Raw genomic sequence first — 52597 nt, 5'->3', positions numbered from 1 at the left:
ACGAGTCAACTTCCGCAAGCGTTGATTTAAATAGTGAGAGACTGCTTTGGTGGATTTCATGACATAATTCCTTTCGTGATGAAAAACCGAACGAAAAACCAAACCGTTTGCTTCTTGATAGGTGTTGCTGCTGACGAAAATCACCAGCAGCAGCCATCATCACAGGAACAAAAGGTCACTGGGAAGCTAACCCAGTGTCTGTACGGTACCAGGGACTGCCCCTCGTGTAAAGAGTAACTCATTGTTTCATATATTGTTTATAGAGAGATACTAAAAGCCATACAAACGGTTCGGAGTGGTTCTGGCGCTGCAATTACGCTGCACTGCGGGATAGGATAGGCAGGTATAACGTGGTATAGTGCGGGATAGTACATTCTGTAAGTGGCTGAAAATGCGAGAATATGAAAAGTGCTTATATTTCAAAAGCGCGCAAAAAGAGGATGCAGCGGCCTGCAAAGCCGTGGAAGCCGGTTCGATTCCGGCCCCAGCCTCCAAATATCGCTGAAATATTTTGCACGGTGAGCGCCCTGTTCCTGTGTGTCTACGTCGCCAACAGGCGACCTAGAGATATTTCTTATTGTTCTGGTCATCTGTCGGCTAACTGTTTCAGGGGGCACCAGAGATCATATTCCCACTTTCTCCGGGTGCGTGGTATAACGATGCCGAAGCATCTTGTCCCCGCGAACAACCTTGGTATTCGCCCATGCTGCTGATGAAATCTCTCCCGACGGTTCGTGAGCCCAGACTTTATCTGAGCATGGAGAGGTCGTATCTGGCCTCTATTAAATTTCTTTTTGTGGCTTTTGGTACGGGCATTCTTTCCAAGAAGCTCACTCTGCTGCTGGGCACCCTGCACTTTGATTTGCTAGTCCCGTTTTTTCAGGACCTTTATTATCTGCTGACATGGCCTGTTCTTGCGCTGTTGTTTCTTGTCTTTTATTTGTTCATTTCAGACTTGCGTTATGTCAATAAAGGGGCCCCAGTGACGGCCCGCGAGATTCAGGACCCTCGCATTTATCTGTCAGCGGAGAGGACTTTTTTATCATGGATACGCACGGGTATCAGTATTGTGATATTTGGGTTTGTCATTGCGAAGTTTAATTTCTTCCTGAGCAATCTTGCCCTGATACTGCATACCAAGATTACGTTGCAAATGACCTTCGCTGGTATGGATGTGGTGTTCGTCGTGTTGGGGGTGATCAGTATCAGCATGGGTACCGTAGGTTTTTTTCTGACGCTGCATCAGGTAGATCATGGGGCCTATCGCCCGCATGTCACCCTCTATGCAGCGTATGGCTTATCTTTTTTTGTCGCCATGGCCATTTTGGGCTATCAGCTTTTCCAGGTCGGGGGTAGTGCATGGCTGAGTTAAACAGGCATATCGCAATGGATAAAATCCTATCCGTGGCCCCCATGCTCGACTGGACAGACCGCCATTGTCGGCATTTTCTGCGCTTGGTATGCCCTTCCTGTGTGCTTTATACGGAGATGATCACCACCAGTGCGCTGCTTCTGGGGCGTGACCCTGGGCGATTTCTCGAATTCTCTGCAGCAGAGCACCCCCTGATTTTGCAGTTAGGGGGGGATGATCCTGTGGCAATGCGTGCGGCCGCGGCGATGGGGTATGCCTATGGCTATGACGGCCTCAATTTGAATGTGGGCTGTCCCTCGCCGCGGGTGCAGCAAGGCCGCTTTGGTGCCTGTCTGATGACGACGCCTGAACTGGTCGCCGAGTTGGTGGCAGCGATGGGAGAAAGTGGCTTGCCTGTTAGCGTGAAACACCGTCTCGGTCTGGATCGGGAAGAGGACTACGCGACGTTGCGTGCTTTCATCGAAACCGTCGCGATGGCGGGATGCCGACACTTTATTGTTCATGCGCGTAATGCCTGGCTGAAAGGTCTCAGTCCGGCTGAAAACCGTGACGTGCCGCCCTTGCGCTGGGATTGGGTGCATCAGTTGAAAAAAGAGCTGCCACATCTGACCATCGAGATCAATGGAGGCTTTTACGATTTGAAGGCGGTGACGGCGCAGTTTTCCGCAGTGGATGGGGTCATGATCGGGCGTGCTGCCTATCATCATCCCCTACTGCTAGCGGAAATTGAACGTGCCATGGGGCACAGGGAGACCCTGCCAGTGCCCGAAGTGATCTTGTCGGGGTTGATAGAATATGCGGAACAATGGGGAGAGGCGTTGCCTGCACCGCGTTTGAGTCGCCATTTGCATGGGTTGCGCTTTGGGCAAAATGGCGCGGGAGCATGGCGTCGCTTTCTGGGTACCGTTGAAACCGGTGAGAGCGCCGCAGAGTTCCTGCGGCGCGGTATGTCGCTGTTGGATTGAAAGTCAGGCGAAGACGTGGTGGCTCATGGCCAGCAGACGCAGGGTGCGCTGATCGCGGATGCGAAAGTACACACGACTGGCTACCCGTCGTACCAGTACCAGGCCGCTGTCCTGCAATAGGGCAAGATGCTGCGATGCATTGCTGTGGCTGGTATTGATGGCTTTCACGAGGTTTTGCATGCTCATTTCGCCGCGTCCCAGCAGGCAGATAATCTTGTAGCGCAAGGGGTGAGACATGGCTTTGATCACTCCGGAAAGCTGCTGAATTTCGCGTTCGGGAAGAATGGGATTTTGCATGGTTAAGCTCCTATTATCAGGTTTTGATCTTCGCTCTCAGCTATTAGCATGGATCATGCCATATTGCTTTAGTATCCTGAAATTATTATAGAAAGTGAAAAAATATTCAGAAAAATGAGGCGCCACATCGGGCCAGACTGTAGACTGATGGCTACGCTTTTCAGCGGGGCGTATTAGAATTATTGATTTTTATGTGGTTTTTTCTGTTTGCAACGGGCGACAGGCAGATGATGGCAGAGCACATGTGGCCTCCGCCAGTCGATTCAGGTTTGATTACGCCAGTAATGGTCTTCTTTGTCCATGATCCGGGTGGCTTCGTCTGGTCCCCAGGAGCCGGCGGGGTAGGTGAGGATATAGTCGGTCTCCCGTCCCCAGGACTTGATGATAGGGTCGACGACGCGCCAAGCCCACTCGACCTCGTCAAAACGAATGAACAGGGCTTTGTCGCCCTCCATCACATCCAGCAGCAGGGCTTCATAAGCATCCAGTTCCTGCTCCCCTTCTTTGCGGTAGGATGCGTTGAGTTGTACGGGTCGAACACGCATCTCTAATCCTGGTTCCTTGATCTGGATTTCAATTTTCAGACTTTCCGGTACTAAGGAGAGCAGTATCCAGTTGGGCTCAATACGTTCGATACTGGTTTCGCGAAAGAGTTGTTGCGGTGTATGACGGAAGCGGATGGCTACGCTGGAGGTTTTGGCGGTAAGACGCTTGCCGGTACGCAAATAAAAGGGCACCCCGCGCCAGCGCCAGTTATCGATGTAAAACTTGGTGGCGACAAAGGTTTCTGTTACCGAGTTGGGCTCCACACCCGCCTCGTCCTGATAGCCGGGGACGTGTTTGTCGTGGACAACGCCAGGCCCATACTGCGCGCGCATGGCATAGGCGGTAACGGCCGATTTGGGAATAGGGCGGATTGAGCGTAGGACTTTGACTTTTTCGTCGCGCAGGCTATCTGCCTCCAGCGAAGGCGGTGGTTCCATGGCGACCAGGGTGAGAATCTGCATCAGGTGATTTTGCAGCATATCGCGCAGAGCACCGGCCTGATCATAATACCCCGCCCGATTTTCAATGCCGATATCTTCGGCCACGGTTATCTGAACGTGGTCGATGTAATTGCGGTTCCAGATCGATTCAATGGCTAGGTTGGCGAAACGGAAGACCAGCAGGTTCTGGACAATTTCTTTGCCGAGATAATGATCGATACGGTAGATCTGGTCTTCGTGGAAGTGACGATGCAACTGCTCATTGAGCTGTACGGCACTTTCCAGACCATCACCGAAGGGCTTTTCAATCACAATGCGGTAGTCGCCATCCTGATTAAATCCGGCCTCAGAAAGGTGCTGTACTACCGGGACGAAATCGGCCGGACGAATGGCGAGATAAAAAATGGTACCTGCCGGCTTTTCGGCCCCCTCCGGGGTCAGCAGGTTGCGGAGTTTGGCGTAAGATTCCGGCTCATGGATTTCACCGCGCACATATTCAAAATGCCTGCAGAAATCGGCAAAGTGGTCCTCGTGATAATTGCTGGCATAGGTTTCCAGTTGTTCCTGAAGAAAGTTTTGCCAAGCCTCACCATCCCAAGGGCGACGACCAAAGGCGATAATACGCATTTCATCAGGCATCATGCCCGCGCATTGTAAGTGGTACAGGGCGGGGAGCAACTTCTTGCTGGCGAGATCACCGGTGGCCCCGAAGATGACGAACTGACAATTACAGTTGCTCATTCAGTCCTCCTTTTGCACGGTGTGGCCACCAAACTGGTTACGCATCATCGCCAGAAGTTTGGCGGCGTAGTCGTCGCGCCCCTGAGAGGCCCAACGCATTTGCAGAGCAAGGGTGATGACCGGTGCGGGAATTTTCAATGCGAGAGCGGCTTGAGCTGTCCACAAGCCTTCGCCGGAGTCCGCCACTACGGGCGCGATATCGGCGAGCACCTGATCTTTGGCGAGGGTGTCGGCGGTGAGGTCGAGGAGCCAGGAGCGGACGACGCTGCCGTAGCGCCACATTTCGGCCACCCTAGCGAGGTCCAGCCCGAATTCGGTTTTGCCCTGCAGGATGGCGAAACCTTCGGCGAGGGCCTGCATCATGCCGTATTCGATGCCGTTGTGGACCATTTTAACAAAGTGACCGCTACCAACCGGCCCGCAGTGCAGCCAGCCCCTGTTGGTGCCCGGTGCCAGTGCCTCCAGAAAAGGGGTTGCCTGAGTTACGGCTTCCTGGCTACCACCGACCATCAAGGCATAACCCTCTTGCAAGCCCCAGATACCGCCCGAAACACCGGCGTCTATGTAATGTACTCCGGCCGCCTCCACTTTTTTGGATTGGGTGATGGAGTCCTCATAAAGGGCATTCGCGCCGTTAATCAGTATGTCGCCCTTGCTCAATAAGGGAAGAATGGAGTCGATATGACTCTGGGTAGCTTCTCCAGCGGGGAGCATGAACCAGATGATCCGGGGGCTGGGCAAGGCTTGAACGAGGGCTTCCAGACTATTGGCAGCGTGCATGCCTGTTTCTTTAGCCAGATCAGTGGCTTTTTCGGTATGGCGATTGTAAATAGTAACATCCAAACCCTTGAGATGCAGACGCCGTGCCATGTTGGCACCCATTCGACCTAAACCAACTATCCCGATGCTTTTGCTGCTCATTATTTACTCCTCTGCGTACAGGACTGACCGAAACTGCTACTATCAGTATAGGCGCATAAAGGGCGGGCATCTCTAACCTGCGGCGGTTTGCGCGAAAATTTTCTGTTTTGACAAGGGGATCCAATGATACTTGGTACACCGCTCTCTGCTTCCGCTACCCGTCTACTCATGCTCGGTGCGGGTGAACTGGGCAAGGAAGTCCTCATCGCTGCACAACGCTTGGGGGTAGAGACTATTGCGGTAGATCGTTACGCCGATGCCCCGGCTATGCAGGTAGCCCATCGTGCCCATGTACTGGATATGACCGATCCAGAGGCCATTCTGGCACTTGTCAAACGCGAGCGCCCGCATTTTGTGGTGCCGGAGATTGAGGCCATTGCGACCTCCGCGCTGGCGGAAATTGAGGCGGCAGGCTGGGCGACGGTGGTGCCTTCGGCACGCGCGGTGCAGTTGACCATGGATCGCGAGGGTATCCGCCGCCTTGCTGCGGAAGAATTGGGCTTGCTGACGTCGCCTTATCGCTTCGCCGGGACACTGGCAGAGTTGGAAGAGGCGGCAGCAATGCTGGGCTTTCCCTGTGTGATCAAGCCCGTCATGTCCTCCAGTGGTAAGGGGCAGTCCGTAGTACGCGACGCGGCGGAACTGGCGCTGGCATGGCAGGAGGCACAGACGGCGGGACGGGTCGGTGGCCAGCGGATCATTGTTGAAGGCTTTGTCGACTTCGACTTCGAGATTACCCTGTTGGCGGTGCGTTCTGCCTTTGGGACGACATTTTGTGCGCCTATCGGGCATCGTCAAGAGGCCGGTGATTATGTGGAGTCCTGGCAGCCACAGCCCATGAGTGAGGCCGCTTTGCAACAGGCGGAAAAAATGGCGCAATTGGTGACTGATGATTTGGGCGGGCGGGGGCTGTATGGGGTGGAGTTTTTTGTGCGCGACGAAGAGGTCATCTTCAGTGAGCTCTCACCCCGGCCCCATGATACGGGTCTGGTGACTTTGGTCAGTCAGCGGCAGAACGAGTTTGACCTGCACTTGCGTGCTATTTTGGGTTTACCGGTGCAGCCGGGCTTTCGGCGCCCGGCGGCTTCTGCGGTAATTCGCGGGAGGGATCTGGGTTGGGGGCCGGTGTATTCAGGATTGGAGGAGGCGCTGGCGGTGCCGGAAAGCGATCTGCGGCTTTTTGGCAAGCCGACGGCCAGCAAGCTCAGGCGCCTCGGGGTGGGCATTGCTGGCGCCGATGATGTGGAGGAAGCCCGGAAGCGCGCCTGCCGGATAGCTGCGGCGATAATGATCAGCCCCGCGTCCTGAGCGAGGTTAATCCCGCGGTAACGCAATGCGATCTCAGTTTTTAGGGTGGTCTAGGCGTTGATAAAAGCGCTGATGCGGTCCAGGGCCATCTCCAGGTTCTTATCGCTGGTCGCGAAGGACAGGCGGATATGGTCAGGCGTGCCAAAGGCTGAGCCCGGTACCACTGCCACTCCGGCCTCCAGCAAGGCTTCAGCGAGGGCAAGATCATCACGCAGGCCTTTCGCCGCCATGACTTCGCGAAATCCCGGAAAGCTGTAAAAGGTACCATCGGAGGGCATGGCGGCGACACCGGGCAGCGCTTTCAGGCGGTTGTAAACGTATTGGTGGCGCCGCTTGAAGGCATGCACCATTTCGTGGATGGCGCTGTCGCCACCTTCCAGTGCTGCCTGGGCGGCCACCTGGGCGATGGAGGTGGGATTGGAGGTGCTCTGGGACTGTACCGTATTCATCGCGGTGATCAGCGCTTTGGGGCCAGCACAGTAGCCGATGCGCCATCCGGTCATGGCATAGGCTTTGGACACGCCATTCATGATGATGCAACGCGGGATCAGATCCGGGCAGGCATTGGCGATGTTGACGAAGTCTTCATCGTAGAAACGAATTTTCTCATACATGTCATCGCTGGCGATGAGGATATGCGGATGATGGCGAAGTACTTCACCTAGGGCTTCCAGTTCGGTGCGGCTGTAGACCACGCCAGAGGGGTTGGATGGGCTGTTGATGACCAACAGACGGGTACTGGGGGTAATCGCCTCTTCCAATTGCTCCGGGTTGATCTTGAAACGCTGGCTGGCGTCGGTGCCGATGATGACGGGCCGCGCTTCGGCCAGCAGCACCATGTCCGGATAAGATACCCAGTAGGGTGCGGGAATGATAACTTCGTCGCCTGCATCCAGAAGAGCCTGACAAAGATTGAAGAAGCTTTGCTTGCCGCCGACGGAAACGAGAATTTCGTCGGGATGGTATGACAGATAATTGTCGCGGGCGAATTTGCCGATGATCGCGGCTTTCAGCTCCGGCGTGCCGCCGACAGCGGTGTATTTGGTGAAGCCCCGGCGGATGGCGGCGATGGCTGCTTCCTTGATGTACTCCGGGGTGTCGAAGTCTGGTTCGCCAGCACCCAGACTGACAATATCCTTCCCTGCGCGGCGCAGTTGTTGGGCACGGGCAGTGACCGCAAGCGTGGGGGAGGGGCGCACCGCATTCACGCGGCGGGAAAGGCGGATATCCACGATCATCAACTCCAGGAGCAATCTCATCGGGCGCGGGAAATGCGCGCAAGAGCGCAAATGATAAGCATCCTTCGACTAAAATCAACTATTTTGCGTAAGGCAGGTATTTCACGGGATGTGGGGTGTGAAGGATTGGTATTACACCCCGACTAAAAGAGTACGATTTTCATCACATAACTATCTGGAAGATCTGGCGAAGGGGAGGACTTCCGTGCCATCAAGCAATTGCTGGGTTTGCAGGCAATGGAAGCGCAGGTGCTGCGCGACGGCGAGGAGTTGTGGGTGGCGATCAGTACCGTGATCTGCTGGTCGGCAGCACGGTGAATGCGAGGCCCCTGCTGACTTGGGCGAGCAACCTGAGCGCCAGGCGGGTGAATGGGGTATGCTGTGGCATTCTTGGTGCATTGAAGGTGAGTTGTGGCGCAAAATCCCTGGCAACGTCCGGCCAACAAGAATGTCTGGGTGTTGTGGAAACTGAAGCCATTTTTGCAGGCACATCGTGCTTTGCTGCTCCTGTATGTGCTGGCTCTGTTGCTCAGCGCCGCGAGTTCGCTGATGCTGCCGCAAGGCGCGCGCTGGATTCTCGATAAAGGGTTTCATAGTTACGCCGCGCTGATGTGGATCAGTATCGCCCTGCTGGGGCTGGGACTGTTCACCGTTGCCATGCGCGCCTTACGTGATGCCCTGGCCACTTGGATCGGACAAGGGGTGGTGGCGGACCTCCGTACCGCAGTGTTCAGTCATGCCTTACGTTTGCCAGCGGGTTTTTATGAGGCTTTTCGCACTGGAGAGGTGATTTCCCGGCTCAGCAGCGATGTGACCATCCTGCGCTTTGGGTTGACGGGAGTGTTGGGGCGCAGCCTGCAAAGCGGTATTACCCTGATCGGGGCGCTGGTACTCATGGCCGCCACCATGCCACGACTGATCATACCCGGTATGGTCGTTTTACCTTTGCTGGTGTTCATCAACCTGAAATCCGGGCGCCTGCAACGTCGCTATAGTCGTAAAGAACAGGATTATCTGGCTGATCTGAGCGCGCATACGGAAGAGTCGGTTAATGGTATACGGGTGATTCAGTCATTGACCATGGAGCCGCAGACGGAAGAACATTATCGGCGCGATATCCGGTTTTTGCTGGAGCAAGTTTGGTCCCGGGTGATGGTGCAATTGTGGTCCACCTTTTTGACTGGGGGGCTGGTGTTTCTGGCGCTCAGTGTGATGCTCTATTGGGGTGGTTTGGCCGTGTTGCACCACGAAGTGGGGATCGGGGTGCTGGCGGCTTTTCTGCTCTACGCGCTGATGGCAGCGACTTCTCTGGCCGCCCTCGGCGAGTTGTGGGGTAGTATGGCACGTCTGGCCGGAGCGACGGAGCGACTGTTGGCGCTGCTGGATGAGATGCCGGAGGCAAGCTTTCCTGTTTCCCCTGTGCAGGATCCAGCGCCAACGCTTGTCGACGGCGGACTGCCGGCGCAGTGGGTAAGGCCCGCCAGTCTGTATCTGGACAAAGTATCTTTCAGTTATCCGTCACGCCGCGATTTCAATGCGATTGAAAATATCACGCTCGACATTGCCGCAGGAGAAACGGTGGCTTTTGTGGGTCCCTCTGGTGCTGGTAAAAGTACGGTTTTTTCCTTGTTACTGCGCCATTATCAGCCGAGTCAGGGGCGCATTTTTCTGGATGGTGTGGATGTCAATGCCTTACCGCTCCGCTCGTTACGTCAACAACTGGCGATGGTGCCTCAGCATCCGGTGATTTTCTCCATGAGCATTGCGGAAAACATCATGATGGCCCGTCCGGACGCAAGCGAGGCTGCCCTTCAGGAAGCGGTGCGTGCGGCGCGGGTGGATGAATTTTCTGATCGCCTGGAGGGGCGACTGCAGACCCATGTGGGGGAGAAAGGCGTTACTTTGTCGGGCGGGCAACGCCAACGTATCGCCATTGCCCGCGCTATTTTGCGTAATCCGCGCGTGCTGATTCTGGATGAGGCCACCAGTGCCCTGGATGCGGAAAACGAACGCATTATTCAGGAGGCGCTGGGCAATCTCACCGCACAACGCACCACCCTCGTTGCGGCACACCGGTTGGCGACGGTTATTCATGCGTCACGTATTGCGGTGTTGGATAAGGGTAGGCTGATTGCTGTGGGGAATCACAGAGAGCTTCTGAATGCCTGTCAGATTTATCGTCAGTTCGCCCAATTGCAGCGTTTGTATGAGGGAGCGGAAGCTGGGTCGGAACTTCAAAAAATTCGTGCGTGATCGGGCCTGGCGAACTAAAGTTGAGACGAAGAGTCTCATTTTAGGTAGCAGGGCGTTTTTTATAAGCACGAGTGAGGTGCCATATATCGGGTATATTGGTGGCAATCTAGGGAGGGAGGCCCCGTATGAGTACGGATTTTGAGCAAAATACGGCCTGGATCAGGCGGGCACAAACAGACATGAAGGCTTTTGTGGAAGGATTGGCGGCACGTCTGGAGGGGGACGTGCCGGGTTTTGTAGAAGTGGAACGCAAAAAGGATGGATTCTTCGCGAAAAGCAGTCACATCGAATCAATCATTATCCACACCAATAATAACGACTATATCCTCAAAAAAGAAGGCGCCCATATCAGCACGGTGCGCGCGAAAACCGTACGCGGCGTAGTGCTGAAACATGAAGATTTATCGTTAGCCGTCTGGCTGGAAAGCTTGGTTGCTGATCTGGCTGATCTCTCCGGCGAAATGCAGGGCGCCAGTAATACCTTGCATGACTTTCTTATGGGGTAATTTGAAGGAGGGTTTATGTCCATTTGGGACAAGATCAAACAGGGTATCGGGGAAGTCGCACATGATGCCCAGCGTGCTGCAGAAAATATTGGTCAGAATGCCAGCAAAGGTATCCGCTCACAAACCCCCGAAGAAATGCAGCGTTACTCTGAATGGGAGCTGGCGCTGCGCCAACACCGCCTCCCTTCTTTTGTACAAAGCCGAATGTTTCAGACCAGTCAGGGGCAATTGCCCTGGATTAGTACGGCGCGGGCGTCTGAGTTGCTGTTGCAGCGCAGTCACGGCGTACAACCCATTGGTATGGTGACCGGTAATTGCTGGTACCATTTTGGTTATTCCTGGACGCAAGGGCACTATGATGGCTGGCATACGGCTGTGGAACGTATGCGCCTGGAGGCACTCGCCCTGGGTGCGAATGCGATCGTCGATGTGCGGATGAAAGTGCATCATGGTGAGCACGAAGATATGGATTATGGCGTTACCGGCACAGCTATCCGCATTCGCGCTTTGCCGCCGTCTGCGGAGCCGGTCGTGGCTACTGTCTCGGCACTGGAGTTCGTACGGTTGCTGGAAGATGGGGTGGTGCCTGTGGGCATCGCTATCGGTGCCAACTTTGATTGGTACAGCCCGTGGATGGGTACCATGGCTGAGCAGGCCGCGCAGTCCTCTCCCTTTGCGGCGCGCTACTGGAATATGGAAATCACCGATCTGTCTACATTCCAGGAAAATGTCCGTCGTCGCGCTCTATACGATTTGCGCGAAGATGGGCGGCGTATGGCGGCCGCGGTATTGGCGCATACCAGCACCACCCAGATGTTTCGGGTTGCCGCCGATCAGGATAGCCCGGAACGCTTTCTGTGCCGTCACATTAGTATTGGCACAGCCATCAGTTATTTGCCGAAAAACGCCCCCCAGCACGAATTGATTCCGATGATTTCACTCCTTGACCATCCATTGAAAAGTGCCGCCACGGCACGAAAGGATCTCATATGACCGATACCGCTGAACAACTGGCTCCCCATGCCATCGAACGTCTGAAGGGTTTGCGCTCGCAGGGCAGCCACGAAGGCATATTTACCTCCGATCTCTCCGTCAATGAATTTGTTATGGTTCGTAAGGCCAATTTTGAGCCTTTAGGGCTGGTGGTAGGATCCTGCATTTACCATATGGGTATTCAGTATGGTAACTGGAATCAGAATATGGAGATGGATGTACTGTCCCAGGCCATGTACCAGGCTCGCGAACTGGCTATGAGTCGCATGGAACAGGAGGCTACCTTGCTACAGGCGGACGGTATTGTCGGTGTGCGCCTAGAAGTCAAACGCATGGAATGGGATCAGGATATTCTCGAATTCATGGCGATTGGTACGGCTATTGCGCATCGCAGCGGCGCCTCTGGATTCAAGGGAGTAGGGGGTAAACCTTTTACCAGCGATCTCAGTGGGCAGGATTTCTGGATGTTGCTGCAGGCGGGTTATCGGCCGATGGAAATGGTAATGGGCTCCTGTGTATATCATGTGGCCCACCAGGGTCTTTTGAAATCCATGGGCAATGTGGGGCGCAATACAGAAATGGAGCAATTTACGCAGGCCATGTACGACGCGCGTGAACTGGCCATGGAGCGTATGCAGCATGAGGCCCAGGAGGCCCAGGCGGATGGAATTACCGGCGTGCAACTGCATGAAGGTAGCCACAACTGGAAGCCGCATATCATTGAGTTTTTTGCTGTGGGTACGGCAGTGAAGGCCATGGAAAACGCCGACGCACTGGTCGATGCCTTGAGCCCACAACTGGTGATTCCGGTTAATGATTGATGCAATGAGCATCGCGACGCTGTCGTAAGGAGTGATCTGATGTCGATATTTAAACATGCTGCAGAAATACTGGAAGGTAAGGTGAATCATTTTCTCGATAACGCGGAGGATCCCGGAGAAAGCCTGGACCTGTCTTATGAGAAAATGATTACGAATTTGCAGGACACCAAAAGACATCTTGCTGATGTGGTGACCGAGCGAGTGTCTCTGGAAAATCAGATGGCGCAGGCGCAGAAGGCCGCCGACAAAGCGGATGCAGATGCGCGAATGGCGCTGGGTGCCAACCGGGAAGATCTGGCGCGCGCTGAACTGGCCCAGAAGCAGTCCGAATTGCAGAAAATCGCTTCTCTCAAGGAAGCGCATGACACGGTGGCAGCACAGGTGCAGAAGCTGACGGATTATGAGAGCAAGCTGCAGGATCATATCGAACAGTTCCGGACCCAGAAGGAAGTCACCAAAAGTGAGATGACCGCGGCGCAGGCGGAAGTTAAAGCTGGAGAGTCGCTCACGGGCATCGGCCAGGGTATGAACGACGCCGGTGAGGCCATGCGCCGCGCCGAGGATCGTACCCAGCAGATGGAATCCAAGGCGTCGGCCTTGGATGGTCTGATGGAGTCCGGTGCGTTGAATGATCCCCTGGATAGCCGCAGCCAGACTGAAAAAGAGCTCGACAAAGTGCGTGCGACGAGTGGTGTGGATGATGATCTCGCTAAGCTCAAGGCGGAAATGGCGAAGGATAAGGGCACATCGGGGAGCGGCATTACCGGGAGTTGAGGGCTCTGGTAGGTGCTTTGGGCAGAGGATTGACCGACTCCCCGTCTGTAGGTATATTACGCCCTCCACGCGCTCGTAGCTCAGCTGGATAGAGCAACTGGCTACGAACCAGTAGGTCGGCGGTTCGACTCCGTCCGAGCGCACCATGTAAAACAGGCACTTAGCGCAACTTGCTAGGTGCCTTTATTTTTTCGGGCTAACCGCAGAAAGGAAAACGGCGCTGTCGGCAGGGAGGAGTAGAGTGGTTTTTGGGGTACCCTGAAAAAAGATCGGAAGCAGGATCGAATCAGATCGAGCCCGCCCCATAAGGGTGGGTCTGTACCAAAAGCAATCTTATAAAATGAAAAATGATAGCGAGGTGTTTATGCGTAAAAAATGGCCCCCTAAGAATAATGAGCGCTTATCTAACTCAGCATTTCAAGCAATACGGAGTGCCACTCCGAAAGGGCTATCTCGCCCATTTTGCCAGTCAGGCGGTGCTTGTCTACTGCACGAATCTGGTCGAGCAATATGCGGGCTGGCTTACCCGCAAACACCAATTCCGGCCTGCAACCCAGTGGCTGCCCTGCGCTGGTCAGCGGGGCCACGATGACACGCGGTAATGCTGAATTGAGATCGTCCGGAGACACAATCAAAGCTGGTCGCGTCTTTCTGATTTCAGTGCCCACAGTGGTGGGATCGAGATTCACCCGGTACACCTCGCCACGCTTTACCATGCCCACTCTTCAACACCTTCATCTACAGCTATCTGGTTTAGAGGTTCCACGTCCATATCTGACCGATAGCCCTCAAACCACCCTGCGCGCATCGCGCGCAGGGACCTTATAACCAAAGCGTTACCTTCCACGGCAATATCTACGTCATCATCCATCCCGCAGGCCGCCAGAAATGGTGCTGGAATGAGAACGCCACGTGAATTACCTATCTTCCGTATGGTGGATCGCATACAATATCTCCTCCACAATAAAATTATAACAATATTATAACATGTGAGCGATGGAACGCAAGCTGTGTTGTGAATCACTCATCTGCGACGTTGGTATACGAACAGAGACAGGGAGGTCGCATAGTCCAATATCTGGACATTCGCTATCGTTCTCACCGCCTCGTCTAAGGTAACCGTCTCTTTTCCGCAGATTTGTTCGCCGATCGCAAGGGATGCGGTGTCGAGACCGTTGGTCAATTTCAATGACGGCGCTTTTTATCAAAATCGTCATTGGCTCCTTTCTGACATGATTTGGATATTCACGCCGTGCGTATTGCTCTGTGCGTTGCACGATCATCTACTAGTAGATCTCCGTTGAGAAAAAGAGCGTGGATAGCGCCTCAAAGTGCTCGCGGAACTGATGGTAATATTCCCGGTACTGCGAGGCGGCTGTGGTCTCTGGCAGGAACACCTGCTCCGTTGCGGGCTGGCGGGTCTGCAGGGTTTCCAGTTCGCCGAGATCGGTGCTGGCGGCGAGGAGCGCGCTGCCGAGGGCGGGATCACCGTGGGCGATGACTTGCACGGGCTTGTCGAGAATGTTGGCGCGCATTTGCATCCAGGGCAAATTGGCTGTACCCCCACCAGTGCTGAGGATGGCACCGACGATGGCGATCTGTTGTTCCTCAAGCGTGGCGTAACACCAGGCTTCGATATAGCTGAGCCCTTCGAGCAAGGCTTGAAAGCGCACCTCGATAGCGAGAGGGGGGATGCTGCTGCCGGGCCATTGGGGGGCGTTGAGAGGATAACGCTCGCCGGTGGTCGGCAGCGGATACAAGAGCTGGCCGCTGGGCGTCGCGGGTTTGAGGGCGGCACTCAGTGCCACCATTTGTGGGCGGCTGAAGTGGCGGAGTAGCGCGGCGCCACCGCTGTTGGAGGCGGCGCCCACCAGCGTATGCCGACCCAGATAATGGCTGTAAAGACCTTTCCCGGCATAGGGACGCGTATGGACGACCTTGATGGCGAGGGTCGAGCCGAGACTGCTGAGTGCCTGTCCGGGGCTATGAAGTCCGGCGGCGATGGCGGCGGCGACGCTGTCGGTACAGCCAGCGCGCACTACGGTATGCGCCGGTATCTGTAAACGTCGTGCCCAGTCCGGCCGCACGGTTCCGTAGTCTTCTCCTTCGCGTAGCGCGTGCGGCAACAGGGCGAGATCCACATCGGCAATTTTAAGCAGCCCTAATAGCGCCGGTGGGTAACTGAGCCGCGCCCCATCTAACCCCAGTTTGAGCAGATTGCCACGATCTGCTTGGCCAAAGAGACCAGTCAGCTGGGCGGCCACCCAGTCAGCCTGATGATGGATGTAACGCAGGTGTGGATAGTGCGGATCGTGACGGCGTAGCCAGAGGAGCTTGCTAAGCGAGCTGGCGGCACCCTGCGCGGCGTCAGCTGCGGGCCATTCTCGCGCCAGCCAGGTCGCTTCTTCCTGGGCGCGTTGATCGGAGTAGAGCAGAGCCGGGCCGAGGGAGGCACCTCGGGTGTCACAGGGCAACAGGGTCGCAGAGGTGCCATCGATACTGATGGCAGCCAAGGCCCGCCAGCCATCAGGGGACTGCCGTATTAGCGTGGCGGCGAGCTGCTCGATGCTCTCGAGCCAGACTGTGGCTTCGATGAGGGGACCAGGGTAGGGGAGTGCCGCGTGTGCGACGATCTGCAGGCCGTCGTCGATGAGCACTCCGCGCACGCCAGAGGTGCCGAGATCAATCCCCAAGTAGGTGGGCATCCGGGTGCCGTCAGTATTCGAGGGTCTGTTGGCTGGCCCAGTGCAGGGGCGGAAGCTGGTTTTGGGTGGTGGGCACCGGGAGCGCCTCCTGTCTAAACGTGCTTAAATTATACTATAGCAAAAACTCTCGTACCCCATGGGTCTCTCTCCACTATCGTCCTCTTGGCCTTCAAGTGTTCTCGCGAATGAAGCCTCCCCTATACTGCACTTCATTTATCGCCACTCTGTGCGCGCCGATAAACCTCTATGGGGAGAGGGGACGAGCTATGAGTTTTTGTGGCAAATCCAATAAGTATTCGCGAACTGGGCTAGCTCTGCGTCCAAAGCGATCTGCGACGATAGTATCACATTCAGCCGATGGGTACGAAGAAAAAATCGTCCTTTGCTGTTCGGTGTTGCTGCATCGGAAGAGAGAGGTGTACGGATTCTAACCATAGCAAAAAATGACAATAAATATATTTACCCAATACAGTGGGGTTACGTGATGTCAAAGGCTATGTTTCTACGAATATTTATTGGGTTATTTGGTATGGTATTTATCGTGCTAACATTCTGGTTGAGCGCATACTTTAATTTTAATGTTTCGATAAAACTGGTAATTATTTTGGCTTTTGCATTGGCGACATTTTTTACAGAAGTGATAATAGCTATCGATAATATAGAAAAAAGATTAAAAAATGATTTCCCGTCATTGGAGCTTTCTCATAAGGATTAGATTGCACTCAATAAAGCCATAAAGCTATATAATAAACTAAAAAAGAATAACACGGGTGTTTCTACCAGAATAGCTCTTGCGGATTTCGAGAAAATACATCATGTATTAAGTCAGGCAGAAAAATGGAGACTTTGTTTTTCATGATATTTATTCAGCTTCGATGATCTTGCTGGCGGCATTAGAGCCAGGACAGTCATTTAAAGTTGTAAGCAACCTTACCAAAAGGTTTTATTGGAAATCGGGAAAGGACATGTCTGAACATGCAAAGCTAAACTACCGGCAGGCAAAAAGAGGTATCCACACTGAACGTATATTTATTTTAAACAACAAAGATGATTTATCTGAAATAAAAGAAATCATGGAAGAACAGGAAGAAAATAATATCAACGTATCGTACGCTTTTAGAAGCGATTTAGACAAGCTGTTGCCATATGCTAGCTTTGCCATATCAGAAGAACAAACAGCAGGGATAATATCACACAGGGAGGATTCTTTGGGAAAAGTGACTATCACATCGAATAATGAGATAATCACTGATCTTGCCACAAAATTTGATGATATAAAAAGACAAGCACAAACTGTCAAGCTTGCATCAAAAATTCACCAGACTAATACCTAAATTCGTGTGTTTCTCATCGCTGTAACCCCACTAGCGGTAAAAACTCGCAGCACTCACGGATACCTTGCGGCAAAAGGCACCAACGCTCAATTCGCTGACAGGCTGCTTATCCAACAGCGCCTGCTGTGCAGGCTTCCGCACTGCGCCATCGGCATTCTTCCCTGTGACTGATTGCATTTCTAAGGCTCTCCTTGGTCACTATCGGGAACCTAATTGTCTATATTCTAAGAATCAGAAATATAATACTGCTGAGTTACCTGTTGCCTGGAATCCGCCGGTTCCGAGCATGCCTTGTTGGCTGACTCCGACACTGAAATGCTCCACGAAGCCTCCGGGGGCTTACTTTGAAAGTCAGCCATTATTCCACAAAGAATGATCCCTTTTGAGGAGCTCGTCATATGGAATATAGTGAGAGCAATCGGAGGAAAATGTCAACCCTACTGTACCGTTAAAGATATTGATTGATCCAGAGCGAAGATAAAACATTCCTTTCATGAGTCTCAATGTTCTCAAATTACTCAATATAGCCCGAATCTCCTGGTGGGTTACCACAGTTCCATCTGGATAGGAGCGCTTGGGATACGCCAAGCAAATATTCGGGTCAATTAGTTCTTCCATGGTCAGCAGACGATACCGATACGGATCATCCATCACCCAAAGTATGGCCTGGCTGCTGGAGAAATGCAGAATTACATGATACACGCCATGTACGAGTATCAATTCTTCCACCACACTAAGCACGGTATCCAGATGCCGATCCATTTTGCTTTCCGAACGCATCTTCGTAACGACCGTATCTGAAATGAACGGGTCTCCTTCGAAGCGCCGGGGATACCGGGGCTCTTCGTATATTTCGCTGGGCTGAGGCAAGTCCCTCAAAGCAAAATCAGCACCTATGAAACCGAGAAGTATTCCGTCACTGTCACGTACAAATTGGACAGCGGTTAATGACGGCCGTAGCGCCCGCAGACTGATGTAAGCTTCGCACAACAGAAAATCGACGGCTTGGACCCCCTCTCGGATATAGGGCCATTGCTGATACTGCGCCTCGCGATTTTTGTCAGAATATTCGGCGGCCAGCAAGGCTTCTCTGATGTATGGCCGGTCCGATCGATCCCGGCCAAAGTGCTCGGCGAGCAGACCTTCACGGCTGATGTTGGACGTTATCTGCACTCCACCGGTGTCCAACGCATATAGAAATTTACAGTGCGGCACGGTGGAGAAGGCCTCGTTCAATGCAGCCTCCATTTTTGGGCGGTCACCCCACACCCGACCGCATGCATCCGCCAGGTGGCGCAATGGGTCGTACAGCAACCCGGTAAGCAACGCACGTTGCTGAAATACCCGTCTGGGCAGAGAAGAGTCTTCGTGCGTACTCATAAAAAAGAACCCTCCATGGTTGCTGGTCTCTCCCGCCGACGTTGGTCAGATCTCCCACACATAGCTTCCATATTTCCTCCAATAGCCATCTCGGGCGAGTCTTGCTGCACAATACGGCAGAAATTATTTCACGTCATCCTTTGCCACTGCTTGTCGCATACGCGACGGTAAACACTGCCATCATCATCGATCTGGAAAAGATAAAGCCAACCATTATCCACCAGTTCTCGGACGAGAACGTGGCGGGAAATGACACTCTCCATCTCCGCCTGCGGGGCCTCAATCAACACGTTGAGACGGACCGGCTCATGGATCCAACGATTACCGTCGTGCAGAGACTGCATGGCAAAACCGACACGCAAGTCCCCTCCATTCCCCTCAAGAACACCGATAGATCCCCCAACGACATTATGTAGCACTTTATTGCCGCTACCGAAACGCAAAGTGTCTACCATAGAGCCGTAATATTGCATATTGATCCAGTTTGCCACCACCATGGGTGCAGTCATAATCAATTCCAATGTGGAGAAGCCCGCGTCTTTTTGCCAGTCATAATCATGCAAAAAAGCCCGACCCCCCAAGTCAACGCCCCTTGTCCTCTGGCGGGGGCCGCGATAAAAGCGGCGTTGCCAGCTAGTGCCCATTCAGGCCTGACCTCGGCCCAGTCCCGAGTGCGTCGCCGCATATCGCGCGTGACTACATCAGGAGCTTGAGAGGCCGTACCCAGCAGGGTGGCGCGCTCCATCCGCGTAAGTTCACCCGCATCGGCCAGCCATTGGCGGAGTTGCGCCAGATCTTTGGCGTGTGTTGCCGGCAGATCTTCCGTATCGAAGAGCATCACTTCATCTGTTGTGGTGTCATGCAATCCAGCGATGAAATAGGTGTCTTTCGGAATTTTAAGCCCTTTCTCCTCAAGGCCCCGGCGGGTCACCGGATCGTTTAGCAAGCTTACCGCAATCCGGGCACTGGCTTCTCCCGTCTGCCCGGCGCAAGCGCCGCAATCGAGTCCAGTCCCCTGCGGATTATTGACCGCGTAGTACTGCCATGGCCCGCCAATAAGATCAGGCGTGCGAATGTCTGCGTCAGGCCCATGTTTTTAAGGATGAATTCCCCGACCCCCGCCCGCTCAGTTTCGGATATTCCGGTACTTTTTGTACTGGATTTACCGTTACCGCTAGCGATCAAGCGTGGGCGCAGTCTCTGTTTCGTCTCACTATTAAGGCCCCTTTCGTCCGGATGGGGTACGGTGCGGGTCCAACCCATGCTGTCACCGAAAAGCTTCGGGGCATATATCAATCCGGTGGCTTCCACAAAGGTGAACGTCGACACTGCTGATGTTTTGAAACTCTTCCAGGCGGTGGCTACCCGTAGGCGTAATTGCCTTTTTGCGGCATGCCGTTGCTTTTCATCCTCGCTCGCATGACTCAGGTCCTCGCACACCCGATAAGGCGGATTGAAAATGACGGGGAGATGCCCTTTAGGCATATTCGCAGCGAATGGAACGTATTCCATGAGTACGCCAAAGAAGCCCGCGAATCCCAAGGTTTGAATGCCTGGCGCCACTGTTTCCAGCGCCCGGCGGATGATTTCGGAGCGCACGTCTATGCAAAACGCAGCCTGCGCCACGGGTCGCTCAGTGACTGCATTGCTTGACTTCGAGGCATTTAGTGATTTGATCAATGAACGCTGATAGCCGATTTCCAGCGCGGTCTGTAAAATGGCATCAACGTGCTCCGACGGTTGTTCTATCGCCCTATTTTTTTGGGTGTGCAACATCAGGTGCCATTGCTTTCGTGCGGCGATATCAACACAGCTTGTGTGAAGAATGGCATCCCAACACACGCGGATGGCGAGAAGATCACGCAAGGATTGATCGGTCTCACCCTTCAATTCGGCCTGCCAACGCAAATATCTAGCCCAACCCGCCCAGCCTCCGATACTCAGGAGTGCTGCAAAGAGATAATCATCAGTCAGATCGAACGGGACGGAGAGTTCCTTCAGAGCCCAGGCAATAGCCGTTTCTGCGGCTGCCGGGAGTGCAGCGGCCGCTTCTCCAATCCCGCGCAAACCGATCATTCGCGGGCTCTTGTCGAAATGCATGAACTTTAACCAACCCTGATACATCGGGCCATCGCGCCACGGCATGCTCCATGCGGCCTGCCCCTCGTCAAAGTAAGCCGCGCAATATTGGCTAATCCTTTCCACAACGAAGCCCGGCCAATTCCGACGATCATCGGCGAACATGGCATCCGCGAAGGCTGGGAAGGGCACATTGCGACTGGCCGATCGCTGTTGCGTATTCCGGGGCATCGTGGGCACCTATTCCGTTTGATCGTGGGCAGTGATTCCGATTGATGGTGGGCACTTTTGCGGATTTTCCGGAACCGGTGCCCCGGTTTCCCCTTGGCGAAAAGAAAACATTTTGGTCATTCATTGACTTAAACGGCATCCTTGGCTCTTTTTACAGGAGATCAGGGATGCCCACACCGAGGATGACCATGAGAGCAATTCAAGAAGTGATCCGTTTACATGCTGCGGGCCTCAGCCAGCGGCAAATTGCGCAGGTCTGCCGACTTTCTAAGGGAGCGGTTGGCAAATATTTGCAGAAGGCCGAACAGGCCAATGTCTCTTGGCCTTTGCCCGCCGAAATGGACCCGGAAAAACTGGAAGCACTGCTTTTCCCCAGCCATCGATCCGCCACTGTGACGGCGCCGGTAATGCCGGATTTTGGGGCGATTCATACGGAGATGCGGCGCAATGGCATGATTCTGCAGTTGTTGTGGGAGGAGTACGTGGCGGCGCAGAGCGGGCAGCGCGTCTATCAGTATTCCCAGTTCTGCACTCACTATCGGGCCTGGAAAGGCCGCCTCAAGCGCAGCATGCGCCAGAACCATGTGGCCGGTGAGAAACTCTTCATCGATTATGCCGGTCCCACGGTGCCGGTCATTGACCCTGGCACCGGAGAGATTCGCCAGGCCCAAATATTTGTAGCGGTGCTGGGGGCTTCCAGCTATACCTATTGCGAGGCCACCTGGAGTCAGAGCCTCGGCGACTTCCTGGGCTCTCATGTGCGGGCGCTCCGGTATTTTGGCGGAGCCCCCGTACTGTTGGTCCCCGACAACCTCAAGGCGGCCGTCACCAAGGCGTCCCGCTATGAGCCGCAGATCAATCGCAGCTATCAGGATCTGGCCACCCATTACGGGGCCGTAGTGCTTCCGACACGCCCCTATAAACCCAAAGACAAGGCGAAGGTCGAGGTCGGCGTGCAAGTGGTGGAGCGCTGGATTCTGGCGCGTCTACGCCACTTCCAGTTCTTCTCGCTGATGGATCTCAACATGGAGATCCGCCGCCTGCTGGAGGATCTGAATCAGCGCCCCTTCAAGCAGCTACCCGGCAGCCGTAAAAGCACCTTCGAGGCTTTGGATCGACCCGCCCTAAAACCCCTGCCAGCGCAGGATTATGTCTTTGCCGTCTGGAAAACCGCCAAGGTCAGCATCGACTACCACATGGAGTATAACCGGCATCGTTACTCGGTCCCTTACCGTCTGGCCCATGAGCGGGTCGATCTGCTGGTCAGTGCCCGAACCGTAGAAATATTCCATCAGCAGCAACGGGTGGCCAGCCACCTGCGCGAGGACAGCCGGGGCCGCTACAGCACCCTGACGGAGCACATGCCCAAGGCCCATCAGCGGCATAGCGAATGGACTCCGGGACGGTTGTTGAACTGGGCGCTCTCCATCGGTCCTGCGACTCGGGATGTGGTGCGCTGGCAACTGGAGAGCAAGCCCCATCCCGAGCAGGGTTACCGCTCCTGCCTGGGTTTGCTCAGCCTCTCCCGCAGCTATGACAAAACCCGCCTGAATGCTGCTTGTCTCCGGGCGATGAAGGTGGGGTCCCCCACCACCAACAGCGTCAAATCCATCCTGCAACAGGGACTGGACCAGATACCGGAGGCACCTCAAAAGGCGGCCCCACTGCCCACTCACGACAACATCCGCGGACCCCGCTACTACCATTGAGCAGGAAGGAAAATCGCATGTTACAACAACCCACTCTGAATGCGCTGCGGCAACTCAATCTGCACGCCATGGCCGATGCGCTCGACGAACAGTCCCGCCTCCCCCAGATCCAGGATCTCTCCTTCGAAGAGCGTCTGGGACGCTCCTGGACCGGGAACTCTGTGCCCGGGATCAACGCCGTCTGACGCGCCTGCTGAAGCTCGCCCATCTCAAGCAGAATGCCTGTGTGGAGGATATCGACTATCGCGGCTCCCGTGGACTGGACCGATCCAAGGTGATGGCACTAATCCAGAACACCTGGATTCGGCAAGGCCATAATCTGCTAATTACTGGCGCCACCGGCACCGGCAAAACCTGGCTGGGCTGTGCCCTGGGGCATCAGGCCTGCCGTCAGAGATTGAGCGTGCGGTATCTGCGCTTGCCCCGCCTGTTTGAAGAACTCCGCATTCGTCATGGTGACGGCAGCTTCGGGCGTTATCTGAATACGCTCGCCAAGGTGGATTTGCTTATCTTAGACGACTGGGGGCTTGCCCCCATGAATAGGGAAGACGTTCGAGATTTATTGGAGATCATTGATGACCGGGTGAACCAACGAGCCACACTGATTACCAGCCAACTCCCGGTGGATCATTGGCATGAATACTTGGGAGAACCCACCGTGGCCGATGCGGTACTGGACCGGCTGCTGCAAAGTGCCCACCGATTGGATTTGAAGGGAGACTCCCTGCGTCGTCATCGTGACGCTCACGAAATACCAAAAGTTGACCCATCGTGACCACCTGAGCATAAAATGGCGGTGACCGGAATGTACGCTTTTCGGGGGTGCCCACGATCAGCGGAATCACTGCCCACGATCGCCGGAATGCGCACGCTGTTTCATCGCCGGCTCGAGCTGGGCCACATTCCAAGTGCTGTGCATCTCCTTCAGTGCTTCGTCCAAATCCTCTTGGGTGATCCGTCCGTTGGTGATCTGTTCTTCGTAATATGGCCGTGGCATTGTCAGACCCTCGCCGGTGATCTTGCGAAGCGTCTGATCCGCTTGCCAGAAAGGTTGATCGCGCAAGCCAAAGTATGGATTTACCGCAACAAAGTGCTTGAGCGGCCAGAGGGGAGCAATTCTCTGGCATGCTCCTTCAATGTTCGCTTTGATGTCCTGATGCGGGGCGGATGTCGCTGGTGCTTTCATGTCTACTCCTTCGGGAACTGAAATTGTGGATTTGCCGCATCCAGTGTTTTCCCTCTCTTCGATGCGTGAAGAAAGGCCATCTGGCTAAAAACCAGATCAACATATAGTCCATTGTATAGGTCCACATACACGGCCTGCCAAAAAGGCGACTTCTGCAGACGGGGCAAAAGTTGCTGAATGTGCAACAAGGAAAGAAAAGCCACGACGATAAGCGCCAGTAACCAGATTGGAATATGATCAGCCTGTAGGGTATCACTGGGAATGCTGGTGCCCAGCAAGTCGGAAGACAGATCATGCAGCCCAAAATAGGCTGAACAGACAATGATGCTTAACAGAGCCACTCGGGAAAGCAAGGTGCCGGCTCCGACTCCAGACCTATTGAGGGCTTGCAGCAGGAGCTGGCCCATCGCAATGGCGACGATGGCGCCAATCGTCAGCAAAGTGGGTTGCTTTTGCAAATCAATGCCAAATGCCATGGCAACGCCAAAGGTGACCAGCCCTGATATAACAATTGCCAATTCCGCGCGTCCGAGCGTTTGCTTAATATTGAGCTTCTGGATCATCGGTCCACGGAAATTGTCTACCACGCTCCCGGAAGACAGGAATGCATGCGCCTTATAGACGGAGTGAGCGACAATATGGAGTACCGCAATACTGTACAAACCCAAGCCACATTCCATGAGCATGAAACCCAGTTGCGCAGAAGTGGAATACGCCAGTGATTCTTTGATATTGGTTTCCGTCATCATCATGAGAGATGACACCGTTGCAGATAAAAGCCCCGCAATGATGAGTACGGTCCAGGCCCAACTTACGTGGGTGACCATGGGACTGACACGCAAGAGCAGAAATGCCCCGGTATAAATGAGTCCCGCATGTAATAGCGCCGAAACCTGCGTGGGGGCCTCCATAACCTGAATAAGCCAACCACGCAGAGGGAATGTCCCGCTCTTTAAAATAGCACAGAGCACAATCAGGCCTGTTGCGATCTGCAAGCTGGCAGGAAGACTTCCGTGCCACGCGTGCATCCACTGTGCGATTCCTGAAAACTCTGCCCTTCCAGTGGTCCGTGCTATCAGCAGAAAAGCAGTGAAAAGGCTCACGTCGGCGACACGCGAAAACAAATATTTTTTGCGTGCGGCCATCACGGCGAGTGGACGTTCGCGATAGAATATCAATAACTGATGTAAAAACAGACTGGCGGCGACAAATGAAATCCAGAATCCCCAGATATTATCTGTCACAATCAACACTAGAAATGCGCCAACCGTCAGACTCAGCCATCGGTGGAACCGTCCCTCATGAGCGTCCCCTACCATATACGTGGCGGAGAATCGAGAGACAATCATTCCCATGAAGGAGACCAACAGGAACATAATGAGAGTCAATGGATTGACCAGCGTTCGGATGGCAAATGAGCCTAATTCCCAAGGCAGATGCATCGACAGATAGGTCTGTGAATGCTGTGCCATCGTCACATACATTACCGTGGCAGAAATGCTACAAAGTAGCGCAAACCAATTGGCACCGCCGCTCAGCGACTTGACCCAGCGCGCATGATGGTCCGCACGGATTCCGACAAGTAAACCCACCAATAGCAACGGCCATGGCGCAACCAACATAAGAAGAGAGGATGCAATATTCGCAATCATGCGCAGCTCCTGCGTGAAGTCTGAAATGTAACCCGGTGACCGCTTGCTACAGCTTTGCGAAGTGAACAGTAACCTGTATATCGATAAATAATAAGTTAAGATTTATAACATTGATGTTTTACTTATCTAAATGTATTGGCCCATGCCTAAAACTGTGGACAAATCCAGAGCACTTCGAAAAACTAACTTTTTGGCCTTTCCCGCTTGAGAAGTTCGCCGACGGGCACACCCAATTATATTTAGTTAATGTTAAATATAATCGTAAAAATATTTAACTTTTGTTAAAACAGAGCCACCCCCACACTCTTCTCCAGTCATCGCCCCTCTGTGCGCGCCGACAGAACCCGATGGAGAGTAGAGTATTTTGCCCATGTGATATCGGGTGCGGGCCATGAGGTCTCGTGATAAACGCAAGAGTGTTCCAGACGATGTCTGTCTTGAATGGAGCAACGGGAGGTTTTATGTCGTTTTTCAGGCAAATAGCAAGACCTGCAGCAGATTTGAGGCTTTCGGCTTTCGAGCTTGCTCAGGACATTGATGCCATTTCGTCAAAGGGGGCACTGTCCCCTGAAGAATTCAACGGCGCCCACGCCCGGGCGGCAGGGCATTATGTCTGCGTGCGTTATCACCACGATCAAGAGCCGTCTTTTCTTAGTATCCATGAAGCGCGCCGTTACTTGGCATGGCTCCGTGCCGGTCACGTTGGAACCCACTGGAATGTGGCGGATTGACCAAATGAAGTCGGGGTTGCCCTGGCAACCCCATGGCCTGTGCTTTTTGGGGAGTCATGCCAGTAAATGCCTGAGCTAGAGCATGCAAAACATTCGCGTTTGAAAAACGCCATCTACAAAGATTCAAGCGTGGCCCTCCTTACCCAGCACGGCAAGGAGAAAGTCATTACTCCTATACTGGCCGCCGCCATTGGTTGCGATGTTGTCCTGGTGACAGGCTTTGACACGGACCAGCTAGGTACCTTTACCCGCGACATCCCCCGTGCTGGCACCCAAATCGAGGCGGCGCGGAAAAAGGCGCGCATCGGTATGGATCTGGCGCATTTACCCCTGGGACTCGCTAGCGAGGGCAGTTTTGGGCTAGACCCATTTACCGGGATGTTTCCCTTAAACGTAGAAATGATCGTCTGGATCGACGATACGCTCGGGATCGAAGTGGTGGGTGTTGCCTCGGGTAGAACCAACTTCTCTCATCTGCTCGCTGCCAACTGGGAGCAGGCCGAGGCATTCGCCCGTGCGACAGATTTTCCCGAACACGGGATGGTAGTACGTCCGCACCATGAGAGCGACTCCCGCGTCCGCAAAGGGATTGCCGACTGGGCATCGCTGCGCGAGGCCTTTTTCTGGGCCTGTGGTGAGGCGGACAACGGCTGCGCCTTCCTGGAAAGCGACGTGCGTGCCCATATGAACCCCATGCGCATGGAGATCATTGCTTCGGCCACACGGGATCTCGCACACAAGCTTTGCACCCCATGCCCGATCTGCAACACGCCCGGCTTTCAGATCGTGGAGCGCGTCTCCGGACTGCCTTGCGAGGATTGCGGCGCCCCGACACGGGACACCCGGGCGGAAATCCACCATTGTGCCAGGTGTGGCCACCAGGTCACGCTGGAACGCCCGGAGAAGGCCGCTCCAGCGGGCCACTGCGACTGGTGCAATCCGTGAATCCGAAACGGCATGACAGCCATGTGTCGGCAGCCCGAATTGAGGAGTATCCCATCATGACAACGACTACCGAGGAAGTGCGGGATGTTCCAATAGCACGTTTGTTTCTTTTCGTGCGGAGAACAGACGACCTTGCCAGTGCCTGCCAGCAGGTCGAGGCGTTTCTTGCGTTTTGTCGCAGTCGCCAAAGCGATTCCTTTGCCAATGAACGTTTCTTGGGCGCCTGGGTGGATAAGCACACAGTCACTAGCCTTCCTCAAGAATGGGTACGGCCATTGTCAGCCACGCAGACACTTCTTCTCACGATGCGGGAAATTTTTGCCTTGTGGGGTATCTGGTCAGTCGCCTCGATCGAGGCAGTATGCCGGGAGACCAATGAGGGGATGGCGCTTTCCCATAACCTACTGCTTGATGCGCTGATTGCGCTTACGCAGGGAGACACCGGGACCGTTGGCGCTTATTCACCGGTCTTCGCGCGTGGCACCCCCATGGAACAAGTGCATGCCGAGATCACGCAACTGAGTCTTAGCTACCCGCTTCGGATTGCCGACCCAATTTATTGCGACCCGGATACGGGTGCTTTGTCCTTACAGGACGAACTGTCATGCCATTGAAAAAATGAACACGGTAGAATCGACCCGGATGGTTATACTCTGACTTTATGCGCCAGGAAGGTACCCATGGTGAAGCGACTGACGCTCATACGCCCCGACGATTGGCATCTCCATCTTCGGGATGGCGCGATGATGGCCGCGGCACTCCCCGACACCGCGAGGTGCTTTGCGCGCGCCATTGTCATGCCCAATCTTCAACCTCCCATCACGACCGTCGATTTGGCGCAGGCCTATCGCGACCGCATCCTCGCGGCACTCCCAGCGGATATGCGCTTCGAGCCGCTCATGACCCTTTATCTCACAGGCAATATGCCGGCAGCAGAAATTGAGAAGGCAAAAAACAGTGGTTTTGTGCAGGCGGTCAAGTACTACCCGACCGGCGCAACCACCCATTCCGAGCATGGCGTGACCGATCTGAAGCGTGTCTATTCAGTGCTCGCGGCGATGGAAAAGCAGGATCTGCCGTTGTTGCTGCACGGCGAAGTGACCGATCCGACCGTGGACGTGTTTGACCGTGAGGCGGTGTTCATCGACCGGCACCTCATGCCGTTGACGCGCGATTTTCCCGGCCTGCGCATGGTGCTGGAGCACATTACCACGCGCGCGGCGGTCGACTTCGTCCGGCAGGCCCCCGACAACGTGGCCGCGACGATTACCGCACACCATTTGCTGCTCAACCGCAACGCGCTATTCGAGGGCGGGTTACGGCCACATTATTACTGCCTGCCGCTCCTGAAGCGGGAGACGCAGCGCGCAGCGCTTGTCGCCGCCGCCACAAGCGGCAACCCGAAGTTTTTTCTCGGCACCGACAGCGCGCCGCATCCGCGACACGCCAAGGAGTCCGCCTGCGGCTGTGCCGGCATCTATAGCGCACACGCCGCAGTGGAACTGTATACCGAAATTTTCGAGCGCGCCGGTGCGCTCGACCGCCTGGAGGCCTTCGCGAGCTTCCACGGACCCGATTTCTACCGACTGCCGCGCAACCGGGACACCCTCACCCTGGAGCAGCGGATCTGGACGGTGCCCGAAGAACTGCATTTCGGGCAGGACACGGTGGTGCCGCTGCGCGCCGGCAAAACAATGGCGTGGACAGTGCTGACATGAGCCGGCAGTGTGTCGGCCCCCAGGATTCCGTAAATTTCCGCTGCATTTTGCCGCGGCTTACACATACTCAGGAGGGTAATGATGCCTGACAACCGCAGAAGCAAGACCGTCACGCAGGGCGTGCAGCGCTCCCCCAACCGGACCCTGCTGCGTGCGGTGGGGTTTGGTGATCAGGACTTCGACAAACCTATCGTCGGCGTGGCGAATGCGCACAGTAGCATCACGCCTTGCAATATCGGCATCGGCGCGCTTGCCGCGTGTGCGGGGTGCTGCCGCCCTCATAAACATTCCATGGCGTAGTCGATGCTGATTTCCCGGTCGGCCACGGGCCGGAAACGCCGGTTGGTGAAGGCCACATAGTCAGGGTGCTCGTGATAGGAATTGATTACTTCCGGTGCCGCAAAACGCACCCGCCAGCAGTAGCGGTATTGAGCGCTATTCACAAAAATACCTTGCAAAGTTAGTTCTTGAACTTCACCAGACGGCTGACCTGAATATCGGTCACGAAAACCACTCCAGTGTGCTTCTCAAAAAAAGGGGCGAAACCTTCCAGGATGGGAGGCACCAACTCCTCTGGAACAGCCACAATGATCATGATCAACACATCATCTTCGTTAAACATGACATGCCCATTATGAATACCGTGACTGCCCTTTCCGGAAAGATTTCCGACAATGGTGTATCCCTTTACACCAGAACGATCTAGGAGATCCGTAGCGAAGTCTTTGTGGACACCTTCCATGATGATCTCCAACTTCTTCAGTGGACTCAGATTCAGGGTTTTCATGCAATATCCTCCATAAGGGGCTGACTCATTGATAACTCGGATCGTTCCTGCAAGCGGAACGCACCATCATCCAGCACATAGGCACGATACGCGTCTTCCGGGTCCATAATAATGACTCGCACCCAGGCACCGCCCACCAGCGCCTTAATTTTCACCAAATTACCGACCGCTTTCTGCACAAAGGACAGCGGCGCCTCCACGAGCACGATCAGACGTACCGGTTCATGATAAGGTTTACCGTCCTTGAGAACAGTCTGGGTAGGCAAGCCGGTACGTAAGTCACTCTGATTACCGGTCATCACCGCAAATCTGCCGGCCACATTATGATACGCTTTGCTACCACTACCATAGTGCTCGGTATCCACTACCGAAAAATAGTGTTCCAAGTTGATCCATTCGCCGACCACCATAGGACTGGACAGAATCGTCTCCAGAAGACGTCCCTTGGGATCGAGGCGATAGTCGTACGAATGCAGAAAAGCCCGACTTTCCAGATCCAGCCCTTCTGTCAGTTCGCGTTTGCCCACAATCGCATAGACATTCCGGGCCAGCCCCCACTCCGGACGCACCTGAGACCAGTCATGCGCCTGCCGCCGAGCCATCATTACCGCCGCGTAAGGTTCCTCAGCCAAGCGTCCAGGACCACCCAGGGTGGGCATACGTTCTGCTGCCGAGCGTCGGGAGGCAGCAGAAAGTCCATTACGCAAACGTTCCAGATAGAGCAGATGCCGGGCCGGTAACAAATCGATATCCATGAGCTCGACCGCGTCCGTCGTGGTGTTGTGAACGGCGGGCATGAACCAGGAATCCTCCGGAATGACTATACCTAAGTCACGTAGACGTCGTCTGACTTCCGGCTTGTTGGCCATGGCGGCAAAAACACGCGCATTGGGGAGGCCCTTACCACCACCACAGGCACCACAATCCAAAGCTGATTCATAAGGATTGTTTTGGGTCTGACTTTCATGCGCCACCATCAGTACAAAACGGGAGAAATTACGATTCAGTCCAACCAAAAGAAGCGATTGAGAAATATAACGAACCTGTTCATCCACACTAAAGCCGATGCGTCCGAGTCGCTCCATTTGCAAACTCATTTCATGACGCTCTACCCGATAGATATCACGAAGCTTCTGGATAAATGCCATTTCATCCTGATCACTAATATCTCGCCTCTGCGCCAAGTCGCTGGGGCCCTGTGCATTTTCGAGGGCAATTTCCCGCAATTGCCGGACATCATCATCGGTCACCTGATCACGAGGTATGTTCCACTCCTTGATCAAGGCACGAACAATCATGGCACGTTGTACCGCACGCAAAATAGAGTTCGCCTGGTCATGACTCAGCTTATCCAGTAGCAGGCGCGTAACGGGTTTATCCGCATGCAGACGGTCGTGCAGCTGGTGATAAGTAAGTGGTGCCACAGTCTTACCGATCAATCCGAGACTAAATATCAAACCGACGGCTTCAACGGCCACAAATGGTGAAAGCACCGATCCCTTGAGGTCATGCAGCACATGTTCCAGAGCGCCATAAAGTGGCTCCTCTTCGAGCTCCAGTGCTGCAGGAATCTCGAGAATCAGGTTTTTTGGAGTTTGAATCGCAGGGCAAAGGTGCACCTCAGTGCCTTTGCCGTATCCCAAAAAACTGATCGGAACGCCAAAAAAGCCACCGATGCCAAATGTCTCATAATCACCAATAGCCTCCAGATGCCGACGCATAGGTTCGGAGCGCACATCAATACATAACATGGCCTGAGCAAAGGGGCGTTTATCTACTGGCGGAGCCGAGGCTTTGGGAATATTGACCCGATTGATCAACGCCTTGATGTAATGCGTTTCCATGGAACGCAGCCAGACAAAGCCCTCTCCCTTCTCCCAATTACGCACAACCTCCATAAATTCGTGCAATTGCGCAGGAGTCATCGCCATCAGCTCTGCCTCCGCATCTCCACCCATGGTCGCGGCCAGTCGACGCAGATGGGACGCCTGACGCTCGCCCTCCCAACGGGATTTGTTATCCATGTACGCATGGGCGAGTTTTTCAAAACTGGGACGACGGCGGCGAGCCAGAACATCCTCGACACGATGGGCCCACGCCGGGAGGATGGATCCGGTATGCAGTTCAAGACGCAGATAAGCCCCCAGGGGATCGGCGTGAACAAATGCCTGCACCGCCTCGGCGTTCGCCGGACAGTCATGATGCCGGACCGCCTCCTGCAGAAGCGCCATCCCCAGAACCATGCGCACCGCCAGAAAGTCCGTTAGATCCGCCGGAAACTGCTCCGCCCAATAGTAATATCTTGCCGAGCTCCGAAAGCGAATAAACCCGGCCCACCCATGCAGGCGAGTCAATTGTCGAGTGATATATCTCTGCCAGGATTCCTCAGGCACTTTGAGCCGTTTCAGGATGTGCGCGACCATTCCCTCGGGAGTCTCTTCAGACTCCAGCAGCTGTCGCAACTGCAAGCCACGCAAGAAAAAACGCACATTGTGCTGTGCTACCTCCTTCCAGGCAGCAAAAAATCCCTGGTCACGTCCCGGTGCCTGCCAGGCGGATTGCCCCTCATCAAAAAAATCCAGACAACTCTTGATGAGAAGTTCGTCCAAGGTTTGGCCGATATCCGTTCCAAATAGACGATCAATGTTGGCGTAAACCGGGCCATCCGGAGCAATTTTATGAGCGAGTATCACACCAAGCTGAAGCTGCTGCGTGTCCCTATTCATGGCCGTTGATTGACCATGCAGAACGTCATGAAGAAGCTGTCCGTTGAGCCAGTCCGTTTTCGGTACCACCTGCTCACTCTGACAAACCGTCAGTAAAGACCAGAGCCATTTCCGGAGCGCCACACCGGGCAATACCCCGGGAAGCGCACTCAAGAAATCGTCAAGATACTTTTCAAGCTTGGCATCATCCACTTTTCCGGCAAGGCGATATTCTTGGTACTGACTTCTTGAAAGATATCCACGACCATGGAAAAGTGTGTTGGCTTCTTCTATCGCTGCATCAAAAGACAGATGCTCAAGACCAAAAAGCGGATTGTGATGAATGAAGGTACGCATCGGCCAGAACCGTGGAATCGGTTCACTGGCCACATAAATCATCGAACGAACATTGAGCCGGTCGCCCAAGGTTAATTTATTATCCATGCGCCCCCCAAAAAATGCCTCCAACCGCAAATAGTCCCAGCACGAGGCCGCCCAACCAGGTGCCGCCCACTGTCAGATCCTCAAGTAACTCACCCCGGTAGATACCGAAGAGTAAATCCTGCAAAAACCGTCCTACGGCCCAGCCCCAAAGCAACAAAACCAGAAGGCCCCCTGGGATCCATAGCAACGGCAGAGCCTTTACCACGTAGAATAGGATGAAAAAATTGGGAAAAATCGGCGTCGCCGAAGCTGCGAGGGCGGTGAGCGTGACCAGCGCGGAAAGACGGGGCAAGACCGTCGCCAGTCCACCCGTCAGCCCCAGGTAGGCCCCCCCCATCCGTTGCTTGAGAAGTCCTGCCCAGACCAGCATCAGCGCGCCGGGGATCGACCAAGACAGCGCAACTGACTGTAGAATAAGGGGATCTAGGTTCTGCCCATGTAGCAACCAGGTTAGTGCGAGCCCAGACGTCGTCATCAGCCGTGCCCAGACCTGCACTTCACGGGTACTAGCCGCACGAAAGGCGTAGAACACTGCCGTAAAAAGCGCTATGACGCGCAAGTTGGGATCCAGCCCAACCGGTAATGCCTGCCATGCTCCAGAATGTATCAAAAGCAGCAAACCCAACTGTGGAAACACCAGAATAGCCAGAGCCTGAGCCCAGAATCCCGGAGCGCTGGCAAGCAGCTTGTTAAAAATCCAGCTTAACGGAAACCACGGAAGCAATGTCCCAGCCATGATCCAGATCAAGATATCCATATCAGCACCACCGTAACAAAATATTCAAGCGATGCGAAAAAACCAAGAGAAGCTGCGTCAGCCTTGCATAAATATCGTTCACATATAATTCCCTGGAGAGCAGGGCATACATCGAAAGATAAGCTCCGCGCCAGCGTCCCTTATCGACATGATCCCACCAGCCGGAGGAATCGGCAAAGAAGGTCAGTACCCAGCCGCCAACGAATAAAAAGGCAAGAAAAATGACCAGCGCATCGAAAGCGAATGCATTAATACTGGCGGCAGCATAAAGCTTTTGGCTGACGCCATGCGGGTAGAGAAAATTACTAAAATAATGACTGATCAGAGTGTAACCAATCACAACGAGTACGAATGATTCTAATATCCCACCCATAAGCCGCCACGGATTAGTGTGCGTCATCTTATGGGTTGCAAATAGTGCCTGCGCTCCAGTTACCCAGCCGAAAAACAGAAGAATGATGACGCCCTGCTCGTAAAGCAATTCCGAAGACACAAAGAAATGGGACAAGGTCAAAACCGCCACCGGCACTAGAATGGTTAGAGCCGCCGCCGCGAGCCAAGGCAAGCGGGAAGGCTTCGCCGGTCGCCGCTCAACAATGGCGGTGTAAATGGAATCGGGGGGTACACCATCGTGAGCACGTGCTTCACCGATGACATTTCCCGCACTCAGAAACATCGAGCCCTTGAAAAAACCATGGGCTATCAAATGGAAAATGGCGAGGGGAAAAGCGCCCACGCCGCACTCCATGACCATGAAACCCATCTGCCCCATGGTGGAATAGCCCAGAGAGCGTTTCACATCATTTTGAATCAACATCATGGCCGAGCCGATAATCGCCGTGACCAAGCCCACTATGAAAGCCATGTGCAGAGCGCCTCCCGCATACTCGAAAACCGGTGCGAAACGATTAAAAAGAAATCCACCGGCATTGACGATGCCTGCGTGCATCAATGCGGAAACCGGGGTCGGTCCGTCCATGGTATAAGGCAACCATCCATGGAGTAAAAACTGTGCAGAGCGGGCGAAAGCCGCAAAAGCCAGAAGAAAACCCACCAGCTCCGGAATAGATAATCCCCAAAAAGCATGAAGATGCGGATTTATCTGTATCTGCGTAAAAATAACTGGCAGGGATATGGAATGGTAGGTTTTGATCAACACAAATGCGGCGAACCAAAGCGGCAAGTCGCCTGCCCGGTAAGTGATTTGTGTCCAGAAGGCGTAGCGCCCCGCTGCGGGGCGGTTGGTATCATGGCCGAGGAGAAAATAAAGAACCACACCGACGAGGAACCAGGTCACCAGCAGGGTAACCAAATCTGCCGCAGAAACCATGAACAAAATGATCGCAGTCATTAGATCCAATAAGGCAAAGAACCGTGTATAGTTCGGTTCTTCAACCATGTACCGTACCGAGTACATGTGTACAAGCAAACTAATTCCACTGACAAATACCCACATGATCAAACTGAGGGGATCTAACCAGATGCTGCCCCAATGGATACCGATATGTACCACCTGCGAATGGCCAGCGACCACATAGTAGCCGAGCATGACCAGTGACAGAAAAAAAGTGACCAATGTGGCTATCACGCTGACCCGTGCAGATATTCTGCGTTTTGAACGCAGGAAAAGAAATATAATGATTGCCGACAACACCAGCAGAAATGGTGTGATTATTGTCAGAATTTCCATCTCGTCCTCTTACGCCTCCCTATAAAGCTATTTGGTCATGGAAATATAGAGTTGTGGTAATTTTCCTGGCATTTTATCGACATGATCCAGAATCAAATAATTACGTTGACAGAAAATCATAAATACATATTTGTCGGCATAAAGATCTAATAACAAAAAGAACGTGCGGATACCCTTACGATTAATATATTCCACCGTTTTTTGTATCGAAACGCAAATATTGGGGATCGCGCACATCATTATCGGCGGGTTCACCATCTGTCAGAAAAGAATGAGTGTTTTCTGGCTTGGATGCTGATCTAGCAAATGTCCCGCATGACGTAAAGTGGCACCCATGCGCGTGGAAAGCTGTCCCGTCATGTCGGCAAGACGTCCTTTCACCTTATCATCGTAGGACGTGCCGAAATCTTTGAACTTACAGAATTCTACATCGTGGCGTCCGTTGTAATCGAAGCCGCAAAGCATATATGGATCACCGATACGCCCAAGCGCCTCAGCAAGTAACGCCGTAGCTTCCCGAGCAAGTTGTAACACGCCCACATCGCCTTCACTGCGCGTTCTCAGGAGATCATTGGTGGATTCTGAAAGATCCATCAACAGCATGACTGAAAGATCGTGGATGTTCCGTTGGGTACGAATACTAATGCGCGGATCAGAACGATAAAGGCCTGCTGATTGATCTTTTTGCACAGAATACGTCCACGATGATTTTTCACTTTTTTCCGCAAGTTTTTCAGCCGTATTTGATCAAAACATTATGGACACCCGGATTCCACTGGTTTGCGCGGACGCACCAATAAACCCCGCTGCACCTGGAGACGGGTCAGTGCCGCCGCCACTCAGGTCTTGCCGACGCCCGTGTCAGTGCCAATAACAAAGAGCCCGGTGAGGCCTGCAGTATCTGAGATAACAACGTCGCTAATGGTTTTCATAGGCATTCCATGGCGTAGTCGATGCTGATTTCCCGGTCGGCCACGGGCCGGAAACGCCGGTTGGTGAAGGCCACATAGTCAGGGTGCTCATGATAGGAATCGATTACTTCCGGTGCCGCAAAGCGCACCCGCCAGCAGTAACGGTATTGAGCGCGTTCTCTCATCGCCTTACCCGTAATCACTGACCGCACTCCCGGAATGGTGCTCAGCGTCTGCTGCCCCTCGATCATCATCGCGGTCACTTCCTTTTCAGAAATGCCCATAACATTGTGGATGATCAGGTGTTCCACGAATGCCCACGGTCGACAGCATGCCAATACCTCTGCGGCCCTCCCAGCAGCACCCCACACGCGCATACAGCGCTCAGCCTCGGCGCTGATCGCTGCACCAACATCTTGAACCAAGTCCAGGTAGCCAGCGCCCGGCGCCGATTTTGCCCGGGCGCTGACCGCTGCGTTCGCGGCTTCAGCCAGCGCGGTAAAGTAGTTGATCTTGGCCACGCCATGGGCAATGAGTCGCCGAAATTGGTCATCGTCGAGCCGGGTTCTGCAGTGGATTGCCAGCGGAATACCCAGTGCCTGGTTGATGCTGCGCAGGCGCTGAATATCCAGCTTGGTTTTACCATTTGGACAGATTTGTTCCGCCCGAATGGACACCACGAGGAAGTCTACCCCCGTGCGCTCGACAAAGCCTTTCGCCTCGGCCACAGTGGTGTAGGGTAACGTGGCAGGACGCCGTTGGGCGTCTATGTCCTCTGCGTCGGGGACATAACCCAAATCCCCTTCGACCGGCACACCGCAGGCATGGGCCATCTCGACCGCGGTCTTCGTATGCGTCAGGTTATCGGAGAAAGTCGACTGTGAGGCGTCCACCATCACGCCGTTGCAACCCAGGCGGATAGCCCGCACCGCCGCTTCCAGGTTCGCTCCACGGTCAAAATGGAGGGCTACCGGCACCGCGCTACGGCGTGCCGCTGCCTCTACCCCTGACATCAGCAGCTCGAAATCGTAGTGCTCCAGGTGCGATTCGGACAGAGAGAGGATTACGGGGGCGCGAGACCGCTCGGCAGCGGCCATGACGCCCTCGACGAACTCCAGACTCACGACGTCGAAAGCACCTACCGCGTATCCGTGCGCATAGGCATGGTTCAGCAGATCTTTCATGTGCACCAAAGGCATAACGCTATCCCCCGAATGAATCCTGTACGGAAATATTTCCGTTCCCAGCGCCGCATCACCGGCACCAGCTCCGGTAATTCCTGACCCTGATCAAAGCGCTCACCCATCATCGTTCGGCTGGTGTTTCATCGGGTGAGACCCATGTAGAGGATCGGCAATTTTTCGGGCAATCTCTGCACATGATCCAGAACCACATAGTTGTTCGCGCCAAAAATGCGGGATACGTACTGGTCAGCCCGGGGATCGAGGCTCAGGCAGTAGGGAGAGATGCCGATTTGGGTCAGTTCTTCGACGGCTTTCTTGGCGTCATATCGCAGGTATTGGGGATCGCGCACATCGTTATCCGCCGGCTCACCGTCGGTGATCACCAGCAAGAGTTTTTTGTTGCTGGGCTGACGTTTCAAAATCGAGCCGGCATGACGGATCGCCGCACCCATGCGTGTGGATAGTTGGCCGCTCATCCCCGCCAGGCGAGATTTGGCATGGTCGTTGTAGGCTGCGCCGAAATCTTTGTAGCGAAAATATTCCACATCGTGACGGCCGTTTGAATCGAATCCGTGAATGGCGAAGGGGTCGCCTATTTTGTTGAGGGCATCGGCGAGCAGCACCGTAGCCTCACGTGCCAGTTGTAGTACGGTGCTTTCCGAACCCTGCACCGGATCATTGGTGGATTCGGACAGATCGATCAGCAGCAGTACTGAGAGATCACGCACCTTACGCACGTTGCGCATCATGATGCGCAAATCGGGCTGCTCGCCCATACGCATCTCAATCATGGCACGCACCGCGGCGTTCAGGTCTATTTCATCGCCATCCTCTTGCTTGCGCAGGCGCTGCACACCTTGCGGTTGCAACGCTTCGATCAGATATTTGAGTCGACCGATGACAGGCTTGTGCTTGGCCACAATTTCATCAATGATCTCCAAAGCGCCACTTTTGGCCCGCTTTTCCAGCACGGTGCACCAGTCTGGTCGCTCCAGTTGCATCTGGTAATCCCACTCCGGGTAATGATAGGGCTCCGGCGGTGGCTCGCGGCCTTCTTGCTGATTGAGACTGGTGGCTTCCTCATCGCGGAAGAATTCGCTGGAGAGTACCCATATTTCGTTGGCATCATCGCCGGCGCCGGGCACGTCGATGGCATTGACCATTTCCATCACGCTGACGTACTTGCGGATTTGCTGCGTAGTGACGCCGGCGATCACCTGCCCGACTTCGCGGACATCCTCGAACTCCCAAATATATTGGTTGTCGTCGCGATAGGGGATATCCGGCAGGCCCACGCTGCCTGAATAGACCATGCCAAGTTGCTGCATTTCCGCAGCAAGATGCAAACCGACCTCACGCGCCCATTCGGTGGAACCCAGACGATCCTGCTGCCCGTCGAACATCTGGCGACCCATCGCCACCCAAGGATGATCATCGGAATATTCCGGGTCCAGCAGAGCACGTGCCAAGCGCGCCATTAAGGACGCGGCATCGTTGCCGGATGCGGGTGTTGCCGTGTGTAGCGGCAACCAGATTTGCCTGAGGCCAGGAAACTGCTTGAGGGCGATGGCTTCCACGCGGGCATCCTCGATCAGACCAATGAGCACTCTCTGCAATGCACTCAGCCCGGTGCTGTCGAATTGATCTGTGGTGTATACCTGATGGCAGGCTGCGTGAGCGGCACTGGCACGGTATAGTTCAATGCCGGAAATGCGCATTTCCTCACCCGACGGTACCTGCCACACCAGATCATCATACGCATCGGGGAGATGGATAATGTATCCCTCGATGGAGGGTCGGTAGCCTTCGCGCTGCTCGAAGTCGCCGCTGGTGGGGCGCAAGAAGAAATCGCGCGCCCACAAGGCGCGCAAATACATGCCGATGCGGCGCTGCACGTCGATGAACAGCGTGCCTTTGCGTTCCTTTTGCAAAACGCCCATAGATTCTGGGCTTTCCAACGCGAAATATTTTGCCTGGCCATCAAAATCGGTCTTGTGCGCCTGCGCACCCCACAGCGCCCAGCGCCGCAACCCGCCCAGGGTGAGTTGGCCCAGGAGTGTGCTGAGGTGATCCAGCATCGGACGCACCCCGCGCGGCGCTTGCGCGAGCAGGGTATCGAGCAAGCGCAAATAGCCACGGAACAACTCCGGATCACCCAGTCGCGCAGCCGCCACGGGGCTGGTGGAAAACATCGCGGCAATGACGGTAGCGCTGGTCTTGGAATACATCTTGATAGCGGCGGCCAGCATTTCGTGGACGGCATCTTCGCCCAGTTCGCGCGCCACCGCCGGTGCGCTCTGAATGAACGACACCACCAGATCGGTGCCGCGTCCCAGGGACTTCAGGCTGGTCGCGCCATTCAAATAGTCATTCTCCAGTCCACGCGGGGTGAACACCCGCGCTGCCTCGTCCCAAGAGGCACGCAGTACTTCGCTAGCGTGCTCCCCGAGTTCGGCCAATATGTCCTGGTATTTTTCGAGTTCGACCGCCATCTTTGGCTCCGGATATCAGAAGAATGTACTCACCGCAGCGTCGAGTGCATCACGCATATCAGGGTCATCGGTGATCGGTCGAACCAGCGTCATACGGCATGCCGCCAATGGCTCCACACCCCGGGTAATAAGGCTGCCCGCGTAAATCAGCATACGTGTGGAGATCCCCTCGTCGAGGCCATGCCCCTTGAGATTGCGCGCACGTTCGGCGATGGACACCAGTTTGCCGGCGATTTCAACACCGACACTGGTTTCGTGGGCAACGATCTCGGCTTCAATAGCGTGGGCGGGATAGCTGAAATCCAGTGCACCGAAACGCTGCTTCGTCGACTGCTTCAAGTCTTTCATTAAGCTCTGGTAGCCCGGGTTGTAGGAAATTACCATTTGGAAATCGGGATGGGCCTGTACCAGTTCGCCCTTCTTTTCCAGCGGCAGCACACGTCGCGCGTCGGTAAGTGGGTGGATCACTACAGTCGTGTCCTGACGAGCTTCTACCACTTCGTCGAGATAGCAGATGGCCCCAAATCGCGCGGCAATGGCCAGTGGGCCGTCCTGCCAGCGGGTGCCGGAAGCGTCGAGCAGAAAACGGCCGACCAGATCGGATGCCGTCATATCCTCGTTACACGCCACGGTAATCAGCGGCTTGCCCAGCTTCCACGCCATGTATTCAACAAAGCGTGTTTTCCCGCAACCGGTAGGTCCTTTCAGCATCATGGGCATGCGTACCGAATAGGCGGCTTCGTATAGTTCCACTTCGTCGGCTACCGCACGGTAGTAAGGCATATCTTGAACGAGATATGGATCAATTTCGGGTGACATTCTTCACTCCTGAAGCCAAAAATAAGGCATTTAATCGGGCCACACCCGCCGCGGGTGCAGGTGCTTGTGCCCCTCTGAGCGCCGTGTGGAGGACCGTTCGTCCCCCGATGCGCGCGGTGATAGCGGCGGCTTCTCGTCCGGATGGGCCGTACTGCTGCCTTTCGCTTGGTCATCCGGCGCCACAGACACGCACGCCTCTGTCGTCGGCGACGGGGTATCGACTTGCTGCGCTTGAACCTGGCGTACCCCTTGCGCCAGTTTGGATCCCAACTTCTTCACAGGCATAAGACCTCCTCAATGATCGCTTCCATATCCGCCACGGCTGCTTGGGCGCGTTTGCCCAGTCCGTAGACGCTTGTCCCCTCGACCGCGGCGCTACGATAAGCCGCACGCCGCTGCATGCCGGCCTGCAATATCGGTATATCGAACTCCGCCAGGGCCTCGCGCATGGCGCGGGACAGGGCATTACGCGTTTCCAGTTGATTCAACACCAAGCCTGCACGCAGGCCTGGATTCAAGCGCCGGGCCTCGCCCAGCGCTGCCGCCATCCCCACACTGGCCCACAGATCAATCGGGGAGGGCAACACCGGAATCAATATCACCTGAACCGAGCGCATCACCGCAGCGACCAGGTCACCCTGAATAGCTGGCGGGCAGTCCACCACCACGTAGCGGTGGGTACATGCCAGTTGCGCAATGGTGGCGAAGGGATCATCGCCAGGCTGTGCCACTGGCGGCAGGCCCGTGTGGGTCGCGGCCATGGCGACCCACTGACTGATCGAACCCTGAGGATCGGCATCCACCAGGTGGGTGGCAGCGCGTTGTGCCAGACCCGCCGCAAGATTCAATGCCAACGTGGTTTTGCCGGTACCGCCCTTTTGGTTGATTACCGCGATGACCCTGTCCGCCATGTTTGCCCCTGCTGCCGCTGCTGGCGGTCCGCCGCTTTAGGCCCTGTCCGCCGTGGCCAGCGCTTCCATCTCGCCCATGAAGCTGGAGTTGCGCTCGGCCAGCGCAGCCTGACCTTCGGCATCGATACTGATGTTGACGTAGGTTTTTCCGAAGCTCACATTTGGATAGTAATCCTCGCGTTTGGACAGATCGGCCATTTGATCCAGAAAATGCCGCGTCGCAGCGTAGCTTCCAAACTCAAATCGCCAGTTCAACGTGGACAAACGTTCCTGTGGCCCTGATGCTGCCGCACTTGGATGAGTTCCAGCATTCATGACGTCTCTCCTTGATGCATCCCGGTCAACATGCCATCCAGATCACGCAAGTGACCCAGTTCCTCTTGCAGCAGGTCGGCGAATAAAGTTTGCGTCTCTGCTGCACGCACCCGGGCGCAGTAGTTGGCCGCTTCTTCGTACAGGCGGATCACGTCGATCTCCAGCCCGCGATCGATCAGTAGCATCTCCTCCAGGGATCGACCCGGACGAATGGGCGGCAGTTGCGTGCCATTGGAAGCAATACCCAATATCAACATGCGCTCAATCAACTGCTGTGCATGTCCGAGCTCTTCTTCCGCATCACGGCGGAAACGGCTACTGTATTCCTTCAACTGCCACATCGCGGTCAGGCTGGCCTGGGTGAGATACTGTTGCACGGCGGCCATCTCGGCACTGAGCGCGCGCATCAGGTAGCCCGTCATTCGCGGATCGTTCGCCATGGCCACGCCGGCGCTAGCTGAGTGACTGGCTGACCACGCCATCCAGCCCGCTGTCACTGGCATCGGGCGTCTTCGGTAGTATGTTTTCTACCTCTGAGTGCACGCGGGCGATGATATGGGCGGCCACCAGACCGTCGCCGACACGCTCACACGCATCCGCCCCGGCCCGCACTGCCGCATTTACCGCGCCGGTCTCACCGCGCACCAGCACGGTGACATAACCACCGCCTACGAACTGGCGACCCACCAGGCGCACTTCCGCCGCCTTGGTCATCGCGTCCGCCGCCTCAATCGCCGGCACCAGGCCGCGTGTCTCGATCATACCCAGTGCCACTCCGCTGACGTTTGTCATGTTCATCGCTCCATAGTTCCGGTTCGGTTGACTCAAGTAATACTGTTCATTCCACCGGGCTGCTGGGCAGAATATTCTCCACTTCACTGTGTACGCGGGCGATGATGTGGGCGGCCACCAGACCGTCGCCGACACGCTCACACGCATCCGCCCCGGCCCGCACCGCCGCATTCACCGCGCCGGTCTCACCGCGCACCAGCACGGTGACATAACCACCGCCTACGAACTGGCGACCCACCAGGCGCACTTCCGCCGCCTTGGTCATCGCGTCCGCCGCCTCAATCGCCGGCACCAGGCCGCGCGTCTCGATCATACCCAGTGCCACTCCGCTGACGTTTGCCACTTCAACTACTCCTTTTCGGTTAAAAAAATGGTTAGTTCCCTGTCTGGCTACCGCTGGGATCCCAGTGATCGATGATCCCGGCGATGGTCAGGTCAGTCAGTATCCGATAATCCCCCGCAGCGTAACGGGCGGCCGAACCGCTCACGGCAATCACCCATTTGCCTGGTGGCGCACCGACCGGGTCAGCGGCCACGCTGAGCCGGCCCTTCGCATCGGTGAGCACCCGAAGCGATGCATTCTGCAGGCCCGGTATACGTCGGGTGGCCACGAGATCAGAGACGACGCGCATGATGTCCATATCGGCCCCCTTAATCTTCCGACCAATGGTCGATGATGCCGACGATGGTAAGATCGCTCGGAAAGTCTTTACTGCCCGCCGCTTCGCGCGCTGCGGACGAACCCACGCAAATCACCCAGTCGCCAGCGACACACCCCACCGCATCCACGGCGATGCTTCTTGCACCGCCTTTTTCCTTGACCACCAGCAGTGGGCGGTGCCCCATTTCCTTGATCCGGTTGGTCGAAACCAGGGTTTTTTCCACCTGACAAATCTTCATCGCGCGTTCCGCAATACCGAGGCGCCATCCGCCTCGAGCGCTTCGATCGGGCTGCCCGAGGGCTTGTCCTGCACGGTCATGCCGCATACCAGCAAACCCTGCCGATGCAACTCTGCATAGCGCGCCTCGATCGCGGCCCTGACCCTCTGGCAGTGTTCTACCGTGCGTTCGCGACTGCCGGGCACGCGCCGGTCATAGCGGAAATGAATCGCCACCGGCACGGGTAATCCGTGTAGCACATTGATCCGGCTAAAAATCTGAATGCCCACATCGAGATCCGGCCCCCCTTCCTCCACCGTGTGCAAGTAAACGAAATACGCCAGGTTCCGTACCTGAAATTCTTCGAATCCATCCCCCACGCTGATGAAGCGTTCGTTGTGACCAATGTCCGGGTAGCGTCCCTCCCAGTTGCCGCATACATACTCAATCTGCGACAGGTTGTTGATCAGTAGCGTGGCGATGAGCCGACGCATACCCTCGTGTGGTTCGCCGTTGCCCATGCCCCAGCCGTCCGTAGCACTAGCGGCTTGAATCGCCTGATACACCTTGAGGCGTGCAGTGCTGGCGTCATCGTTGAGTGTTTCCTTATATAAGGTCAGGTTGCTGACCCAACGATACAAACTCATTTCGCCATCGGCATCGGGCACATGCACCTTGATGCCATCGGTATCCGTATCGACCCCAATCAGCAAGGTGTCTACCGAGGCCCCGCAGCAGAAGCTGTTTTCGATGGCCTGACGGAATTCACGCAATCGCCCCAGGCCGGCTTCTGCTGCATCCCTTTCGTTGCTGTGATGCGCCGCACAACCCTCGTGGGTGGGATCGGAACTACTCCAGTGGTACACCACTATTTTCAAGTACCGCGTACCCGCGTCGGCAGGCACCGGACGGCCTTCGCGATAGCGCATCAGTTCGGTCTCGATCCAGCGTTTGACGTTGGCTTCCACGTCGAACATGGCACCGGCGTAAGCCTTGCGGCTGCGCACCGCGTCATCGGGCAGACGCAGTATGTAGCGTATCAGCCCCTTCAGACGCCCGTCCGAGCACGGCGTGATATCCACCGCGTGGTAGCCACAGTCGAGCAAGAAGGAGCTCATCTCGTCCGAGTTCTGCAGCGGCGGCGCGACCTGCGTTTGCTCTGCCATGAGGCGAATGGTGTGCATGACGCACGCTCCATACAGCGCGCGCATATCCAGCTTGGCTATCCAGGCATCCTCCAGAATGCTGGCGGGCAACGTGAAGCCCAGATCCGCGTCGGCAACGCGCTGTGCGCGCTCAGGAAAATCGGCCTCATGCTGCTGGGCGGCAAGCCGCTTCAACGCCGGAATGATGGCCGCGAAGTGCCCCTTTATCGCCTGCTCGTGGGCCAGCAGGCGGCGGTTCTCCGACTCATTGCTGAGCGGGTGCCGACAAGGTCGTCCCTGGTCCATAGCGCAAGCCGGGTTAGCTGCACGCATCGGACTGTGCAGCAGTTCGTGTGATGCGAATGCCCGCGACGGCGGCCGTGCTTGTAACGCACTGGCTGGCGTACCCAGACCATAAGGGGGTCGGTTTGCTCCTGGCTGAGGGCTCAGATGCCGCCCGGGACGGTTTCTCGTGTTCATCGCAATCTCTGGTCCGTGTTGCGTGGGTGGGCGTACAGTCGCCGTCGGTATCACATCAACCTCGTGCGCCGCCGGAATAGGTAATAGAAGAGCCTTTGGCATCGTTGCCGCTGCTGCCAGTCACTCGGCTGATGGGCAACGCCGGCCGCTCGCGGTCTTTCATCTGGGAAGCCCCAAGCACCGTACCGCGTTGATCTCCACGCAAGGTTGGGTTGCGGCGCGTAGAGGTGCCTTCGGTGCCGGTAATGCTTTCATTGCGCCTCCATGCCGCCCCCGTGATGGCAAAACCCCCTTCACGTCCATCCCCGGTGAGGCGGCTGCGCGGCGCTTCCACCGGTGCAGCACCATGGGCCTCTTCCCGATAACGGAACTCGGGCGTACCGGAGACCAGACCAGCCGCCAGATTCACCGGACCGGTAATGCGTCCCACCGCGCCATAGGCGGTACCGGTAACGCGGCTGAGCGGTCTCTCCTGCGCGCTGCGCGCGGGGGTCGTGACGCTAAAATTTCCGCGGACTGCTGCCACCTCCGGGGCAGCGACTGCCGTATGCGGTGCATCGACCGGGCCACGGGTGAGTGGATGCATCCGCGTCCCATCTCCACTCTTCTGCAGTGCCCGCTGATCAGTACTCGCATAAGGGGCGCCACTCAAAACCTGCCCTTCACCACGAGCGGAACCGGTCACCTTGCTGTCCGGTCCCAGCCGGATACCGGTCATCATCGCATCGGCGACGCCACTTTGGCTCGCCATCAGAGCCCGTGCCGTGGCCTGATGGTCCGCTGTGCAAAATGCCGCGTACTGATCGGGACCGGCATATTCCGTGCCCGTGACCGGCTGGCAACCGCCATATTCATCGCCGGTCACCTTGGAACTGCGTTCCACCGACGTGCCGGATACCGGCTGCTCGTGCCAGGTGCGCATCACGCCGACTTTTTCCGGTACAGAAACGGGCTTGCGGTTGCAGGCCTGATACTGCGCCAGTCCGGCAGATTCTGTGCCCGTCACACTGGCGCACACTCCACGTTCCGTACCCGTCACGCGGTTTCCCGTGGCGGTCTCCGTACCCGTCAAAGCATGCTCGCGCAGCGTACTCATCACGCTCACCTTGTGTGGAGCGCTGCCGCCGTCGCGACACAGGCTGCCGAACGACTCCGGCTGGTAATATTGGCTGCCGGTAAGCTTGCGGCAGGATCCGGGCTCATCCCCGGTCACTCTGGCGCTGCGCCCGACTTCGGTTCCACTCACGCGCTGACCAGCCTCGGTGGCGGCTACGCTGACCTTGGCCGGCGTCAGCACTGGCCGGGTTGCGCAAAAGGATTCAAATTTGTCGGCGCTGAGATATTCGGTGCCGGTCACGGCCTTACAGGTGCCATGTTCATCTCCGGTGACCTTCACGCTGTGTCCAAGCTCGACGCCACTCACACGCTGGCCTCTGGTGGTCCGGCCTACGCCAACCTTAGCCGGAGCCGGCTCTGGGATGGCGGTGCACAATGCGCCGTATTGCTCGGTGCCGATATATTCAGTGCCGGTGATGGCCCGGCAACTGCCCGGTTCGGCGCCTGTGACCCTGGCGCTACGCTCCACCTGGGTGCCGGTCACGGATGTGCCACTCAGGGTAGTCCCTTGCTCCACTTTGGCAGGTGCTGCAGGCTTCTGACGGGTCCGGCCGCTGGGCCGACACGCGGGGTGGTCGCCGCGCCCTTGCTGACACAGCACCTCACGGCGCGCCTGGGCCGCGTCGCGCCCACTCAATCCTGCTACGGCGCAGGACGGCCTATTATTGTGCGATGTACGCGAAACATGAGTCCGAGACGGCTCCGCCGCCATCTTTCCTTGACTGGAAAGCGCGCGGCGGCGCTCCTGGCAGAGCTTGCGCACCGCAGAGGCGCTCGGCCCGGCCACTGATGCCGGGTCTTCGTCTACCAGCGCGCATGCCGCCTCAAGCAACTGCTCCCGCTCGGCGATTTCCGTTGCGTCCTTACCTTTTTTGCAGCCACAACCATTCGGGGCGGTTAAGCTTTGCGCGGCAGCCGCCGCCGCCGCTTCTACAGGCGCGACGGTGACAGTCGGTATATCCGAGGCAATTACACGAATCCCCGTATGCGCCGTAGAGTTGGCCTGCGCAAGCCCTATGGCGCCACCCTGCGACAATGCCTCACGGCGCGCACGGGAAAGCGACTTGCCGGTAGCCCCTGTCGCCTCCATGGCGGCCATATTGCTCGCTGTCCGCACTGGTGCGGACGGTTTTGCCCCCAGCGCGGCGGCACCGTTGTGTGACAGCGCCCGCCGCCGCTCCAACGCAGCGGCACGTGTCGAGCGCGGAGATGCCATATTGTTTGCCATAGAGTCGCTCATGCCTTGATCCTTCCGTATCCATCAAACCCCTGCGCAGGCTAACTGCCGGATAGCCCGCACCCATCTTGCTTATCGCCCGCGAAACACCACAAAGGAGCTGCCCTGGCTCTGCGAGTAGTTGTCATACCCGATCAGACGCACATGGTGGTCGGGATGGGCGCGATGGCACGCCTCCAGTTCGGCAATAACGGTGTCCACCGACTGCTCGCCGAACATGGGCAGCTTCCACATGTACCAGTAGTATTTCGAGGCGCGTTCAGGCTCCACATGCTCGATGCCGGGATTCCAGCCCTGACTTACGAGATAGGCGATCTGACGGCGCATCTTTTCCGGTCCCATTGCCGGCAAATAGGAGAAGGTTTCGTACTTGGGTGTGGAGTTGTAGTCTTGAATGTCAGCCATTTTCTATCCCTTTCTTTGGCGCGCGGAGCGAGCCGTCAAGCCACACGCCGCGCGGGTTTTCGTTTGTGCCTTTGCGATTACGGTCCCGGAATCAGCGGTTCACTACGTCCAGCTTGTCTACGGTGTCGAACTCGAACTTGATCTCTTTCCAGGTTTCCAGAGCAATCTTCAACTCCGGGCTGTCTTTTGCGGCGTTGGTGAGGACGTCCTTGCCCTCGCGCTCCAGATCACGCCCTTCATTGCGCGCTTCTACACAGGCCTCCAGCGCAACGCGATTGGCAGCTGCTCCGGCAGCGTTGCCCCATGGATGCCCCAGCGTACCGCCACCAAACTGGAATACCGCATCGTCGCCGAAGATCGCTAACAGCGCTGGCATGTGCCAGACGTGGATGCCACCAGAAGCCACGGCGAACACGCCTGGCATGGAACCCCAGTCCTGGTCAAAGAAGATGCCGCGACTGCGGTCCTCGGGGACGAATGACTCGCGCAGCAGGTCGACCCAGCCCTGAGTGGCGCCGCGGTCACCTTCCAGCTTGCCAACCACTGTGCCGGTATGCAGGTGATCACCACCCGACAAACGGAGCGCCTTGGCCAACACACGGAAGTGGATGCCGTGATGCGGATTACGGTCCACCACCGCATGCATGGCACGATGAATGTGCAGCAAGATGCCGTTCTTCCGGCACCAACGCGCCAGGCCGGTATTGGCACAGAAACCGCCGGTGAGGAAGTCGTGCATGATGATGGGCATATTGAGTTCCTTGGCGAACTCGGCACGCTCATACATTTCCTCGGGCGACGGCGCTGTAACATTTAAATAATGTCCTTTGCGCTCGCCAGTTTCAGCTTCGGCTGTGTGGATCGCGTCGGCCACGAACAGAAACCGATCGCGCCAGCGCATGAAGGGCTGCGAGTTGACGTTCTCATCGTCCTTGGTGAAATCCAGACCACCGCGCAGACACTCGTAGACCGCACGACCATAATTCTTGGCGGACAGGCCGAGCTTGGGCTTGATGGTACAGCCGAGCATCGGTCGGCCATATTTGTTCATTTTGTCGCGCTCGACCTGGATGCCGTGGGGCGGTCCGTTGCAAGTCTTGACGTAGGCGAGCGGAAATCGCACATCCTCCAGGCGCAGCGCACGCACGGCCTTGAAGCCGAACACGTTACCCACCAAAGAGGTGAAGACGTTAACCACAGACCCCTCTTCAAACAAATCTATGGGATAGGCAACAAAAGCGTAAAAGCAGGTGTCATCGCCTGGCACATCTTCAATGCGATAGGCGCGGCCCTTATAGTAATCCATGTCAGTCAGCAAATCGGTCCACACCGTGGTCCAGGTGCCGGTAGAAGACTCGGCGGCTACTGCGGCGGCGGCTTCTTCTCGATCCACGCCTGGTTGCGGCGTAATCTTGAAACAAGCTAGGATATCGGAATCCAAAGGCACGTACTCGGGGGCCCAATAGGTCTGCCGGTAGTCCTTTACACCGGCCTCATACTTTTTTACGGCCATGCTTGCTCTCCTTGTGTCATGGTAGGCAACGATGATTGGAACCACTGGTTAGGTTCCAATGCTTGAGTGGCATTGTGGACGATCTGTTAATTCATAAAAGTTAAATATATTTACTATTATAATTTACTATGGTTTACTATTGGTATGTCCATTCGTCACGCAACCTTGCACCAACTCAGGATCTTCGCCGCCGTAGCTCGGCATATGAGCTTCGCCCGTGCCGCTGAAGAATTGCATTTGACGCCACCCGCTCTGTCTATTCAGGTCAGGCAACTCGCCGAGGCCTTGGGTCAGCCTCTCTTCGATCAGATTGGTAAGAAAATCTATCTGACAGCGGCCGGGGAAGCGCTGACGTCGGCTTGCCAGGATGTTCTGGACCGACTGGAATATTTCACCCAGGAGTTGGCCGCCCTCCAGGGGCTGGAGAAGGGCAGTTTGAAGGTGGCCACGCTCTCCACGGCGAAATATTTTATCCCACGTCTGTTGGGGGGGTTCTGCACGGAGCATCCTGGTGTCGATACCGCCCTGTTTATTGGTAATCGGGAAGCCTTGCTGGAGCGGCTCGTGCATAATCAGGACGATCTTTACATCCTGGGTCAGCCGCCGGAACACATGAATGTTATTGCGGAAACTTTTGCTGACAATCCCTTGGTGGTGGTGGCCCGATCGGACCATCCCCTGATGCAGGAAAAGGATATCGAGCCATCCCGTCTGCGGGACGTGCCATTTATTTTGCGCGAGCCCGGTTCGGGAACGCGCCTGGCCGCAGAAAAGTTTTTCGAGCAACATGGCGTCGCTCTCAAAACGCGTATGGAGTTTGGTAGTAATGAGGCCGTCAAACAGTCCGTGGCCGGCGGTTTAGGCATTGCCGTGATCTCTGCCAGTACGATACGTGCGGAACTCGCCAGCGGAAAACTGGCGATACTCGACGTGCGTGGTTTTCCGCTGGAGCGCAAGTGGTATGCAGTCTATCCGGCTGGAAAGCAGCTTTCTCCAATCGTCAAGGCCTTTATGGAGTACCTGTTCGCTGCATCGGCTCATGGTGAAAGTGGACAGCGATAGGACAAAGGGCCACCGACGGTAAAAGGAGAAAGGGCCATCTGCGACGCGGGGTCGGAGAACACACCCAACCGGTGTGCAGGAGAGCTTCTGAAAACCTGTTGCTATACCTCGTCGCTGGAATCTACGGCATGCACTCTGACTTTATGCCGGGGCTGCACCAATTTGCCGGATGCCTCCCTCGCGAGTCAGCGCGCCAACATAATGATCGTTGCGAGCGTTGCACCTGCAAGGGCTGAATGTGTAGTACACGATGCGATGCCGCTGCCAGCCTTCGCCAAGGGTGGAGTGCTTGAAGCTTGAACAGGACAAACAGGTTTGGGCGATGGCCCCGATCCGGAAGAAGGCGTCATTGGCGCTTTCCTGACCACAAGGTATCCGTTCCATGTCGAAGCCGATTTTGAGCTCCTTGATGCCATTTTCGGAGTGTTCGTCCCGCTGGCAGTACCAGATCAGCACATCGGCGGTACTGCCGGGACGATTCAGGATTGTATGCGCTGCCTCGGAGTATGCCTGGCGCCCGTAGACGGATACCTTATGACATAGGCATCAGGGCGACACATGGATGATCATAACTGCCAGAACGAGTGTGATGCTCAGCAGAATGGCACCATAGAGACCGTAGAGAAATTTGTGGACATGATAACAACCTTCGTCCACTTTTTTGACCGTGCGAATGAAGTTGATACCACCGATCACCAGATTGGTGATACCGAGGAGAATAAAGATGATACCCATCCCGGAAAAGCCTGCTCCCATGACCAGCTTGGTGTGCAGCATGATGGATAGCTGCTCCAGAAAGAAGTCGAACTTCTCAATGACAAAACCAAAGGCAATCAGGCCAATACCCGTTCGCACCCAAGCTAGGAAAGTGCGTTCGGCGGCCATGTAAATGCGCGGATCAATGATTTCTTTTGCAGCCACGGGGGGTCCTTTTTCGATGTGCTTCAAGTCTGACATAAAGCGAAATCCTATCACAAAAATTAGGGCGATGGCGGGCCAGGTCAGCCAGTTGAAAAGTTCGGTAAAGAAATGCGCCAACGTAGCGTAATGCAGTGCCTTAAATAGCACAGCCAGGCGCGCGGAAACCAGGCCGGTGCCGATGGCGACGAAGAGGAGTTTGAAATAACCTAGATAGGTGCGCTCCAAGGCCATGTACAGCCGAGGTTCTTGAACCGTCGGCAGGTGTCTCAGGAACATCATGGATAGAGTGACTGTCGCTGATGGGACATCTAAGGTACCTGTGGGGTGACAACGGCGGGCAGTGTAACGTGAAAAACCGGGTGTGAGAAGGTCGAAAAATGATTGACCTTGAAGCCTATGCTTGATATTTTATGCCCTCTCCAGATGAGGTTGCTCATTTTGGGCGGTTAGCTCAGTGGTAGAGCACTGCCTTCACACGGCAGGGGTCAGTGGTTCGAAACCACTACCGCCCACCAATTAAAACAAATGGTTACGCGTGTGGCTTGAGTTCGCCATACGTGTTGTGCCATTTCTGTGCCAATGCTTGCAACAGCAGTTGCTATACATGGTCCCCTGTACTGGAGACCGATATGGCAACATTTTGCAAACGTGGTAAGCGCTGGCTGGCACGAGTACGGCGAGACGGGCAGGAAACGTCCAAGACATTCCCCACCAAAATCGAAGCCCAAGCGTGGGCTTCGATCATTGAGTCCGAGCTGGTCAGGGGTGTCTACCAGGATCGCTCCGAGGCTGAACGGGTCAGCTTGGCCGACCTGATAGACCAGTATCTGGTCAAAATCACCCCTACCAAGAAAGGCGAGGCTTCGGAGCGTAACCGTTTGCTGGCTATGCGGCGGCACCCCATCGCGGCCCTGAAAGTGGCGGCCATTTCTGGCATGGTAATGGTTCGTTATCGGGATGAGCGCCTCAAAACAGTAAAACCGGACACTATAAATCGTGAGTTGAGTTTGCTTCATCATGTTTTTGAGGTGGCGAGGAAGGAGTGGGGCGTCGGTATTCCGGTGAATCCGTTAAGTATGGTCAGGCGCCCGAGGAACGCCCCGGGCCGTGAACGACGACTGCTCCCCGGTGAAGAAACTCGATTGCTGGCAGCTTTGGAAGTGATAGAGAGGCGGGCCGATGGTACT

The 52597-nt window shown here is 55.5% G+C and carries 50 protein-coding genes, 2 tRNA genes and 2 pseudogenes; 19 read left to right on the top strand and 35 right to left on the bottom strand.

The annotated features are described in order from the left end of the window. Positions 1–703 precede the first annotated feature (703 nt). Together M7F93_RS02460 and dusA are read left to right on the top strand one after the other, a co-directional pair. A complete protein-coding gene (locus M7F93_RS02460; protein ID WP_298168513.1) occupies positions 704–1372 on the top strand; it encodes a YidH family protein in 669 nt (222 codons plus the stop codon). A gap of 14 nt (positions 1373–1386) precedes the next feature. Further along, a complete protein-coding gene (gene dusA, locus M7F93_RS02455) occupies positions 1387–2337 on the top strand; it encodes a tRNA dihydrouridine(20/20a) synthase DusA (RefSeq protein WP_298168510.1) in 951 nt (316 codons plus the stop codon). Between the two features lie 3 nt (positions 2338–2340). Here the strand turns inward: dusA and M7F93_RS02450 are convergent, their stop codons facing one another. From M7F93_RS02450 to gnd, 3 genes are all read right to left on the bottom strand, one after another. Next, positions 2341–2634 (bottom strand): ArsR/SmtB family transcription factor, encoded by a 294-nt coding sequence (locus M7F93_RS02450; protein ID WP_298168508.1) that lies wholly within the window; start codon positions 2632–2634, stop codon positions 2341–2343. 263 nt (positions 2635–2897) lie between these two features. Beyond that, positions 2898–4361 (bottom strand): glucose-6-phosphate dehydrogenase, encoded by a 1464-nt coding sequence (gene zwf, locus M7F93_RS02445; RefSeq protein ID WP_298168505.1) that lies wholly within the window; start codon positions 4359–4361, stop codon positions 2898–2900. Beyond that, on the bottom strand, positions 4362–5282 hold the full coding sequence (gene gnd, locus M7F93_RS02440; RefSeq protein WP_298168502.1) for a phosphogluconate dehydrogenase (NAD(+)-dependent, decarboxylating): 921 nt from the start codon (positions 5280–5282) through the stop codon (positions 4362–4364). 123 nt (positions 5283–5405) lie between these two features. Here gnd and purT point away from each other — a divergent pair, with 123 nt between their 5' ends. Next, positions 5406–6590 (top strand): formate-dependent phosphoribosylglycinamide formyltransferase, encoded by a 1185-nt coding sequence (gene purT / locus M7F93_RS02435; protein ID WP_298168500.1) that lies wholly within the window; start codon positions 5406–5408, stop codon positions 6588–6590. A gap of 50 nt (positions 6591–6640) precedes the next feature. On the opposite strand, the gene M7F93_RS02430 is transcribed toward purT, so the two are convergent. Beyond that, entirely contained in the window at positions 6641–7828 is a 1188-nt protein-coding gene (locus M7F93_RS02430; RefSeq protein ID WP_298168497.1) for a pyridoxal phosphate-dependent aminotransferase, read from the bottom strand. A gap of 411 nt (positions 7829–8239) precedes the next feature. On the opposite strand from M7F93_RS02430, the gene M7F93_RS02425 reads away from it, so the two are divergent. The 6 genes from M7F93_RS02425 to M7F93_RS02400 all read left to right on the top strand — a co-directional run bounded on the left by M7F93_RS02425 (position 8240) and on the right by M7F93_RS02400 (position 13321). After that, complete coding sequence (locus tag M7F93_RS02425; protein WP_298168494.1) at positions 8240–10081, top strand: ABC transporter ATP-binding protein; 1842 nt, start codon at positions 8240–8242, stop codon at positions 10079–10081. Positions 10082–10206: 125 nt separating this feature from the next. Beyond that, on the top strand, positions 10207–10587 hold the full coding sequence (locus M7F93_RS02420; protein WP_298168491.1) for a hypothetical protein: 381 nt from the start codon (positions 10207–10209) through the stop codon (positions 10585–10587). A 15-nt stretch (positions 10588–10602) separates the two neighbouring features. Then, on the top strand, positions 10603–11580 hold the full coding sequence (locus M7F93_RS02415; protein ID WP_298168488.1) for a heavy metal-binding domain-containing protein: 978 nt from the start codon (positions 10603–10605) through the stop codon (positions 11578–11580). After that, positions 11577–12401: a heavy metal-binding domain-containing protein gene (locus M7F93_RS02410; RefSeq protein WP_298168485.1), complete on the top strand. Its 825-nt coding sequence runs from the start codon at positions 11577–11579 to the stop codon at positions 12399–12401. Before M7F93_RS02415 ends, M7F93_RS02410 begins: the two co-directional genes overlap by 4 nt. Before the next feature lie 39 nt (positions 12402–12440). Further along, positions 12441–13175, top strand: coding sequence for a PspA/IM30 family protein (locus M7F93_RS02405; RefSeq protein ID WP_298168482.1), 735 nt, complete (start codon positions 12441–12443; stop codon positions 13173–13175). Positions 13176–13244: 69 nt separating this feature from the next. Continuing rightward, positions 13245–13321, top strand: a tRNA-Arg gene (locus M7F93_RS02400). A 258-nt stretch (positions 13322–13579) separates the two neighbouring features. On the opposite strand, the gene M7F93_RS02395 is transcribed toward M7F93_RS02400, so the two are convergent. After that, positions 13580–13891 carry a type II toxin-antitoxin system PemK/MazF family toxin gene (locus M7F93_RS02395; protein ID WP_298168479.1) on the bottom strand — a complete coding sequence of 104 codons (312 nt, stop codon included), beginning with the start codon at positions 13889–13891 and terminating at the stop codon, positions 13580–13582. A 570-nt stretch (positions 13892–14461) separates the two neighbouring features. Beyond that, positions 14462–15880, bottom strand: a complete 1419-nt coding sequence (locus M7F93_RS02390; RefSeq protein ID WP_298168475.1) for an FGGY-family carbohydrate kinase — start codon at positions 15878–15880, stop codon at positions 14462–14464. A 965-nt stretch (positions 15881–16845) separates the two neighbouring features. Between M7F93_RS02390 and M7F93_RS02385 the strand changes: the two genes are divergently transcribed. Further along, positions 16846–17214, top strand: a complete 369-nt coding sequence (locus tag M7F93_RS02385; protein ID WP_298168472.1) for a hypothetical protein — start codon at positions 16846–16848, stop codon at positions 17212–17214. Positions 17215–17244: 30 nt separating this feature from the next. On the opposite strand, the gene M7F93_RS02380 is transcribed toward M7F93_RS02385, so the two are convergent. The 4 genes and pseudogenes from M7F93_RS02380 to M7F93_RS02365 all read right to left on the bottom strand — a co-directional run bounded on the left by M7F93_RS02380 (position 17245) and on the right by M7F93_RS02365 (position 20838). Continuing rightward, entirely contained in the window at positions 17245–17391 is a 147-nt protein-coding gene (locus M7F93_RS02380; protein ID WP_298168468.1) for a hypothetical protein, read from the bottom strand. Between the two features lie 174 nt (positions 17392–17565). Further along, positions 17566–18594: a hypothetical protein gene (locus M7F93_RS02375; protein WP_298168465.1), complete on the bottom strand. Its 1029-nt coding sequence runs from the start codon at positions 18592–18594 to the stop codon at positions 17566–17568. A gap of 128 nt (positions 18595–18722) precedes the next feature. Then, a pseudogene (locus M7F93_RS02370) lies at positions 18723–19651 on the bottom strand (putative inorganic carbon transporter subunit DabA). Beyond that, a complete protein-coding gene (locus M7F93_RS02365; protein ID WP_298168462.1) occupies positions 19543–20838 on the bottom strand; it encodes a putative inorganic carbon transporter subunit DabA in 1296 nt (431 codons plus the stop codon). The pseudogene M7F93_RS02370 and the gene M7F93_RS02365 overlap by 109 nt, the downstream one beginning before the upstream one ends. A gap of 254 nt (positions 20839–21092) precedes the next feature. Between M7F93_RS02365 and istA the strand changes: the two genes are divergently transcribed. Together istA and istB are read left to right on the top strand one after the other, a co-directional pair. Then, positions 21093–22613 (top strand): IS21 family transposase, encoded by a 1521-nt coding sequence (gene istA / locus M7F93_RS02360; protein WP_298168459.1) that lies wholly within the window; start codon positions 21093–21095, stop codon positions 22611–22613. A gap of 17 nt (positions 22614–22630) precedes the next feature. Continuing rightward, a pseudogene (gene istB / locus M7F93_RS02355) lies at positions 22631–23388 on the top strand (IS21-like element helper ATPase IstB). A gap of 66 nt (positions 23389–23454) precedes the next feature. Here the strand turns inward: istB and M7F93_RS02350 are convergent. Both M7F93_RS02350 and M7F93_RS02345 read right to left on the bottom strand, forming a co-directional pair. Then, on the bottom strand, positions 23455–23799 hold the full coding sequence (locus tag M7F93_RS02350; protein WP_298168456.1) for a putative inorganic carbon transporter subunit DabA: 345 nt from the start codon (positions 23797–23799) through the stop codon (positions 23455–23457). Positions 23800–23801: 2 nt separating this feature from the next. After that, positions 23802–25451, bottom strand: coding sequence for a proton-conducting transporter transmembrane domain-containing protein (locus M7F93_RS02345; RefSeq protein ID WP_298168453.1), 1650 nt, complete (start codon positions 25449–25451; stop codon positions 23802–23804). A gap of 461 nt (positions 25452–25912) precedes the next feature. Between M7F93_RS02345 and M7F93_RS02340 the strand changes: the two genes are divergently transcribed. The 4 genes from M7F93_RS02340 (at position 25913) to pyrC (ending at position 28845) form a co-directional block, all read left to right on the top strand. Further along, entirely contained in the window at positions 25913–26182 is a 270-nt protein-coding gene (locus M7F93_RS02340; protein WP_298168451.1) for a hypothetical protein, read from the top strand. Between the two features lie 66 nt (positions 26183–26248). Next, positions 26249–27127, top strand: coding sequence for a DUF6671 family protein (locus tag M7F93_RS02335; RefSeq protein WP_298168448.1), 879 nt, complete (start codon positions 26249–26251; stop codon positions 27125–27127). A gap of 56 nt (positions 27128–27183) precedes the next feature. Further along, positions 27184–27741: a hypothetical protein gene (locus M7F93_RS02330; RefSeq protein ID WP_298168446.1), complete on the top strand. Its 558-nt coding sequence runs from the start codon at positions 27184–27186 to the stop codon at positions 27739–27741. 66 nt (positions 27742–27807) lie between these two features. Further along, positions 27808–28845, top strand: a complete 1038-nt coding sequence (gene pyrC, locus M7F93_RS02325) for a dihydroorotase (protein ID WP_298168443.1) — start codon at positions 27808–27810, stop codon at positions 28843–28845. A gap of 57 nt (positions 28846–28902) precedes the next feature. On the opposite strand, the gene M7F93_RS02320 is transcribed toward pyrC, so the two are convergent. The 21 genes from M7F93_RS02320 to M7F93_RS02220 all read right to left on the bottom strand — a co-directional run bounded on the left by M7F93_RS02320 (position 28903) and on the right by M7F93_RS02220 (position 49427). Further along, positions 28903–29127: a hypothetical protein gene (locus tag M7F93_RS02320; RefSeq protein WP_298168440.1), complete on the bottom strand. Its 225-nt coding sequence runs from the start codon at positions 29125–29127 to the stop codon at positions 28903–28905. Next, entirely contained in the window at positions 29124–29288 is a 165-nt protein-coding gene (locus M7F93_RS02315) for an antibiotic biosynthesis monooxygenase family protein (RefSeq protein ID WP_298168437.1), read from the bottom strand. Before M7F93_RS02315 ends, M7F93_RS02320 begins: the two co-directional genes overlap by 4 nt. A gap of 17 nt (positions 29289–29305) precedes the next feature. Beyond that, the gene (locus tag M7F93_RS02310; RefSeq protein WP_298168434.1) at positions 29306–29632 is read right to left on the bottom strand and encodes a P-II family nitrogen regulator; all 327 of its coding nucleotides are present in this window, start codon (positions 29630–29632) and stop codon (positions 29306–29308) included. Continuing rightward, positions 29629–32781 (bottom strand): DUF2309 domain-containing protein, encoded by a 3153-nt coding sequence (locus tag M7F93_RS02305; RefSeq protein ID WP_298168431.1) that lies wholly within the window; start codon positions 32779–32781, stop codon positions 29629–29631. The genes M7F93_RS02310 and M7F93_RS02305 overlap by 4 nt, the downstream gene beginning before the upstream one ends. Continuing rightward, positions 32774–33538, bottom strand: coding sequence for a hypothetical protein (locus M7F93_RS02300; RefSeq protein ID WP_298168428.1), 765 nt, complete (start codon positions 33536–33538; stop codon positions 32774–32776). The genes M7F93_RS02305 and M7F93_RS02300 overlap by 8 nt, the downstream gene beginning before the upstream one ends. Before the next feature lies 1 nt (position 33539). After that, a complete protein-coding gene (locus tag M7F93_RS02295) occupies positions 33540–35228 on the bottom strand; it encodes an NADH-quinone oxidoreductase subunit 5 family protein (RefSeq protein WP_298168425.1) in 1689 nt (562 codons plus the stop codon). A gap of 261 nt (positions 35229–35489) precedes the next feature. Further along, positions 35490–35918 (bottom strand): vWA domain-containing protein, encoded by a 429-nt coding sequence (locus tag M7F93_RS02290; protein ID WP_298168422.1) that lies wholly within the window; start codon positions 35916–35918, stop codon positions 35490–35492. Between the two features lie 238 nt (positions 35919–36156). Beyond that, positions 36157–37338 carry a class II fructose-bisphosphate aldolase gene (locus M7F93_RS02285; protein ID WP_298168419.1) on the bottom strand — a complete coding sequence of 394 codons (1182 nt, stop codon included), beginning with the start codon at positions 37336–37338 and terminating at the stop codon, positions 36157–36159. Between the two features lie 125 nt (positions 37339–37463). Next, entirely contained in the window at positions 37464–39815 is a 2352-nt protein-coding gene (locus M7F93_RS02280) for a nitric oxide reductase activation protein NorD (RefSeq protein ID WP_298168416.1), read from the bottom strand. A gap of 15 nt (positions 39816–39830) precedes the next feature. After that, positions 39831–40634 (bottom strand): CbbQ/NirQ/NorQ/GpvN family protein, encoded by an 804-nt coding sequence (locus M7F93_RS02275; RefSeq protein WP_298168413.1) that lies wholly within the window; start codon positions 40632–40634, stop codon positions 39831–39833. A gap of 275 nt (positions 40635–40909) precedes the next feature. Next, positions 40910–41545: a ParA family partition ATPase gene (gene parA / locus M7F93_RS02270; RefSeq protein ID WP_298168410.1), complete on the bottom strand. Its 636-nt coding sequence runs from the start codon at positions 41543–41545 to the stop codon at positions 40910–40912. Positions 41546–41581: 36 nt separating this feature from the next. Then, positions 41582–41860 (bottom strand): hypothetical protein, encoded by a 279-nt coding sequence (locus M7F93_RS02265; RefSeq protein WP_298168407.1) that lies wholly within the window; start codon positions 41858–41860, stop codon positions 41582–41584. Continuing rightward, positions 41857–42300 carry a ferritin-like domain-containing protein gene (locus M7F93_RS02260; RefSeq protein WP_298168404.1) on the bottom strand — a complete coding sequence of 148 codons (444 nt, stop codon included), beginning with the start codon at positions 42298–42300 and terminating at the stop codon, positions 41857–41859. The genes M7F93_RS02265 and M7F93_RS02260 overlap by 4 nt, the downstream gene beginning before the upstream one ends. A 13-nt stretch (positions 42301–42313) precedes the next feature. Beyond that, positions 42314–42652, bottom strand: a complete 339-nt coding sequence (locus tag M7F93_RS02255; RefSeq protein WP_298168401.1) for a BMC domain-containing protein — start codon at positions 42650–42652, stop codon at positions 42314–42316. Positions 42653–42698: 46 nt separating this feature from the next. After that, on the bottom strand, positions 42699–42995 hold the full coding sequence (locus M7F93_RS02250; protein ID WP_012536699.1) for a BMC domain-containing protein: 297 nt from the start codon (positions 42993–42995) through the stop codon (positions 42699–42701). Positions 42996–43026: 31 nt separating this feature from the next. After that, on the bottom strand, positions 43027–43293 hold the full coding sequence (locus tag M7F93_RS02245) for a carboxysome peptide B (protein ID WP_298168388.1): 267 nt from the start codon (positions 43291–43293) through the stop codon (positions 43027–43029). 10 nt (positions 43294–43303) lie between these two features. Beyond that, positions 43304–43552, bottom strand: a complete 249-nt coding sequence (locus tag M7F93_RS02240; protein WP_298168385.1) for a carboxysome peptide A — start codon at positions 43550–43552, stop codon at positions 43304–43306. Continuing rightward, a complete protein-coding gene (locus M7F93_RS02235) occupies positions 43549–44982 on the bottom strand; it encodes a carboxysome shell carbonic anhydrase (protein ID WP_298168382.1) in 1434 nt (477 codons plus the stop codon). The genes M7F93_RS02240 and M7F93_RS02235 overlap by 4 nt, the downstream gene beginning before the upstream one ends. A gap of 229 nt (positions 44983–45211) precedes the next feature. After that, complete coding sequence (locus M7F93_RS02230) at positions 45212–47512, bottom strand: CsoS2 family carboxysome shell protein (protein WP_298168379.1); 2301 nt, start codon at positions 47510–47512, stop codon at positions 45212–45214. A 69-nt stretch (positions 47513–47581) separates the two neighbouring features. After that, positions 47582–47914, bottom strand: a complete 333-nt coding sequence (locus M7F93_RS02225; protein ID WP_298168377.1) for a ribulose bisphosphate carboxylase small subunit — start codon at positions 47912–47914, stop codon at positions 47582–47584. A 91-nt stretch (positions 47915–48005) separates the two neighbouring features. After that, complete coding sequence (locus tag M7F93_RS02220) at positions 48006–49427, bottom strand: form I ribulose bisphosphate carboxylase large subunit (protein WP_298168374.1); 1422 nt, start codon at positions 49425–49427, stop codon at positions 48006–48008. Between the two features lie 144 nt (positions 49428–49571). Between M7F93_RS02220 and M7F93_RS02215 the strand changes: the two genes are divergently transcribed. Beyond that, on the top strand, positions 49572–50489 hold the full coding sequence (locus M7F93_RS02215) for a LysR family transcriptional regulator (protein WP_298168371.1): 918 nt from the start codon (positions 49572–49574) through the stop codon (positions 50487–50489). A 141-nt stretch (positions 50490–50630) separates the two neighbouring features. Here the strand turns inward: M7F93_RS02215 and M7F93_RS12020 are convergent, their stop codons facing one another. Both M7F93_RS12020 and M7F93_RS02205 read right to left on the bottom strand, forming a co-directional pair. Further along, positions 50631–50945 (bottom strand): hypothetical protein, encoded by a 315-nt coding sequence (locus tag M7F93_RS12020; RefSeq protein WP_463670952.1) that lies wholly within the window; start codon positions 50943–50945, stop codon positions 50631–50633. A gap of 90 nt (positions 50946–51035) precedes the next feature. After that, positions 51036–51641, bottom strand: coding sequence for a YidH family protein (locus tag M7F93_RS02205; RefSeq protein ID WP_298168368.1), 606 nt, complete (start codon positions 51639–51641; stop codon positions 51036–51038). 209 nt (positions 51642–51850) lie between these two features. Between M7F93_RS02205 and M7F93_RS02200 the strand changes: the two genes are divergently transcribed. Further along, positions 51851–51925 (top strand) — tRNA-Val (locus M7F93_RS02200). A 114-nt stretch (positions 51926–52039) separates the two neighbouring features. Further along, positions 52040–52597: site-specific integrase (locus M7F93_RS02195; RefSeq protein WP_463670951.1), on the top strand; the 558-nt coding region annotated here is incomplete at its 3' end.

Origin of the sequence: Acidithiobacillus sp., assembly GCF_027322205.1 — a bacterium.
GTDB lineage: Bacteria > Pseudomonadota > Gammaproteobacteria > Acidithiobacillales > Acidithiobacillaceae > Acidithiobacillus.
This window is presented reverse-complemented; position numbering and strand designations above follow the sequence as displayed.

Bases quoted from the DNA above. Each gene is read 5' to 3' on its own strand.
- M7F93_RS02460 (WP_298168513.1), top strand. From the start codon at position 704: ATGCTGCTGATGAAATCTCTCCCGACGGTTCGTGAGCCCAGACTTTAT.
- dusA (WP_298168510.1), top strand. From the start codon at position 1,387: ATGGATAAAATCCTATCCGTGGCCCCCATGCTCGACTGGACAGACCGC.
- M7F93_RS02450 (WP_298168508.1), bottom strand. From the start codon at position 2,634: ATGCAAAATCCCATTCTTCCCGAACGCGAAATTCAGCAGCTTTCCGGA.
- zwf (WP_298168505.1), bottom strand. From the start codon at position 4,361: ATGAGCAACTGTAATTGTCAGTTCGTCATCTTCGGGGCCACCGGTGAT.
- gnd (WP_298168502.1), bottom strand. From the start codon at position 5,282: ATGAGCAGCAAAAGCATCGGGATAGTTGGTTTAGGTCGAATGGGTGCC.
- purT (WP_298168500.1), top strand. From the start codon at position 5,406: ATGATACTTGGTACACCGCTCTCTGCTTCCGCTACCCGTCTACTCATG.
- M7F93_RS02430 (WP_298168497.1), bottom strand. From the start codon at position 7,828: ATGATCGTGGATATCCGCCTTTCCCGCCGCGTGAATGCGGTGCGCCCC.
- M7F93_RS02420 (WP_298168491.1), top strand. From the start codon at position 10,207: ATGAGTACGGATTTTGAGCAAAATACGGCCTGGATCAGGCGGGCACAA.
- M7F93_RS02415 (WP_298168488.1), top strand. From the start codon at position 10,603: ATGTCCATTTGGGACAAGATCAAACAGGGTATCGGGGAAGTCGCACAT.
- M7F93_RS02410 (WP_298168485.1), top strand. From the start codon at position 11,577: ATGACCGATACCGCTGAACAACTGGCTCCCCATGCCATCGAACGTCTG.
- M7F93_RS02405 (WP_298168482.1), top strand. From the start codon at position 12,441: ATGTCGATATTTAAACATGCTGCAGAAATACTGGAAGGTAAGGTGAAT.
- M7F93_RS02395 (WP_298168479.1), bottom strand. From the start codon at position 13,891: ATGGTAAAGCGTGGCGAGGTGTACCGGGTGAATCTCGATCCCACCACT.
- M7F93_RS02390 (WP_298168475.1), bottom strand. From the start codon at position 15,880: ATGCCCACCTACTTGGGGATTGATCTCGGCACCTCTGGCGTGCGCGGA.
- M7F93_RS02385 (WP_298168472.1), top strand. From the start codon at position 16,846: ATGTCTGAACATGCAAAGCTAAACTACCGGCAGGCAAAAAGAGGTATC.
- M7F93_RS02380 (WP_298168468.1), bottom strand. From the start codon at position 17,391: ATGCAATCAGTCACAGGGAAGAATGCCGATGGCGCAGTGCGGAAGCCT.
- M7F93_RS02375 (WP_298168465.1), bottom strand. From the start codon at position 18,594: ATGAGTACGCACGAAGACTCTTCTCTGCCCAGACGGGTATTTCAGCAA.
- M7F93_RS02365 (WP_298168462.1), bottom strand. From the start codon at position 20,838: ATGTTCGCCGATGATCGTCGGAATTGGCCGGGCTTCGTTGTGGAAAGG.
- istA (WP_298168459.1), top strand. From the start codon at position 21,093: ATGAGAGCAATTCAAGAAGTGATCCGTTTACATGCTGCGGGCCTCAGC.
- M7F93_RS02350 (WP_298168456.1), bottom strand. From the start codon at position 23,799: ATGAAAGCACCAGCGACATCCGCCCCGCATCAGGACATCAAAGCGAAC.
- M7F93_RS02345 (WP_298168453.1), bottom strand. From the start codon at position 25,451: ATGATTGCGAATATTGCATCCTCTCTTCTTATGTTGGTTGCGCCATGG.
- M7F93_RS02340 (WP_298168451.1), top strand. From the start codon at position 25,913: ATGTCGTTTTTCAGGCAAATAGCAAGACCTGCAGCAGATTTGAGGCTT.
- M7F93_RS02335 (WP_298168448.1), top strand. From the start codon at position 26,249: ATGCCTGAGCTAGAGCATGCAAAACATTCGCGTTTGAAAAACGCCATC.
- M7F93_RS02330 (WP_298168446.1), top strand. From the start codon at position 27,184: ATGACAACGACTACCGAGGAAGTGCGGGATGTTCCAATAGCACGTTTG.
- pyrC (WP_298168443.1), top strand. From the start codon at position 27,808: ATGGTGAAGCGACTGACGCTCATACGCCCCGACGATTGGCATCTCCAT.
- M7F93_RS02320 (WP_298168440.1), bottom strand. From the start codon at position 29,127: ATGAGGGCGGCAGCACCCCGCACACGCGGCAAGCGCGCCGATGCCGAT.
- M7F93_RS02310 (WP_298168434.1), bottom strand. From the start codon at position 29,632: ATGAAAACCCTGAATCTGAGTCCACTGAAGAAGTTGGAGATCATCATG.
- M7F93_RS02305 (WP_298168431.1), bottom strand. From the start codon at position 32,781: ATGGATAATAAATTAACCTTGGGCGACCGGCTCAATGTTCGTTCGATG.
- M7F93_RS02300 (WP_298168428.1), bottom strand. From the start codon at position 33,538: ATGGATATCTTGATCTGGATCATGGCTGGGACATTGCTTCCGTGGTTT.
- M7F93_RS02295 (WP_298168425.1), bottom strand. From the start codon at position 35,228: ATGGAAATTCTGACAATAATCACACCATTTCTGCTGGTGTTGTCGGCA.
- M7F93_RS02285 (WP_298168419.1), bottom strand. From the start codon at position 37,338: ATGCCTTTGGTGCACATGAAAGATCTGCTGAACCATGCCTATGCGCAC.
- M7F93_RS02280 (WP_298168416.1), bottom strand. From the start codon at position 39,815: ATGGCGGTCGAACTCGAAAAATACCAGGACATATTGGCCGAACTCGGG.
- M7F93_RS02275 (WP_298168413.1), bottom strand. From the start codon at position 40,634: ATGTCACCCGAAATTGATCCATATCTCGTTCAAGATATGCCTTACTAC.
- parA (WP_298168410.1), bottom strand. From the start codon at position 41,545: ATGGCGGACAGGGTCATCGCGGTAATCAACCAAAAGGGCGGTACCGGC.
- M7F93_RS02265 (WP_298168407.1), bottom strand. From the start codon at position 41,860: ATGAATGCTGGAACTCATCCAAGTGCGGCAGCATCAGGGCCACAGGAA.
- M7F93_RS02260 (WP_298168404.1), bottom strand. From the start codon at position 42,300: ATGGCGAACGATCCGCGAATGACGGGCTACCTGATGCGCGCGCTCAGT.
- M7F93_RS02255 (WP_298168401.1), bottom strand. From the start codon at position 42,652: ATGACAAACGTCAGCGGAGTGGCACTGGGTATGATCGAGACACGCGGC.
- M7F93_RS02245 (WP_298168388.1), bottom strand. From the start codon at position 43,293: ATGGACATCATGCGCGTCGTCTCTGATCTCGTGGCCACCCGACGTATA.
- M7F93_RS02240 (WP_298168385.1), bottom strand. From the start codon at position 43,552: ATGAAGATTTGTCAGGTGGAAAAAACCCTGGTTTCGACCAACCGGATC.
- M7F93_RS02235 (WP_298168382.1), bottom strand. From the start codon at position 44,982: ATGGACCAGGGACGACCTTGTCGGCACCCGCTCAGCAATGAGTCGGAG.
- M7F93_RS02230 (WP_298168379.1), bottom strand. From the start codon at position 47,512: ATGAGCGACTCTATGGCAAACAATATGGCATCTCCGCGCTCGACACGT.
- M7F93_RS02225 (WP_298168377.1), bottom strand. From the start codon at position 47,914: ATGGCTGACATTCAAGACTACAACTCCACACCCAAGTACGAAACCTTC.
- M7F93_RS02220 (WP_298168374.1), bottom strand. From the start codon at position 49,427: ATGGCCGTAAAAAAGTATGAGGCCGGTGTAAAGGACTACCGGCAGACC.
- M7F93_RS02215 (WP_298168371.1), top strand. From the start codon at position 49,572: ATGTCCATTCGTCACGCAACCTTGCACCAACTCAGGATCTTCGCCGCC.
- M7F93_RS02205 (WP_298168368.1), bottom strand. From the start codon at position 51,641: ATGGCCTTGGAGCGCACCTATCTAGGTTATTTCAAACTCCTCTTCGTC.